This is a genomic window from Bacillus sp. BC05(2025) (assembly GCF_056725905.1).
Window position 1 is genome coordinate 57,672 of the sequence record NZ_JBWYRA010000010.1, and the last position, 55,342, is coordinate 113,013.

At 35.4% G+C, this 55,342-nt stretch carries 67 protein-coding genes, 5 pseudogenes and 2 riboswitches (2 of these 74 only partly in view); of the genes and pseudogenes, 37 read left to right on the top strand and 35 right to left on the bottom strand.

What is annotated here, in order from left to right; translation table 11 throughout:
* From mnmM to ACZ76X_RS23665, 5 genes are all read left to right on the top strand, one after another.
* Positions 1-520, top strand: the 3' portion of a protein-coding gene (mnmM, locus tag ACZ76X_RS23645) for a tRNA 5-(aminomethyl)-2-thiouridylate-methyltransferase MnmM (protein ID WP_479851855.1). It extends 53 nt beyond the left edge of the window; only the last 520 of its 573 coding nucleotides appear in the window; the start codon falls outside the window, past its left edge; its stop codon occupies positions 518-520.
* Positions 521-677: 157 nt separating this feature from the next.
* On the top strand, positions 678-1,511 hold the full coding sequence (locus tag ACZ76X_RS23650) for an ABC transporter ATP-binding protein (RefSeq protein WP_479851856.1): 834 nt from the start codon (positions 678-680) through the stop codon (positions 1,509-1,511).
* 18 nt (positions 1,512-1,529) lie between these two features.
* Positions 1,530-2,210: an ABC transporter permease gene (locus tag ACZ76X_RS23655; RefSeq protein WP_479851857.1), complete on the top strand. Its 681-nt coding sequence runs from the start codon at positions 1,530-1,532 to the stop codon at positions 2,208-2,210.
* A 24-nt stretch (positions 2,211-2,234) separates the two neighbouring features.
* Complete coding sequence (locus ACZ76X_RS23660) at positions 2,235-2,909, top strand: aspartate/glutamate racemase family protein (RefSeq protein WP_479851858.1); 675 nt, start codon at positions 2,235-2,237, stop codon at positions 2,907-2,909.
* A 157-nt stretch (positions 2,910-3,066) separates the two neighbouring features.
* Positions 3,067-4,368 carry a PepSY-associated TM helix domain-containing protein gene (locus tag ACZ76X_RS23665; protein WP_479851859.1) on the top strand — a complete coding sequence of 434 codons (1,302 nt, stop codon included), beginning with the start codon at positions 3,067-3,069 and terminating at the stop codon, positions 4,366-4,368.
* 37 nt (positions 4,369-4,405) lie between these two features.
* Here the strand turns inward: ACZ76X_RS23665 and ACZ76X_RS23670 are convergent, their stop codons facing one another.
* From ACZ76X_RS23670 to ACZ76X_RS23680, 3 genes are read right to left on the bottom strand one after another with little or no spacing between them, the layout of a single operon-like run.
* Positions 4,406-4,618, bottom strand: coding sequence for a hypothetical protein (locus ACZ76X_RS23670; RefSeq protein ID WP_479851943.1), 213 nt, complete (start codon positions 4,616-4,618; stop codon positions 4,406-4,408).
* Between the two features lie 60 nt (positions 4,619-4,678).
* Positions 4,679-5,743, bottom strand: coding sequence for a tetraprenyl-beta-curcumene synthase family protein (locus tag ACZ76X_RS23675; RefSeq protein WP_001102457.1), 1,065 nt, complete (start codon positions 5,741-5,743; stop codon positions 4,679-4,681).
* Positions 5,744-5,784: 41 nt separating this feature from the next.
* Positions 5,785-6,588, bottom strand: coding sequence for an alpha/beta hydrolase (locus ACZ76X_RS23680; protein ID WP_479851860.1), 804 nt, complete (start codon positions 6,586-6,588; stop codon positions 5,785-5,787).
* Positions 6,589-6,662: 74 nt separating this feature from the next.
* Here ACZ76X_RS23680 and ACZ76X_RS23685 point away from each other — a divergent pair, with 74 nt between their 5' ends.
* From ACZ76X_RS23685 to ACZ76X_RS23695, 3 genes are all read left to right on the top strand, one after another.
* Entirely contained in the window at positions 6,663-7,175 is a 513-nt protein-coding gene (locus ACZ76X_RS23685; RefSeq protein WP_479851861.1) for a gamma carbonic anhydrase, read from the top strand.
* Between the two features lie 143 nt (positions 7,176-7,318).
* Positions 7,319-7,852: a phosphatase PAP2 family protein gene (locus tag ACZ76X_RS23690; RefSeq protein ID WP_479851862.1), complete on the top strand. Its 534-nt coding sequence runs from the start codon at positions 7,319-7,321 to the stop codon at positions 7,850-7,852.
* Positions 7,853-7,864: 12 nt separating this feature from the next.
* Positions 7,865-9,007, top strand: coding sequence for a glycosyltransferase family 4 protein (locus tag ACZ76X_RS23695; RefSeq protein WP_479851863.1), 1,143 nt, complete (start codon positions 7,865-7,867; stop codon positions 9,005-9,007).
* Positions 9,008-9,289: 282 nt separating this feature from the next.
* Here the strand turns inward: ACZ76X_RS23695 and ACZ76X_RS23700 are convergent, their stop codons facing one another.
* Positions 9,290-9,892 (bottom strand): molybdenum cofactor guanylyltransferase, encoded by a 603-nt coding sequence (locus ACZ76X_RS23700; protein WP_479851864.1) that lies wholly within the window; start codon positions 9,890-9,892, stop codon positions 9,290-9,292.
* Entirely contained in the window at positions 9,889-10,398 is a 510-nt protein-coding gene (locus ACZ76X_RS23705; RefSeq protein ID WP_479851865.1) for a MogA/MoaB family molybdenum cofactor biosynthesis protein, read from the bottom strand. The genes ACZ76X_RS23700 and ACZ76X_RS23705 overlap by 4 nt, the downstream gene beginning before the upstream one ends.
* A gap of 238 nt (positions 10,399-10,636) precedes the next feature.
* Between ACZ76X_RS23705 and ACZ76X_RS23710 the strand changes: the two genes are divergently transcribed.
* From ACZ76X_RS23710 to ACZ76X_RS23720, 3 genes are read left to right on the top strand one after another with little or no spacing between them, the layout of a single operon-like run.
* Positions 10,637-10,816, top strand: coding sequence for a hypothetical protein (locus ACZ76X_RS23710; RefSeq protein WP_479851866.1), 180 nt, complete (start codon positions 10,637-10,639; stop codon positions 10,814-10,816).
* Positions 10,817-10,822: 6 nt separating this feature from the next.
* Positions 10,823-10,999 (top strand): hypothetical protein, encoded by a 177-nt coding sequence (locus ACZ76X_RS23715; protein WP_479851867.1) that lies wholly within the window; start codon positions 10,823-10,825, stop codon positions 10,997-10,999.
* Positions 11,000-11,022: 23 nt separating this feature from the next.
* Complete coding sequence (locus tag ACZ76X_RS23720) at positions 11,023-11,547, top strand: GNAT family N-acetyltransferase (protein ID WP_479851868.1); 525 nt, start codon at positions 11,023-11,025, stop codon at positions 11,545-11,547.
* Between the two features lie 41 nt (positions 11,548-11,588).
* Here ACZ76X_RS23720 and metK read toward each other — a convergent pair whose 3' ends face one another.
* On the bottom strand, positions 11,589-12,788 hold the full coding sequence (gene metK / locus ACZ76X_RS23725) for a methionine adenosyltransferase (protein ID WP_000163127.1): 1,200 nt from the start codon (positions 12,786-12,788) through the stop codon (positions 11,589-11,591).
* A 168-nt stretch (positions 12,789-12,956) separates the two neighbouring features.
* Positions 12,957-13,078, bottom strand: a riboswitch (SAM riboswitch).
* 228 nt (positions 13,079-13,306) lie between these two features.
* Between metK and pckA the strand changes: the two genes are divergently transcribed.
* Positions 13,307-14,893, top strand: a complete 1,587-nt coding sequence (gene pckA / locus ACZ76X_RS23730) for a phosphoenolpyruvate carboxykinase (ATP) (protein ID WP_140970051.1) — start codon at positions 13,307-13,309, stop codon at positions 14,891-14,893.
* A 272-nt stretch (positions 14,894-15,165) separates the two neighbouring features.
* Positions 15,166-15,363, top strand: coding sequence for a hypothetical protein (locus ACZ76X_RS23735; RefSeq protein WP_479851869.1), 198 nt, complete (start codon positions 15,166-15,168; stop codon positions 15,361-15,363).
* A 284-nt stretch (positions 15,364-15,647) separates the two neighbouring features.
* Here the strand turns inward: ACZ76X_RS23735 and ACZ76X_RS23740 are convergent, their stop codons facing one another.
* Positions 15,648-16,031, bottom strand: a complete 384-nt coding sequence (locus ACZ76X_RS23740; protein ID WP_000624931.1) for an ATP synthase subunit I — start codon at positions 16,029-16,031, stop codon at positions 15,648-15,650.
* Positions 16,032-16,309: 278 nt separating this feature from the next.
* Here ACZ76X_RS23740 and ACZ76X_RS23745 point away from each other — a divergent pair, with 278 nt between their 5' ends.
* On the top strand, positions 16,310-16,531 hold the full coding sequence (locus ACZ76X_RS23745; protein WP_000639043.1) for a hypothetical protein: 222 nt from the start codon (positions 16,310-16,312) through the stop codon (positions 16,529-16,531).
* A 28-nt stretch (positions 16,532-16,559) separates the two neighbouring features.
* Here ACZ76X_RS23745 and ACZ76X_RS23750 read toward each other — a convergent pair whose 3' ends face one another.
* Both ACZ76X_RS23750 and ACZ76X_RS23755 read right to left on the bottom strand, forming a co-directional pair.
* On the bottom strand, positions 16,560-17,465 hold the full coding sequence (locus ACZ76X_RS23750; RefSeq protein ID WP_479851870.1) for a DMT family transporter: 906 nt from the start codon (positions 17,463-17,465) through the stop codon (positions 16,560-16,562).
* 199 nt (positions 17,466-17,664) lie between these two features.
* The gene (locus ACZ76X_RS23755; protein ID WP_000289561.1) at positions 17,665-17,988 is read right to left on the bottom strand and encodes an iron-sulfur cluster biosynthesis family protein; all 324 of its coding nucleotides are present in this window, start codon (positions 17,986-17,988) and stop codon (positions 17,665-17,667) included.
* Positions 17,989-18,105: 117 nt separating this feature from the next.
* Here ACZ76X_RS23755 and ACZ76X_RS23760 point away from each other — a divergent pair, with 117 nt between their 5' ends.
* Positions 18,106-18,270, top strand: a complete 165-nt coding sequence (locus ACZ76X_RS23760) for a hypothetical protein (protein WP_479851871.1) — start codon at positions 18,106-18,108, stop codon at positions 18,268-18,270.
* Positions 18,271-18,448: 178 nt separating this feature from the next.
* On the opposite strand, the gene ACZ76X_RS23765 is transcribed toward ACZ76X_RS23760, so the two are convergent.
* A complete protein-coding gene (locus ACZ76X_RS23765) occupies positions 18,449-18,679 on the bottom strand; it encodes a hypothetical protein (RefSeq protein WP_479851872.1) in 231 nt (76 codons plus the stop codon).
* Between ACZ76X_RS23765 and ACZ76X_RS23770 the strand changes: the two genes are divergently transcribed.
* Positions 18,603-19,499 carry a collagen-like protein gene (locus ACZ76X_RS23770; RefSeq protein ID WP_479851944.1) on the top strand — a complete coding sequence of 299 codons (897 nt, stop codon included), beginning with the start codon at positions 18,603-18,605 and terminating at the stop codon, positions 19,497-19,499. The genes ACZ76X_RS23765 and ACZ76X_RS23770 overlap by 77 nt on opposite strands.
* 196 nt (positions 19,500-19,695) lie before the next feature.
* Here the strand turns inward: ACZ76X_RS23770 and ACZ76X_RS23775 are convergent, their stop codons facing one another.
* Positions 19,696-20,916, bottom strand: a complete 1,221-nt coding sequence (locus tag ACZ76X_RS23775) for an ATP-binding protein (RefSeq protein WP_479851873.1) — start codon at positions 20,914-20,916, stop codon at positions 19,696-19,698.
* Positions 20,913-22,166 carry an ATP-binding protein gene (locus ACZ76X_RS23780; protein WP_479851874.1) on the bottom strand — a complete coding sequence of 418 codons (1,254 nt, stop codon included), beginning with the start codon at positions 22,164-22,166 and terminating at the stop codon, positions 20,913-20,915. The genes ACZ76X_RS23775 and ACZ76X_RS23780 overlap by 4 nt, the downstream gene beginning before the upstream one ends.
* Positions 22,167-22,407: 241 nt before the next feature.
* Between ACZ76X_RS23780 and ACZ76X_RS23785 the strand changes: the two genes are divergently transcribed.
* Positions 22,408-23,217 carry an alpha/beta fold hydrolase gene (locus ACZ76X_RS23785; protein WP_479851875.1) on the top strand — a complete coding sequence of 270 codons (810 nt, stop codon included), beginning with the start codon at positions 22,408-22,410 and terminating at the stop codon, positions 23,215-23,217.
* Between the two features lie 204 nt (positions 23,218-23,421).
* Here the strand turns inward: ACZ76X_RS23785 and ACZ76X_RS23790 are convergent, their stop codons facing one another.
* Positions 23,422-25,491 carry an LTA synthase family protein gene (locus ACZ76X_RS23790; protein WP_479851876.1) on the bottom strand — a complete coding sequence of 690 codons (2,070 nt, stop codon included), beginning with the start codon at positions 25,489-25,491 and terminating at the stop codon, positions 23,422-23,424.
* A 288-nt stretch (positions 25,492-25,779) separates the two neighbouring features.
* Here ACZ76X_RS23790 and ACZ76X_RS23795 point away from each other — a divergent pair, with 288 nt between their 5' ends.
* The gene (locus tag ACZ76X_RS23795; protein ID WP_000956217.1) at positions 25,780-27,033 is read left to right on the top strand and encodes a glycosyltransferase family 39 protein; all 1,254 of its coding nucleotides are present in this window, start codon (positions 25,780-25,782) and stop codon (positions 27,031-27,033) included.
* Between the two features lie 37 nt (positions 27,034-27,070).
* On the opposite strand, the pseudogene ACZ76X_RS23800 reads toward ACZ76X_RS23795, so the two are convergent.
* The 3 genes and pseudogenes from ACZ76X_RS23800 to ACZ76X_RS23810 all read right to left on the bottom strand — a co-directional run.
* Positions 27,071-27,190, bottom strand: a pseudogene (locus ACZ76X_RS23800) (DUF2196 domain-containing protein); the annotation flags it as partial.
* 106 nt (positions 27,191-27,296) lie between these two features.
* Positions 27,297-27,527, bottom strand: coding sequence for a hypothetical protein (locus ACZ76X_RS23805; protein WP_000578986.1), 231 nt, complete (start codon positions 27,525-27,527; stop codon positions 27,297-27,299).
* 10 nt (positions 27,528-27,537) lie between these two features.
* Positions 27,538-27,834, bottom strand: a complete 297-nt coding sequence (locus tag ACZ76X_RS23810) for a DUF3986 family protein (protein ID WP_479851877.1) — start codon at positions 27,832-27,834, stop codon at positions 27,538-27,540.
* A gap of 120 nt (positions 27,835-27,954) precedes the next feature.
* On the opposite strand from ACZ76X_RS23810, the gene ACZ76X_RS23815 reads away from it, so the two are divergent.
* Genes ACZ76X_RS23815 through ACZ76X_RS23825 form a run of 3 tightly spaced genes read left to right on the top strand, consistent with a single transcriptional unit; the run spans position 27,955 to position 30,537 of the window.
* Positions 27,955-28,962, top strand: a complete 1,008-nt coding sequence (locus tag ACZ76X_RS23815) for an ABC transporter substrate-binding protein (RefSeq protein ID WP_479851878.1) — start codon at positions 27,955-27,957, stop codon at positions 28,960-28,962.
* An 11-nt stretch (positions 28,963-28,973) separates the two neighbouring features.
* On the top strand, positions 28,974-29,738 hold the full coding sequence (locus tag ACZ76X_RS23820) for an ABC transporter ATP-binding protein (RefSeq protein ID WP_479851879.1): 765 nt from the start codon (positions 28,974-28,976) through the stop codon (positions 29,736-29,738).
* On the top strand, positions 29,731-30,537 hold the full coding sequence (locus tag ACZ76X_RS23825; RefSeq protein ID WP_479851880.1) for an ABC transporter permease: 807 nt from the start codon (positions 29,731-29,733) through the stop codon (positions 30,535-30,537). Before ACZ76X_RS23820 ends, ACZ76X_RS23825 begins: the two co-directional genes overlap by 8 nt.
* A gap of 33 nt (positions 30,538-30,570) precedes the next feature.
* Here ACZ76X_RS23825 and ACZ76X_RS23830 read toward each other — a convergent pair whose 3' ends face one another.
* Both ACZ76X_RS23830 and ACZ76X_RS23835 read right to left on the bottom strand, forming a co-directional pair.
* Positions 30,571-30,798: a hypothetical protein gene (locus ACZ76X_RS23830; RefSeq protein WP_000849119.1), complete on the bottom strand. Its 228-nt coding sequence runs from the start codon at positions 30,796-30,798 to the stop codon at positions 30,571-30,573.
* Between the two features lie 213 nt (positions 30,799-31,011).
* Positions 31,012-32,127: a recombinase family protein gene (locus ACZ76X_RS23835; RefSeq protein ID WP_479851881.1), complete on the bottom strand. Its 1,116-nt coding sequence runs from the start codon at positions 32,125-32,127 to the stop codon at positions 31,012-31,014.
* A 93-nt stretch (positions 32,128-32,220) separates the two neighbouring features.
* On the opposite strand from ACZ76X_RS23835, the gene ACZ76X_RS23840 reads away from it, so the two are divergent.
* Complete coding sequence (locus tag ACZ76X_RS23840; RefSeq protein ID WP_479851882.1) at positions 32,221-32,895, top strand: HAD family hydrolase; 675 nt, start codon at positions 32,221-32,223, stop codon at positions 32,893-32,895.
* A 39-nt stretch (positions 32,896-32,934) separates the two neighbouring features.
* Here ACZ76X_RS23840 and ACZ76X_RS23845 read toward each other — a convergent pair whose 3' ends face one another.
* The 3 genes from ACZ76X_RS23845 to ACZ76X_RS23855 all read right to left on the bottom strand — a co-directional run bounded on the left by ACZ76X_RS23845 (position 32,935) and on the right by ACZ76X_RS23855 (position 34,462).
* Positions 32,935-33,474: a DUF3267 domain-containing protein gene (locus ACZ76X_RS23845; RefSeq protein ID WP_479851883.1), complete on the bottom strand. Its 540-nt coding sequence runs from the start codon at positions 33,472-33,474 to the stop codon at positions 32,935-32,937.
* Positions 33,475-33,580: 106 nt separating this feature from the next.
* Positions 33,581-34,060: an antimutator 8-oxo-(dGTP/GTP)ase gene (gene mutTA / locus ACZ76X_RS23850; RefSeq protein WP_427283276.1), complete on the bottom strand. Its 480-nt coding sequence runs from the start codon at positions 34,058-34,060 to the stop codon at positions 33,581-33,583.
* Between the two features lie 84 nt (positions 34,061-34,144).
* Positions 34,145-34,462 carry a hypothetical protein gene (locus ACZ76X_RS23855; RefSeq protein ID WP_000435821.1) on the bottom strand — a complete coding sequence of 106 codons (318 nt, stop codon included), beginning with the start codon at positions 34,460-34,462 and terminating at the stop codon, positions 34,145-34,147.
* 83 nt (positions 34,463-34,545) lie between these two features.
* Between ACZ76X_RS23855 and ytzI the strand changes: the two genes are divergently transcribed.
* From ytzI to ACZ76X_RS23875, 4 genes and pseudogenes are all read left to right on the top strand, one after another.
* Entirely contained in the window at positions 34,546-34,695 is a 150-nt protein-coding gene (gene ytzI, locus ACZ76X_RS23860) for a YtzI protein (protein WP_000472802.1), read from the top strand.
* A pseudogene (locus ACZ76X_RS23865) lies at positions 34,688-34,884 on the top strand (hypothetical protein). The gene ytzI and the pseudogene ACZ76X_RS23865 overlap by 8 nt, the downstream one beginning before the upstream one ends.
* 43 nt (positions 34,885-34,927) lie before the next feature.
* On the top strand, positions 34,928-35,158 hold the full coding sequence (locus ACZ76X_RS23870; protein ID WP_479851884.1) for a YczI family protein: 231 nt from the start codon (positions 34,928-34,930) through the stop codon (positions 35,156-35,158).
* Between the two features lie 28 nt (positions 35,159-35,186).
* Complete coding sequence (locus tag ACZ76X_RS23875) at positions 35,187-35,420, top strand: DUF3953 domain-containing protein (RefSeq protein WP_098669427.1); 234 nt, start codon at positions 35,187-35,189, stop codon at positions 35,418-35,420.
* 305 nt (positions 35,421-35,725) lie between these two features.
* Here ACZ76X_RS23875 and luxS read toward each other — a convergent pair whose 3' ends face one another.
* The gene (luxS, locus tag ACZ76X_RS23880; protein WP_001141369.1) at positions 35,726-36,199 is read right to left on the bottom strand and encodes an S-ribosylhomocysteine lyase LuxS; all 474 of its coding nucleotides are present in this window, start codon (positions 36,197-36,199) and stop codon (positions 35,726-35,728) included.
* Between the two features lie 128 nt (positions 36,200-36,327).
* Between luxS and yidD the strand changes: the two genes are divergently transcribed.
* On the top strand, positions 36,328-36,564 hold the full coding sequence (gene yidD, locus ACZ76X_RS23885) for a membrane protein insertion efficiency factor YidD (protein WP_000809334.1): 237 nt from the start codon (positions 36,328-36,330) through the stop codon (positions 36,562-36,564).
* Here yidD and ACZ76X_RS23890 read toward each other — a convergent pair.
* Positions 36,561-37,124 (bottom strand): beta-class carbonic anhydrase, encoded by a 564-nt coding sequence (locus ACZ76X_RS23890; RefSeq protein WP_000838159.1) that lies wholly within the window; start codon positions 37,122-37,124, stop codon positions 36,561-36,563. The genes yidD and ACZ76X_RS23890 overlap by 4 nt on opposite strands.
* 224 nt (positions 37,125-37,348) lie before the next feature.
* Between ACZ76X_RS23890 and cydA the strand changes: the two genes are divergently transcribed.
* Both cydA and cydB read left to right on the top strand, forming a co-directional pair.
* Positions 37,349-38,698: a cytochrome ubiquinol oxidase subunit I gene (cydA, locus tag ACZ76X_RS23895; protein WP_479851885.1), complete on the top strand. Its 1,350-nt coding sequence runs from the start codon at positions 37,349-37,351 to the stop codon at positions 38,696-38,698.
* Positions 38,688-39,716: a cytochrome d ubiquinol oxidase subunit II gene (gene cydB, locus ACZ76X_RS23900; RefSeq protein WP_479851886.1), complete on the top strand. Its 1,029-nt coding sequence runs from the start codon at positions 38,688-38,690 to the stop codon at positions 39,714-39,716. Before cydA ends, cydB begins: the two co-directional genes overlap by 11 nt.
* Positions 39,717-39,881: 165 nt before the next feature.
* On the opposite strand, the gene ACZ76X_RS23905 is transcribed toward cydB, so the two are convergent.
* Together ACZ76X_RS23905 and ACZ76X_RS23910 are read right to left on the bottom strand one after the other, a co-directional pair.
* Positions 39,882-40,115 (bottom strand): spore germination protein, encoded by a 234-nt coding sequence (locus ACZ76X_RS23905; RefSeq protein WP_142337531.1) that lies wholly within the window; start codon positions 40,113-40,115, stop codon positions 39,882-39,884.
* Positions 40,116-40,197: 82 nt separating this feature from the next.
* On the bottom strand, positions 40,198-40,998 hold the full coding sequence (locus ACZ76X_RS23910; protein WP_479851887.1) for an S-layer homology domain-containing protein: 801 nt from the start codon (positions 40,996-40,998) through the stop codon (positions 40,198-40,200).
* 707 nt (positions 40,999-41,705) lie between these two features.
* Here ACZ76X_RS23910 and ACZ76X_RS23915 point away from each other — a divergent pair.
* Together ACZ76X_RS23915 and ACZ76X_RS23920 are read left to right on the top strand one after the other, a co-directional pair.
* Positions 41,706-42,743 (top strand): YdcF family protein, encoded by a 1,038-nt coding sequence (locus tag ACZ76X_RS23915; RefSeq protein ID WP_479851888.1) that lies wholly within the window; start codon positions 41,706-41,708, stop codon positions 42,741-42,743.
* 187 nt (positions 42,744-42,930) lie between these two features.
* Positions 42,931-43,803, top strand: a complete 873-nt coding sequence (locus ACZ76X_RS23920; protein WP_479851889.1) for a YitT family protein — start codon at positions 42,931-42,933, stop codon at positions 43,801-43,803.
* A 148-nt stretch (positions 43,804-43,951) separates the two neighbouring features.
* Here the strand turns inward: ACZ76X_RS23920 and ACZ76X_RS23925 are convergent, their stop codons facing one another.
* From ACZ76X_RS23925 to ACZ76X_RS23945, 5 genes are all read right to left on the bottom strand, one after another.
* A complete protein-coding gene (locus tag ACZ76X_RS23925; protein WP_479851890.1) occupies positions 43,952-44,170 on the bottom strand; it encodes a hypothetical protein in 219 nt (72 codons plus the stop codon).
* A gap of 97 nt (positions 44,171-44,267) precedes the next feature.
* Entirely contained in the window at positions 44,268-45,083 is an 816-nt protein-coding gene (locus ACZ76X_RS23930) for a DUF4247 domain-containing protein (RefSeq protein WP_479851891.1), read from the bottom strand.
* 12 nt (positions 45,084-45,095) lie between these two features.
* Positions 45,096-45,602, bottom strand: a complete 507-nt coding sequence (locus ACZ76X_RS23935; RefSeq protein ID WP_479851892.1) for a DUF4178 domain-containing protein — start codon at positions 45,600-45,602, stop codon at positions 45,096-45,098.
* 21 nt (positions 45,603-45,623) lie between these two features.
* Positions 45,624-46,028 carry a DUF350 domain-containing protein gene (locus tag ACZ76X_RS23940; protein ID WP_048529578.1) on the bottom strand — a complete coding sequence of 135 codons (405 nt, stop codon included), beginning with the start codon at positions 46,026-46,028 and terminating at the stop codon, positions 45,624-45,626.
* An 81-nt stretch (positions 46,029-46,109) separates the two neighbouring features.
* On the bottom strand, positions 46,110-46,775 hold the full coding sequence (locus ACZ76X_RS23945) for a PspA/IM30 family protein (RefSeq protein WP_000110287.1): 666 nt from the start codon (positions 46,773-46,775) through the stop codon (positions 46,110-46,112).
* A 402-nt stretch (positions 46,776-47,177) separates the two neighbouring features.
* Here ACZ76X_RS23945 and ACZ76X_RS23950 point away from each other — a divergent pair, with 402 nt between their 5' ends.
* From ACZ76X_RS23950 to ACZ76X_RS23970, 5 genes and pseudogenes are all read left to right on the top strand, one after another.
* The gene (locus ACZ76X_RS23950; RefSeq protein ID WP_479851893.1) at positions 47,178-47,756 is read left to right on the top strand and encodes a lipoprotein BA_5634 family protein; all 579 of its coding nucleotides are present in this window, start codon (positions 47,178-47,180) and stop codon (positions 47,754-47,756) included.
* 135 nt (positions 47,757-47,891) lie between these two features.
* Positions 47,892-48,023 (top strand): annotated as a pseudogene (locus tag ACZ76X_RS23955) (YolD-like family protein); the annotation flags it as partial.
* An 88-nt stretch (positions 48,024-48,111) separates the two neighbouring features.
* A pseudogene (locus ACZ76X_RS23960) lies at positions 48,112-48,819 on the top strand (EndoU domain-containing protein); the annotation flags it as partial.
* Positions 48,820-48,832: 13 nt separating this feature from the next.
* Positions 48,833-49,177, top strand: a complete 345-nt coding sequence (locus ACZ76X_RS23965) for a hypothetical protein (RefSeq protein ID WP_001109640.1) — start codon at positions 48,833-48,835, stop codon at positions 49,175-49,177.
* Positions 49,178-49,295: 118 nt separating this feature from the next.
* Positions 49,296-49,408, top strand: a pseudogene (locus tag ACZ76X_RS23970) (IS3 family transposase); the annotation flags it as partial.
* A gap of 49 nt (positions 49,409-49,457) precedes the next feature.
* Here the strand turns inward: ACZ76X_RS23970 and ACZ76X_RS23975 are convergent.
* The 3 genes from ACZ76X_RS23975 to ACZ76X_RS23985 are packed head-to-tail and all read right to left on the bottom strand — an operon-like array spanning position 49,458 to position 51,854.
* On the bottom strand, positions 49,458-49,625 hold the full coding sequence (locus tag ACZ76X_RS23975; protein WP_000989597.1) for a FeoB-associated Cys-rich membrane protein: 168 nt from the start codon (positions 49,623-49,625) through the stop codon (positions 49,458-49,460).
* A 16-nt stretch (positions 49,626-49,641) separates the two neighbouring features.
* Positions 49,642-51,630: a ferrous iron transport protein B gene (feoB, locus tag ACZ76X_RS23980; RefSeq protein ID WP_479851894.1), complete on the bottom strand. Its 1,989-nt coding sequence runs from the start codon at positions 51,628-51,630 to the stop codon at positions 49,642-49,644.
* On the bottom strand, positions 51,627-51,854 hold the full coding sequence (locus ACZ76X_RS23985) for a FeoA family protein (RefSeq protein ID WP_000060512.1): 228 nt from the start codon (positions 51,852-51,854) through the stop codon (positions 51,627-51,629). The genes feoB and ACZ76X_RS23985 overlap by 4 nt, the downstream gene beginning before the upstream one ends.
* A 194-nt stretch (positions 51,855-52,048) precedes the next feature.
* A riboswitch (TPP riboswitch) is annotated at positions 52,049-52,150 on the top strand.
* An 86-nt stretch (positions 52,151-52,236) separates the two neighbouring features.
* Between ACZ76X_RS23985 and thiT the strand changes: the two genes are divergently transcribed.
* A complete protein-coding gene (gene thiT / locus ACZ76X_RS23990; protein WP_479851895.1) occupies positions 52,237-52,905 on the top strand; it encodes an energy-coupled thiamine transporter ThiT in 669 nt (222 codons plus the stop codon).
* A 208-nt stretch (positions 52,906-53,113) separates the two neighbouring features.
* Here thiT and ACZ76X_RS23995 read toward each other — a convergent pair whose 3' ends face one another.
* Positions 53,114-54,988: a sensor histidine kinase gene (locus ACZ76X_RS23995; protein ID WP_479851896.1), complete on the bottom strand. Its 1,875-nt coding sequence runs from the start codon at positions 54,986-54,988 to the stop codon at positions 53,114-53,116.
* Positions 54,985-55,342: the 3' portion of a response regulator transcription factor gene (locus ACZ76X_RS24000; protein WP_000041855.1), read on the bottom strand. Its footprint extends 332 nt past the window's final position; 358 of the gene's 690 nt are visible here — the last part of the coding sequence; its start codon lies beyond the right edge, outside the window; it ends in the stop codon at positions 54,985-54,987. The genes ACZ76X_RS23995 and ACZ76X_RS24000 overlap by 4 nt, the downstream gene beginning before the upstream one ends.

Sequence of the window (55,342 nt, forward strand, 5' to 3'; positions counted from 1 at the left end):
TAAAGAAGGCGATTACGCTGTAGATGCAACACTTGGAAATGGTCATGACACATGCTTCCTAGCTGAAATCGTTGGAGATAACGGAAAAGTATTTGGATTTGATATTCAAAAAGAAGCAATTGAAAGCTCTACTATCCGTTTAAAAGAAAAGGAACTTTTCGAACGTACTGTTTTAGTTCACGATAGTCACGATACGCTTCTATCCGTACTACCAGAAAACGCAAAAGGAAAAGTAACAGGCGCTATCTTCAACTTAGGTTACCTTCCTGGCGGTGACAAGCACATCGTTACAAAACCGAACTCAACAATTTCAGCTATTGAACAACTACTAGACGTAATGGCACCTGAAGGAATCATCGTCCTTGTCATTTACCACGGACACCCAGAAGGACAAATAGAACGCGACGCTGTTCTCAAATTTGCAGAAGAACTAGACCAAAAACAAGCTCACGTACTGCGATACGGCTTCATTAACCAGCAAAATAACCCGCCATTTATTGTGGCGATTGAGAAACGATAATATATCGACGATTTTTTCGATATATCGACGATTCGACACACTATATCGACTTATCGACAAAACATAACAAAAAAAGACGTGTACTCATTGCACGTCTTTTTCTTATTCTCCTATATAATGGATGTATACAATATATAGGAGAAAGAAGGATCGAACTTTGCTAGTAGAACTAAGGGGAATTCAAAAGAAGTACGGCAAATCACTTATACTAGATAACATCGATTTATCCATTCCAGAAGGAGAGGCACTCGCTATTATTGGCGGGAACGGAACTGGAAAAAGTACTCTACTCAAAATAATTGCAGGATTTATTTCACCTACAACAGGGACACTTCAAAGAAAAGAACATATACAAATTGGCTATGTACCTGAACATTTTCCTGAAGGGATTCGTTTTACATTAGAGGATTATTTATATCATCTCGGCCACATCCACGGCTTATCAACAAAATATTTAAAAGATAAAATTCCGATGCTTCTTGAATCTTTTCATTTACATCATGCAAGGCATTCCGTTATACGAAACTTTTCAAAAGGTATGAAACAAAAAACTGGCATTATGCAAGCATTGCTTACAGACGTCCATTTATTAATTTTAGATGAACCTCTTTCTGGACTTGATCCTAACTCTCAGCAAGAATTAGAACATATTTTACTCTCATTAAAACAACAAGGCATATCTATACTCTTCACATGTCATGAAAAACAACTACTAGAAAACTTCGCCGATAGAATTGTGACGTTAGCAAATTATACAATCACAGAAGATATCTCTGTGCAAAAAGTGGCAGAACAAGTCTATATTGAAGCAATCGTTCACGAAACGTTTTCAGCGATAGAACTACGGAAACAATTAGGTTTTATACACGTTACACACAATGCAAATCAAAACCTTATTCAATTACAAATCGAAAAAGAATATACAAACGAAATGCTTCAGTTTTTATTACATAAAAAAGCATCTATCACACTGTTACAACCTAACTTTTAAATCGAAAGAAGGTTTATTATGTTTGCTCTTATTCGTTATCACTTTCTCGACTATACCAAATCGTATAAGTACGTCCCTCCTATTGCGATGTACTTTGTGAGCTTACTTTTTGTATATACATATAAACCTACTCCTATTGTGCCGACATACTTAGAAACGGCACTCGCACTTTATTTATTATCTGCTTGGATTACGGTCACAATTTTTCATACTGAAGATCCTGTACAAGAACAAATTACTATGTCTCATACAAATAACATTTCAGCATTATACGTTGGTAAATATATTACAGCTCTTCTCATTTGTACTGTTTTATCTTTTATATCCGTAATCTATCCAATTATTTTGCAAATGTTTAATGAAGAAATGACAGTTTCTTTATTTCTAGTCGGATTTCTCGCTCATATGTCTTTCTCTATACTAGGAATTTCAATTGCCACTTTATTTACTAGAAATATGATTCAAAAAGCAAGCACCGCTTGGCTTAGCCTTACATTTATATTACTTATAACGATCGCCTCCATCCGGTTTAAAAAAGAGTTACTATGGTTTTTACCACCTGTCGAAAGCTTTCTAATGCTTGGACAATACAAATATAATATATTGACTCACACACTATGGCTCACAGCTTGGGCTATCGCATATTCATTTTTATTACTTACTTTATTTCTTTTTATCGTTCGCAAAAAACGTTTTTAATTACATATTAAAGGAGACAAACCAATGATCGGAATACTAGCAGGAATGGGACCAAAATCAACTGGGCCATTCGTCGATACAGTTATAGCAAAGTGCCAAACAATATACGGAGCAAAACATGATATGGACTTTCCTCATATGATGATTTACTCGTGCCCAACACCATTTTACATGGATCGCCCTATTGATCACGAAGCGATGAAAAAAGCAATTATTGAAGGGGCACAAAAACTCGAAAGTACTGGTGTAGAATTTATCGCTATGCCATGCAATACGGCGCATCTTTATTTTGAAGAATTACAGCATTCGCTGTCCATTCCGATTTTAAATATAGTCAATGAAACGTTACAAGCAATTCCTGAAAATATAAAAAGAGTCGCTCTTCTCGCAACAAAAGCGACAGTTCAAGCTGGTATTTATCAAGACGGGATTGCAAAACGTAATATAGAGTACATTCATCATGAAAAATGGCAGGCAATGATTAATCAAATTATTACTTATATAAAAAGCGGAGAAGTTGAAGAAGCCCGCAAACTATGGCGCACGCTCGTTTTACAATTGAAAGATCAAGTAGATACCGCCATTATCGCATGTACTGATTTGAATGTTGTGGCGGATGAGGATTTTGTGGATTCTGCTCAATGTCTTGCTGAGGCGGTTGTTAGGATGTATCTATCAAATATAAAGAAATCTTCGTAAACATAGAAAACATCCTTTCTGAAATGTGTTTTATGTTTGATGAAAATCCCAAAAACTTTTAACATTTTTCACAATTCCTTCAAAATATCCACACTTAATCTCGCTATATTAAAATGAGGAATTTATTCATATAGGGAAGGTTAGGGGAACTGAAAGTATGAAAGTAAATCGTTCGCTTCATTATATTTTTTGGCGTTGGCATTTTTATGCTGGGCTTTTTATTACGCCGCTTCTTATTACGTTGTCACTGAGCGGAATCGGGTATTTATTTCGGGAAGAGGTTGAAGATTTCATCTATAAAGATTTGTATTTTGGGAAGAGCGCCCAAACAGAATCTATTTCGATGGCTGATTCTATTTCCTTAACAGAGAAAAAATATCCACATTATAGCGTGGCGAAAATTAGTGAGTTTAATGGGGATTATAATACGAGACTTACGATTGCAAATGAGTATACGGGACAACAAAAATATGTGTATTTAGATAGCAATAATCAAATTGTCGGAGATCAAAACGCAAGTGAAACGTTTGCCAATATAATGCGGGAATTACATAGTTCTCTTTTAGTTGGTGGCACTGTCATCAACTATACTGTAGAACTTGCGGCATGTTGGACAATATTCTTAATTGTGACTGGGTTGTACATGAGTATACGCCAATTCAAAAATACACCAGCATCCAATAAGCGAGAAAAAGCAAAACGACGTCATTCTATTATCGGTATTATATTTACAATTCCACTCGTTCTGCTAGTCGCATCTGGATTGCCATGGTCAGGATTTATGGGTAACCAAATTTATAAAATCGCATCTTCAAATGAATCGCTCGGATATCCAAAGTTGTATATGGAACCACCTGAATCAAAGGTAAAAGAATTGCCGTGGGCAACAAGAAAAGAAGCTCCTCCTGAATCGAATCCAAATGAAGCGAAAGCTATTTCTGTCGATGAATTACAAAAAGGAATTGAAATAAAGAAACCATATGTCATCTCATTACCAACTGATCCGAAAGGCGTATTCACTGTTTCGAAATCAAGTGGTTCTGGTATTACAGGTATGCATGTCGCACCAAATGCAGAAATAACAGCTTATTTTGATCAATATAGCGGAGAGCTCATTTCGAAAACAGACTATCGTGATTATGGATTACTTGCACAATGGTTCACTTACGGTATCCCGCTTCACGAAGGACATCTATTCGGATGGCCAAATAAAATATTATGCTTACTAACGACATTATCTTTATTACTTCTCATTTATTACGGAGTAAAAATGTGGTTAGCAAGAAAGCCGAAAGGAAAATTAGCAGCACCGCCAAAGCAAAGAGATAAGAAAAGCATATTCGTTTTCTTTATCATGATGGTTATACTAGGCGCTGTCATGCCTTTATTCGGACTATCTGTTTTAGTGATTTTTGCGATTGAACTTCTTATATATGTATTTTCAAAAATACGATCATAGTAAAAAAGCATTTGTACTCCCTTGTACAAATGCTTTTTTATTTACTCTTTTCTTTTTTTCTACCACTTATTAAAAAGACGGTATCTACTATAATAATTGCGCCAATTATTACCTGGGGCACATAATCCATCATAGTAGGACCACTTGGCCTATTCATCATCATATATATTCCAGTTACAAATGAAATGGAAAGTAGCACGAGTAATGTTATTTCAATATGGTCATATAGCTTTTGAAACAATCGATTTATTTCCAACACCACCTTTACCATATTATAACGAAAACCACTCTAAAAGAGTGGTTTTCTTCATCACTGCGCCGTTTTCTTTCGGTACATCTTCCCGTTCCAATAGAAGAATCGTGAAGTGAGACCTCCGTATTTTACAATGCGCCGTGCCATTTTGTGCATATTCTTTTGTGCTGATACTTTTTGGTCTGATAAATAAATACCAAGTAACCCGCGGCTTATGAGACGATGAAACTTCGCATGAGGCAAATCACCAATGCTCTTCTCTGCTTCTTCTACAAAATGTTTCATACGATCTAATATCACTTGCTCGTTTTCGTAATAACTACAGAAATTCAAATCTCCGCCGATACGGTCTTCTTCTTGATCAATGAAATAATCAAGCAAAATGTGAAGTCCTTGTACGTAAGGGAAGTACCCTTGTCTAATTTTCGCAATATCTTCATCATGTAATTCATCATGGAATGCATATGCGACAAGACAGAAGATTCCAAGCGTAGAACCGGCACATGCTGAAAATTCAAACCAACTCATCTCAGGTAAGTTTTCTTTATGTGCTTCAAACCACGTTTGTAATCGTGGTTCTCTTTCTTCTAATTTTACATGTTTATGAATTTGTAAATCACAATAATAACAAGCAAGTTCATGAAGAATAGGAGCGATTTTGTCATAGTGCTTCGTTTTCTTTAAAACATCTTGGCATGTTTCAACAAGTTCATCTAAATAACCACCATCATCTTGATCATCACGATAACGATAATAATTACCGCCACCTTCTACTTCAGGTGATAATGCCATTAACATAGATTCATGCAACGCGGCAAAATCATTCGGATCAAGTGATGTACTGCGATCACATAAATTATCTAAATAGTCGCTGATCGTTTGATACGCTACGATAAAACGAATACATTCCTCTCGGTGCTCATTTGCTAATAGCGCTAAAATGCCACCGCCTTCGCAGTGAAACGTTTTATGCTCAATACTTGCGATTGCCTGACTATGAAGCTCATCATTCGGAATATGGTAGGCACGCTCTTTCCACATCGCTAGCTCATGGTGTACAACCGGAAACACATCACGGTATACTTTCGCCATGAGCGTTATGGGATTACTCGGTACGTTCACTTCTTCCTTCATCTCCTCTATTCAATGTACAAATAATTTACTTATTTGTTTGTTTCTATTATGTTATTGATGCGTATTTCAGTAAATGACTGAATATAATTCAAAATTTCATCACGCTCATACTCATTTAATAACTCGTGATAACAATTCGGCCATTCTTTAAAAGCCTTATCACTTATTTTAACATTATTAAACCAAGTGCGGACACGTGTTTTATCTACAAGTTTATCCTCACAAGCTTGCATTAGCAAGAGTGGAACGTCTGGAAAATCATCTATTTTCTTATGAGCAATTTCGATAGACTTAATCAATTCACTATACCAACGTACTGATACTTTGCGCAAGAACAATGAATCATTCTCCATCGCGTCCCTAACTTCATGATTACGAGTTGACATTTCCACTGTAAGATTCGTTGCAAATTGCAATTTCGGGGCGATAATATTTAATATTTTTGAGGCAGCTTGAAGTGGTGCTGAAGGTCCAGCCAATACGCCTAAACATGGCGAACTTAAAATAATGCCGTCTACATCTTCTCTCTTCGTTTCCTGCATCATACGAATAACGATAAGACCACCCATACTATGACCGAATATAAAAATAGGTAACCGATACTTTCTTGCCTCTTTCACCCATAATTTCACTTCCTCTATGTATTCATCAAATGAATCAATATGTCCTCTATTTCTTGAAGTCGTTCCATGTGACGGAAGGTCTCCCATCACAACGTGGTAGCCGTTATGATTCCACATTTCCGCAACAGCTTCGTAACGTCCGTGATACTCCATCGCGCCGTGCACAATAACGATTACAGCCTTTGCTTCCTCCGCTTCATAATTCCACATACGAACCTCCTCCATTTCACTCTTTTTCATAATTTGATACACTTAAACTAGTCTCTAGGAAAGGAAGGCTTTACATGATATACCCTTACAAAGAAAAAAATCCGAAAATTGCGAGTAGTGCTTTTATCGCTGACTATGTTACGATTACAGGCGATGTTTCCGTTGGCGAAGAATCAAGTATTTGGTTTAATACAGTCATCCGTGGTGATGTGTCACCAACAATCATTGGAAATCGAGTAAATGTACAAGACCAATGTACACTCCACCAAAGCCCACAGTATCCTCTTATTTTAGAAGACGACGTTACAGTTGGGCATCAAGTTATTTTACATAGCTGTCATATTAAAAAAGATGCTTTAATTGGAATGGGGTCTATTATATTAGATGGCGCTGAAATTGGTGAAGGAGCTTTTATCGGCGCTGGAAGCCTCGTTTCACAAGGAAAAAAAATCCCGCCAAACACGTTAGCCTTCGGTCGCCCAGCGAAAGTCATTCGTGAATTAACAGAGGAAGACCGTAAAGACATGGAGCGAATTCGCACGCAATATGTTGAAAAAGGTCAGTATTATAAATCATTACAGAAATAACTTTTCCAGCTGCCATTAAAGTGGCAGCTTTTTCTATAAAAACTAACTTTTTCTTTACAAAACATTATTACTCCCTCAATAAAATCTTATTAAAATAAAAGCTAATATCTCCATATATATGTAAGCGAGGGAGGAGAATTTTCATGAAGGCCAGTGGACTGTATAAAATAGAATGTTACATTTTCAAGGGAATTAACCGATACTTTGATCAAAAAACATTAAATATCTTTTTCAGCAATATTACTCATATAGGTGGTGCTACTTTCTCAATCACACTTACACTTTTCTTTTTAATGTTCGCAAAAGGGACTTTGCATCAAGCTGCAATCGCATCTGCTATTTCTTTAGCAATTAGCCATATTCCTGTACAAATATTAAAAAGATGGTATCCGCGAAAACGTCCTTATTTAACAATTCAGGATGCGAAATATCCAGTCCATCCATTAAAAGACCACTCTTTCCCGTCTGGTCATACAACAGCCGTTTTCTCTGTCCTTATTCCATTTATTTGCTATAATCCAAGTTTATTTGTTTTTTTATTACCGTTAGCATTATGCGTCGGTATTTCTCGCATTTATTTAGGGCTTCACTATCCATCTGATGTATTTGTCGGTATGTGCCTCGGCACTTGCTCTGGCATCATCTCTTTTTATCAATTCATCCCACTTTTCACATAAAGGAGTGATATGATGAGAGTCGCCATTTTTACCGATACTTTTACACCACAAGTCAACGGGGTTGCGAAAACATTAGAACGATTAACACGTTACTTTCAGAAAGAAAAGATCGCCTATTCTGTTTTCGCCCCTCAGCATACAGCTGAAGATAATTTCGTGGCGAATGTGAACAAGATGAGAAGTATCCCGTTAACAATATTATATCCAGAATGTCGCTTTTCTTTTCCTACTCCGCGCATTAAACGAGAACTTCTTTCCTTTAAACCTGACATTATTCACATTGCTACACCTTTCAACATGGGACTTTGTGGATTGTATTATGCAAAAAAGTTAAACATCCCAGTTGTCGGTTCTTATCATACTGATTTCGATGCTTATTTACGTTATTACAAAATCGAATTTCTCTCTCATATGCTTTGGAACTATTTAAAGTGGTTTCATAGTCATATGCAAAAAAATTTTGTCCCCTCTCCCGAAACATTACATCAATTAAAAAATAAAGGCTTTCAAGCTCTCTCTATTTGGGGACGTGGTGTAGATTGCACACTCTTTCATCCATCTTACAATACAGACCTATTCCGAAAAAGATATAATATTACAGCGAAGTATGTCCTTTCCTATGTTGGACGGATTGCCCCTGAAAAAGATATTGATACGTTACAACACCTTATCGTCAAAACAGCGCATACTCGAAATGACATTCATTGGCTCATCGCAGGAGACGGTCCTCTAGCAACAAATTTACGTGAAGCTATTCCGAAAGCAAATGTCACTTTTACTGGATATTTACAAGGTAAAGATTTAGCTGAAGTATATGCTTGTTCTAACATTATGGTATTTCCATCTGCTACTGAAACGTTCGGAAATGTCGTACTCGAATCACTTGCATGCGGTACACCTGTCATCGGTGCAAATAGTGGTGGGGTTAAAAATATTATTACAGATGGAAAAACAGGAATTCTTTGCCCGCCCAAACATGCGGATTCCTTTCTATCATCCATCCATTCTTTATTGCGAAATGAAGAGCAACTTATACAAATGGGCATAGCGGCTTCGTCTTATGCTAAAACAAAAAGCTGGGATAAGATTTTCCGTGGGTTACTTGACCAATATGAAGAAGTCCTTCAGCACACCGCATCAGAATTACTCGCTTAAACAGAAGAACTCCCTTCAACTAGACGAAGGGAGTTTATTACACAGTTATACATTTTAGTTTCATAAATGATACATAAGGTTAAACATTGTTTTATCTCTATATTCATTATATCAGAAATAAACATAACTAAATAGACTTGTAATAAAAACCCATAAAAATTAATATATGGTTATACAGTATTTTAACTGTATAGTGATTTTAAGAAATTCCCCTTAAAATCAACTTACTCACATACCTTTATACAGTAATTGTTCCCCAATTTCTGTATACCAAAAAACCTTTCATTCATTTGAAAGGTCTTTTTGAGCCTGCATATATTCTTCTTTCGTATTCACATTTATAAACCAATCCGCATTCGCTTGTACATCTTCACCAGCAATATATTTCATATTACATTGTGATAAAAGCTGGCCCATACTTCTTTTTTCTTCCTGAAGCAAAGTATAAATTCTTTCTTTCACACGGTTATGGTATGCTGCAAGTAACGGTTGTTTTCTTCCATTAACAATAGGTACAACCGCATCATATTCATTGCTCGTTTGCTCTAGCAAAATGGTAAACCATTCTTGTGAAACATTTGGCGCATCGCAAGGCATAATAGCGTACCAATCTGCTTCTATATATTCCATTCCTGATACAATTCCAGCAAGTGGGCCATTTCCTTTATAATGCGGAATATCTTCTATAACAGGAACTTGTACGAGTTGCTCTACTCGCTCTTTTAGATCAGAATGACTAATGACCACAACTTCTTGGAGCGCATTTGTCATCACTTTCACAATATGCTCAATAAAAGTACTACCTTGCCAGCTCGCTAACGCTTTCGGCTCACCGAATCGACTCGACATACCGCCTGCTAATACAATTCCAGCGTATTTACTCATTGGCGATGCAGCTCAAATGTAATATGACCTAATTCCGGTAAAATTAATTTATTCATCGCAAGGCGAACCGCTCCGCTAGACCCTGGCATGGAAAAGACAACTTTGCGCCCAATTGTACCGCCAATCGCTCTACTTAACATTGCGCTGCTTCCGATATCTTCTAAATAACTAATCATGCGGAACAACTCACCAAATCCGACAATTTCTTTATGTAATAACGCTGATACTGCTTCAATCGTCACATCACGCTTCGTAATACCAGTACCGCCATTTGTTAACACGACATCAACATCTTCCTGATGATAACCAGCTAACACCGCTTGCTGAATACTTTCTTTATCATCTTTTACAATTTCATAAGAGGTCACTGTATGCCCTGCTTCTTTTAATAATTCATGTAATAGTTGTCCACTCTTGTCCGTCTCTTCTGTACGTGTATCAGAAATCGTTACAATTTTGCAACGCACTTCTTTCGGTGCTTGTTTTTTATGTTCGGTTACGCTCATTTTATATCTTCCCTTTCCTAAAGTCTTTTCTTCATTTTATCATACCTATCTTTACACAATTATGTATGAAGCCGTTAATACAACATGATACAATATAAGTATATACAACTACAAAAAGGAAAATATACTTTCTTATACTCCTAGACTACACATCATTAGCTACTCTTTAAATCCTCTTATATTTTCCACATAGTAGATTTCATTTTAAATTACAAAATAATTTGGAGGTTCACTTACTATGGAACTTTATAAAAAACTCACAACAACATTCATCCTCTTATTCGTCGCTTCCATTACTGTCGGCTTTTCTCTAAAAGACGCAATTCCATACGCTACATTCGTAAGTATTATATTCGCAACACTATTTTTACTAAGCAGTGCCTTTTGTGCAGGTAAAGCACGTCAAATGAAAGGATGATTACATATGTTCAAGAAGAAACCAATCCTTTGTAAATCCTGCGGGAAAGAAATACAAACATATGAAAAAACGTGGATTCATATGCCATTTCCAGCGAGCGGTATGACTAATATAAGAAAGTATATTGAACTAGAAGGACACATTTATTGTAGCTCGTGTATTGAAATAATGAACAAAAACTAGTGAATACAAAAGGTGGGCTTATATTGTTTGAATCAAACCGTATCCAGTTACGAAAGTTTTCCGAAGATGATATTCTAACGTATTATAAATGGCATAATGATATAGACGTTATGAGTTCAACTACCCTTAACCTTGATAAATACTCCTTACAAGATACAGAAAAAATTTGCCAGCAATTTATTCATTCTTCAAACTCTAAGAGCTATATCATTGAAGAAAAAACGACGAACCTTCCAATTGGTATTACTTCTTTAATTCACATTGATTCGTATAATCGAAACGCTGAATGCATTATTGATATTGGTAAAAAGGATTACTGGGGGCAAGGTTATGGGAAGGAAGCTTTCACTTTATTATTGAATTATGCATTTTTAGAATTAAATTTACATCGCCTTTCTTTGCGAGTATTTTCTTTTAACGATAGAGCAATTAAATTATATAAATCACTCGGTTTTCAACATGAAGGAACTTGTAAAGAAGCTATATTCCGCAACGGCACTTGGCATGACATTGAACTCTTCGCTTTATTCCAACGTAATTATAAATAAAAAAAGCTTTGCGCTCACCGCGCAAAGCTTTTTTTCATATATTATAGACCAGCTTGCTCTTTTAAAGCAGCAGCTTTGTCTGTACGTTCCCATGTTAGATCTACATCAGTACGTCCGAAGTGGCCGTAAGCTGCTGTTTGTTTGTAAATTGGGCGACGTAAGTCTAGCATTTTAATAATACCAGCTGGGCGAAGATCGAAGTTGTTACGAACTAGTTCTACTAGTACGTCTTCAGATACTTTACCAGTGCCGAATGTATCAACTGAAATTGATACTGGTTGCGCTACACCGATTGCGTATGCAAGTTGTACTTCTGCTTTCTCAGCAAGACCAGCTGCTACGATGTTTTTCGCAACATAACGAGCTGCATATGCTGCAGAACGGTCAACTTTCGTTGCATCTTTACCAGAGAATGCACCGCCACCGTGGCGAGCGTATCCACCGTAAGTATCAACGATGATTTTACGTCCTGTTAAACCAGCATCACCTTGTGGTCCACCAATTACGAAGCGGCCAGTTGGGTTAATGAAGAATTTCGTTTCTCCATCGATTAATTCTGCTGGTACTACAGCTTTAATTACGTGCTCTTTTAAGTCGCGATCGATTTCTTCCCATGTAACATCTGGGTGATGTTGTGTAGAAATTACGATAGTATCAACACGTACTGGTTTACCATTTTCATCATACTCAACTGTAACTTGCGTTTTTCCATCTGGACGTAGGTATGATAATGTATCATTTTTACGTACTTCAGTTAAACGGCGAGCTAATTTGTGAGCAAGCGAGATTGGAAGTGGCATTAACTCTTGTGTTTCATTACATGCGAAACCAAACATTAAACCTTGGTCTCCTGCACCAATTGCCTCAATCTCAGCGTCAGTCATTTGACCTTCGCGTGCTTCTAGCGCTTGGTCAACACCCATAGCGATGTCAGCAGATTGCTCATCGATAGATGTTAAAACTGCACAAGTTTCTGCATCGAATCCGTATTTTGCGCGTGTGTAACCAATGCCTTGAATTGTTTCACGAACGATCTTTGGAATATCTACGTAAGTAGAAGTCGTAATTTCCCCCGCTACCAATACTAAACCAGTTGTTACAGTTGTTTCACAAGCTACACGTGCATTTGCGTCCTTTGATAAGATCGCATCTAAAATTGAATCAGAAATTTGGTCACAAATTTTATCTGGATGTCCTTCAGTTACAGACTCAGATGTGAACAGATGACGTTTTTTTGTCATGTGGTAAACCTCCCTACAGTAATTGTATATATTGTACGGAACTCATCCTTAATTTGCCACAGATTGCGACATACATTTATTCTCCCACACAAGCATACAGAAAAACCTTTCCTACTTTAATAGAGGAAAGGTTTAATTTGCTACTTGCATACTGCTTTTTGCCCTTCGCTCTTATCGTTCGAGACCTGTAGCCTCGCACAGGTTTTAGCACCTATTCACTTGTGTTTACCAATACAAGTGAGGTTGCTGGGCTTCATCGGGCCTGTCCCTCCGCCAGCTCGGGATAAGAGAGTATCCGTCCCAACCTATACTAAAGAAATGATATTCATTTGTCAATTAATATTCACATTTTCCTGAAAGTTTTTCTCAATACGCCTAAAATGAAATATTAATAAGGAAATAATGTATTCACACAAACAAAAAGAAATAAATAGTATACATTATTTATATAATTGTGTTATACTCTTGTTGGGGATTACGAGAAATATTTCATTAAATGAAAAGGATGGTATATAAATATGAGTACTGTGAATGTCCAAATTGGTTTACACGAATTATTGAACGGAAGCAATGCACAGATTCAACTAAGTGTTCCGCAATTAGTGGAAAAAGTATTAATGCGAAATGAAGGGAAATTAACTTCGACTGGTGCCGTTTCTGCTTCAACTGGAAAATATACAGGACGTTCTCCTAAAGATAAATTTATTGTGAAAGAAGCATCGGTTGCTGACAAAATTGCTTGGGGAGCAGTGAATCAACCGATTTCTGAAGAACATTTTAATAAATTATATACAAAAGTTTTAGAATACTTAAAAGAAAAAGAAGAGTTATTCGTCTTCAAAGGATTTGCAGGCGCTGACCGCAATTACCGCCTACCAATTCAAGTTATTAATGAATATGCATGGCACAATTTATTTGTACATCAATTATTCATTCGTCCAACTGAAGAAGAATTAACAACTCATGAATCAGAGTTCACAATTGTTTCTGCACCGAATTTCAAAGCTGATCCAGCTGTTGACGGTACAAACTCTGAAGCATTCATTATGGTTTCATTCGAAAAACGTATCGTACTAATTGGTGGTACAGAATACGCTGGAGAAATGAAAAAATCAATCTTCTCTATTATGAACTTCTTATTACCTGAACAAGATATTCTTTCTATGCATTGCTCTGCAAACGTAGGTGAAGAAGGCGACGTAGCACTATTCTTCGGTTTATCTGGAACAGGTAAAACAACATTATCTGCTGATCCAAACCGTAAATTAATCGGTGATGATGAGCATGGTTGGTCTGATAACGGTGTATTCAATATTGAAGGCGGTTGCTACGCAAAATGTGTAAACCTTTCTCACGAGAAAGAACCCCAAATTTTCGATGCAATCAAATTTGGATCTGTTTTAGAAAACGTTATCATTAATAACCAAACGCGTATCGCAGACTACAACGATACTACTTTAACAGAAAATACTCGTGCTGCATACCCTATGCATGCGATCGACAATATCGTGCTGCCAAGTGTTGCTGGACACCCAAATACAATCATTTTCTTAACTGCTGATGCATCTGGCGTATTGCCTCCAATCAGTAAGTTATCAAAAGAACAAGCTATGTACCATTTCTTAAGTGGTTACACTAGTAAACTAGCAGGAACAGAGCGCGGCGTTACATCTCCGCAAGCAACATTCTCAACTTGCTTCGGTTCACCATTCTTACCACTTGATGCATCTCGCTATGCTGAAATGCTTGGTGAAAAAATCGAGAAGCACGATGCGAAAGTATTCTTAGTAAACACTGGCTGGACTGGTGGCGAATACGGCGTTGGTAAACGTATGAACTTAGGTTACACTCGTGCAATGATTCAAGCAGCATTAAGCGGCGAACTTGCAAAAACTGAAACAGCTAAACATGACATCTTCGGTCTTGAAGTTCCACTTCACGTACCAGGTGTACCTGACGAAGTGTTAATGCCTGAACAAACTTGGGCTGATAAAGCTGCTTACAAAGCAAAAGCAATCGAGCTTGCGAACGAGTTCAAAGCGAACTTCAAAAAGTTCGACAGCGTTTCTGAAGATATTATTAACTTAGGCGGTCCAATCGCTTAAGTACAGACTTTCTGTTGGAATACTCCTTACTCATATGAATAAGTGTCGTGTAACCGTAAAGTTTCGCGTACTCACCGACAAAACCCAATGCGACTTAACGGTTATACACACTTACATAAAAAAGAAGCTTACGTTTTATACGTAAGCTTCTTTCTATATCTTCTCTCTTCATCTATGACTTGCATTGATAAATTACAGAAAATTCACTTTATAATCATCCACTTTTAATTTTTTTATGATAAAATTTACATATACAGGAAAGGATGAGACCTATGAAGAATTTCTCTCGTACAGGAAAAATTTTATTCAGTTACGGAGCGATCCAACTATTTTGGGGATTTGTAATGCTTAACGTTAATTTATTTGCGCATACAAGTGAAACGATAAAATATATTATTCTAATTTCCGGAATAATTTGTTGTATTATATCCACCTTTTTTAAAGAACATAAGAATCATACTAATACGTAATTTCATGTTAACTTATTTGAAGCAGCAACCTGCATTTTATGCAAAGTTACGCTTCCTGTTGTAATATCCGTCATCGTATCCCTTATTACAGATTAACCCATTTTCACACAGACAAATTACCTCTCTCTGGTTTCACATCGCATGGGACTAAAAAAATCTCTGACCACTTCTATCCGTGGCTGGATCATCTATTCCATCTAAAAAGAAGTCTTTTATCTTTTTATCTTTTTATCTTTTTATCTTTTTATCTTTTTATCTTTTTATCTTTTTATCTTTTTATCTTTTTAACTCTTCGTTAATTCTTTCTCATCTTTCATGCTATAGTATCCTAAATTAACAACAATTAAGAAATAACCGCCCATAATCCCTACTGCAAATGCCCACATAACCATATGGTGCTCAATTTCGTACATAATAATAGCACCTAAAATAGCAGCGGCAAAACGGTTAAACATACCGAGCGTCGGTGCTTTCGTTTTCTTTACGATACTATCTCCAAGCTTCTCAATTCGTCTCCCTAAAAGCCAAACACAATACATACTTACGATAAGTCCAATTCCTGCACCTAGAAAATGTGCTGAAAAAGGCGTTACCATCCAGCCGAGCAAAAGAATACCCAGTATATAATACGATTGAATCTTAAACGACCTTAATGACATACTAATCATGCTGTACCTCTCTTCGTTAGTTCTGATCTATCCAACAAAATTTTCTTTCAAATCCATATTCCTTAAACCCATTTCACTCAAATTAAAAACAACATAAACAGTATGTTTATGTTGTTTGAATGTTTTTAGAAAATAATATTATACAAGATTTTAAACATCATATTCTCATAATTTGTGACGTTTTTCCAAACATTTTTCGTCCATTTATGAAAAAAGTGATATCAATCTACGAACATACGGATATGATGTAATAAGCACACAAATAAAGGGGGCGTCTAATGATTTATTTCTTAATGGCTCTCATTCACCTCATTATCCCTGCACTTATTGGACTTTCATTGTATTGGTACACGAAAAATCATAGTATTTTCTACGCTGTCCTCGGTGTTCTTCTTCCAGGTATTATTCTTATCACACTCTTCCGTATTCCATTTTTAAACTTAATTCCACTTATTACTGCTATCTTATTTCTCGTCTTCTTACCAAAAATAAAAAAATAGGAAAGCAGATCATAAGTGATCTGTTTTCCTATTTTGATATAGGTTCTCCCGCAGCAGAATGTACATTTACTTTCTCCGATTTCACAAACCATAGACCGAAGAAAATAATAATTCCACCAATTATTTGTTGAAACGATACATATTCATTTGCCCATACAGCTGCAAATAAAACAGCTACAAGCGGCGTTATATACATATATACCATCGTATGTGATGCACCAATTTTTTGAACACCAACATACCACATGACTAAACCGAATACTGTTACAAAGAAAATAGAATACAGTAAGGCGAATAGTGTCATTCCATGTGTAATGTGAAATGGCATTATAAATACATACGGTCCACTTAACAATAAAAGCGGAATTGCACCAACTAATGCTGACCATGCAGTAACACGTAGTGCTGAATATTTTTTAATTAATGGACTTGCTAAAACAGGATAAAGCCCCCAGCATATAGATGTAATCAGTCCAATACCATTCCCGTAAAAAGAACTAGCAAGTGAATGCCCTGCTGCTAAAACTAATGCTGCACCACCAAAAGCAATGATAGAACCAATGAGCTTTCGAGAAGAAAACTTTTCTTGTTTCAAGAAAATCGCAAATACAGTTGTAAAAATAGGTGAAATAGAAATGAGTAAAGAGGCATTTGTAGCGGACGTATATTTCACAGTTTCCATAAATAACGTTTGATACAGTACAATACCTACAACGCTAACGATGATTAATCTAGGTATATCCTTTCGCTCCATATAAACCGACTTTTCAATAAAAAATGTAAGGAGTAACATAAGCGGTGCCGCCGATATCATCCGAATTGCAGTAAACTCAATTGCTGTAAATTCTAAAAGTCCATATTTCGCAATCGTAAAATTAATCCCCCAAATAATAACGACTGCTAAAATTAATAATTCAATTCCCCATCTTTTCATGCGTATCCCCTCCGCAAATAAAATTATACAGAAAATTCAATCATATGTACATTTCATTATGTGAAAAAATCTTCGTATTGATCTGGAGAGGTTCTCTTTGTTTGATACATGAAATTATATCGGCGATTTTCCAAATATAGCGGCTTATACAATAAAAAAAGGTGGTTCCAACATACATTTTGGAACCACCTTTCCTTACTTACACTCGAACATGTAGCTTCATATTTGGATTATAAAATTGGCTCGGGCTCTTCAGCTGAAAAGTTCCTCCACCTTCATGCCAATCAACTGTTAACTTATCATCCATAAATACAAGCTTCGTACGATCTGCAATAAAATTCATTGCACTAGATTCGATATCCACATCACGCTCATCTTTTTCTGCTACAGCTACTAAATCAATAATTCCGCTCATTACACAACCGCAGCCTTCATTATCGTAAAATAACTTTATATATTTCGCTTCATTTGGAATCGTATCCATAATCTTTTTATATGCTGCTTCTGTTACAGTAACGTACATACGTTAATCTTCATCCTCTCTTCTCGTATCATTCATATATTGTACCACTATTTTTCTAAAATGCATTATACTGAAAATTAAGATTAATTAACATAATAAGGGGGGTTTTGTATCACTATGTTCAAATTACTGCGATACCCCATCTTCTTAAGTCTACTCGGTAGCTTTTCTATTTCTAGCGGAATGCTATTACATTATTCTCCTTCTATTGGTTGGATTTTAGCATTTATTTTTTTCCTGTCTGCTTCCTATTTTGCTGTGAAAAAAGAAGAATCACTTTAAGGTTTATTTACAGCGTAATTTTGACTTAGGTGTTACCTTGGCCTACAAGAGAAACTTTAGCTCTATAGCGATTCAACTCTCCTCTCTATTTTTGAAATCTATACACAATACAATCGAACACACAAAAATATAGAATTCATAATATGTATATAGTGGTTCTATTTTTAAAACTAGTTTTTCAAAATAGAGAAAGGAGAACATACATGTACCCACGTAATTGTTTTAGTTGCGATGGCAGACGTAACAGTGGCTCTACCGGAAACACCGGACCTGCCGGGAGCACCGGACCGATTGGTAGTACTGGACCCACTGGCATCACCGGACCCACTGGCATCACTGGACCTTCCGGCAATACTGGACCCACTGGTAACACTGGACCTTCCGGCAATACTGGACCCACTGGTAGCACTGGACCGACTGGAGCTAGTTTTCAAAGTACTACCTCCTTTAGTCTAGCAGCCGCCCCCACCTATAAAAAAGGACAGGTTATCACTTATACAGGCAGCGGCTATGTTGTAAAAAAAGATGCACCTCAAGGTTTTCCGAACGTATCTCCAGATTATATCGTTTTAGTAGAAAGTGGACCGACTGGCAATACAGGACCTACAGGGAGCACCGGACCGACTGGCATCACTGGACCTTCCGGCAATACTGGACCCACCGGTAACACCGGACCTTCCGGCAATACTGGACCCACTGGCATCACTGGACCTTCCGGCAATACCGGACCTACTGGCTCTGCCGGTAGTGCATCAGCAAAAAGCATTGTTTTTCAAGGAACAAATGCTGGTTTTCAACGTATAGCGGGGTCTCCTGGAATTGATTCCAATGTTATTCCGTATGTCACTGCTGGAGCCGGTAGCATAGTTGGCTTTGCTGCGTCTATAAATGTAAATAATTTACCTGCTGCTGTTTATACGATTAATATTTGCAGGAATGTCCCAACAAACCTCACAACCCCTACTTCTAACTACATTTTATCTACTATTACCTTAACTATCACTGACAAAATTACAGGAACTATAGTATTCTCAATTAAACCGACAGATACTGGATCAGGACAAATTCAAGTGTTTAATCCTACTCCGGCAGTAGGTCCCGCTACTGTAACTTGGACTAGCATTACATCTGGAAACCTAGTTTCAAGAGGGGATGCTATTTCTCTTCATATTACCCCTGGAATTACTGCGAGTGCTGTATATTCTATTTTTCTAATCACTGATCTATAAAGTGAAACTTTAATCAGCCCTCACCAATCGGACTTTTATGGGCAGCCCGACCCACACCTAACTTCTTTGCTTTCGCTGAATTTTGAGGTGGGGGTCTTACCACCCATTAAAGTGGGATAAACTCACACTTAAAAAATTCATTCCACAAAAAAGGAGATCACTCCACATAAGTGACCTCCTTTTTAAAAATAATTTTTCATGATAGCGGCAATATAATCTTCACCGTCGTTCCAACCCCAACTTCACTTTCAAAACTCATTTTACCGTTGTGATCTTTAATAATTTTTTCTGTAACTACTAAACCTAAACCTGTTCCCGTTTCTTTCGTTGTGTAAAAAGCTTCATTTAACTTAGGAATTTTGTCTTTTGGAATGCCGCAACCTTCATCCTTAACTTGAATAATGATTGCATCTTCTACAGTCACTTTAATCGTAATCGTTCCACCAACTGACATTGCTTCAATCGCATTTTTAATTAAATTAAAAAATACTTGTTTTAATCGTTTTTCATCGCATGGAATCGATGGTATGTCTTTACTATAAATACCTTGTATGTGCACACCTTGATTTAAAGCAGGCTTTCCCATAACTCGAATAACATAAGCGATAATTTCTTCTATATTATGAATTTCTGATTCTGGTGATTTAGATTTCTCAAATCCACTAAGTTCTGTAGCAATCATATGAATTCGTTCTACTTCTTGTTTCATAATATCGCTATATATTTTATCCTCTGGGTATTTATTCGCTTGCTTATTCACAAATTTATCTAAATTAGCTAGAGGTTTTCTAATTTTGTAACCGATAACTGTAGCCATTTTCCCAACAGTTGCTAGCTTTTCTGTTTGTTGTATTTCTTTATCCATCATCTCTAGCGTACGAACGTAAGATTGAAACCTTAAAAACATAATCCAACATATAATAGTAAATACGCTATATAATGCCATCGGGATTAAAACGAGTGACGATTGAATAATGATTCCTATAAGAGCATATTTCCCAACAAGTATGCTCGGAACTAACCAAAAATATCTTTTGTTCACAAAGAGTGGGGCAAATAAAATAAAAAATCCTTCTACTATATTCCCACCATCAAACTCAGCATCACTACCGTAGTAAATCATAAAATTATGGATAAAATCTAATAGGTTATATCCAATTAGAATAATATATTTCACTGCAAATGGATTCTTCCATTTCATGAAGTATACTCCAATACAAAACAAAATCACCATTAGAAAATAAAGCCATAAACCTAAACCATCTTCAAGTTGTCCTACTCCTTCTTGCTCTCCTCCTATTAAAGGTACAATAAATTCGTAGGCAAGATCGTATACAAAAAATATAATGAAAAATAAACTTAAAAATATTTTCAGTGCCTTCATTTCTTCATTTTTAAATATATCGCCTTTATTCATATGGTAACTCCTAGCTTTTCTTCCACTCGTATTTCATTATTCCCACACTTTTTTGGAAGAATAATATCTATTCTCGTTCCCTTATCTCTTTCACTTGAAATATGTAACTTACCAAGGTGTTCGTTAACAATTCGATCCGCTACCGTAAGTCCCAGGCCAATTTTATCTTGTTTCGTTGTATAAAAGGCCTCTTTAACACGAGCTGAATTTTCTTTCTTAATACCGTAACCATTATCAATTACACTTAGCATTACATAATCTCGTCCTTTATTTTCTAGCCGTAACTCTAATGTGCCACCTTGCTCCATTGCCTCCAGAGCATTTTTTATGACATATAGAAAGACTCCTCTTATTTTCCGCTCATCACATTCAACTTCTATCGTCTTTTCTTCCACATTAGAAATAAACTGGACGCTAGATTCATTCATTTTTTCGCGAACAGTTGTTACTGCTTGTAATGCAATTTCACCTATATTATGTTTCTTATAAACAGAAGGTTTACATGTAGCAACCTCCATTAACTCACTTATCATATTATTCATATTTTCTATTTCAAAGATCATCTGTTGGTAAATAAGGTCCTCTCCATGCTTCTCTCGTTGTAATTGCGTAAACCCTTTTAATGAAGCAAGTGGATTTTTAATTTCATGTCCCACTGTCGCTGCCATTTTTCCGATTACTGCTAATTTTTGTGATTCACTAGCGATCTTAATACTTTCCTTTACCGCTGAAAGGTATTGTATAAATCGATTTAAAATGATGTATGCCGCTATTAATACGAGTGTATACATAATGAGGAACATAAATCCTTTTACTTCCTTTAATACGAATAAATAAATAACATATTTCCCTACAATAGTCGAAAGTACAAACACAAAATATTTTCTATTTAAAAATATAGGTACAAAGAAGATGAAAATAATTTCTATTATATTTACTCCATCAAATGCCGCCTCATTATAAAGCAGATACGAAAGTATATTAACGATTTCTATTCCTATGTATGCAAATACACATGTATATTTAACAAGGTTCGCTTTCTCTTTTTTTATTAAATATACATTCACACCGAGTATTGCAGTCCCGCAAATAACTTGCCATAGTATGCTATGTCCCTTATCCGTTAGCGATTCGTTCTCTAGTACGGTTGCGTAGAAAATTTGGTATGAAACAACAATGACATAGAGCACCCATAAAAAAATTTTTGCATTCCTTTCTTCTTCTTTATATGATAGAAAACTTCCTTTCACTTCAACACCCCTTCAAAATAATATCTCGAAGAATACCATTTATTATAATAAATGATTTTCACAGACAAACAAAGATAAATCGAACATTTGAGGAAAATCATCCCAATAAAGTGCATTATCTTCAGACTATATATAAGCATAAAAGCTATAAACAAAAATACTTATATTATGGGTGCAAAAAAATAAAAAGCATAACAACGCTTTTGGGATAGAGTATATGAACAGGATAGGGGGATCATTTATGTTTGTTACCGTCGAGAAAGATGTTCATATTTTTGTGCAAGACGTTAATCCCGGACTTGATAGTAAAACCGTCTTCTTCGTCCATGGCTGGCCTTTAAATCATCAAATGTACCAATATCAGCTCAATGTGTTACCACAGCATGGTTTTCGCTGCATCGCTATGGATATACGCGGGAACGGGCAATCTGATAAACCGTGGACCGGTTACACATACGATCGTTTAGCAGACGATATTGCCATCGTTTTAGAAGCACTTCAAGTCGAAAATGCTACATTAGTTGGTTTCTCAGTAGGTGGTGCTCTTTCTATTCGGTACATGTCTCGCTATAATGGTCATCGTATTTCTAAACTTGTATTAGTCGATGCCGTTTCCCCCTCTTTCGTTAAAAATCAAGAATCTCCCTACGGTGTCCCAAAAGAACAAGCAGATACTCTCATTAATCAAATGTATGCCAATATGCCTAAATTTTTAAATGATGTATCTTTGTCATTTTTTAATAGAAACTTAGGATCTGCTACGTTAGAATGGTTTTCTTATCTCGGTATGCAGTCTGCTTCCTATGCTCTCATCAAAATATTGCAAGCAGCTGCAAATGAAGACGTAACGAAAGATTTAAGTAAAATTAACGTGCCCACAAAAATATTCCACGGTATTCATGATCAACTTATCCCATACAAAAGCGCTGAACTTACGCAAAAGCGGATTAAAAATTCTCAGTTATATCCTCTTACAAATAGCGGTCACGGCTCTCCAATCGATCAAGCGGATGAATTAAATGAAGAACTTATAAAGTTTTTGCATTCATAAATCTGCGCCAAATCGTGTGATATGAACGCACTTTTTGAAAAGAATAAAATTCACATATTTCTCACAAATCAATTAATAAAACGATTACATTTTCGTTTATACTAAATGTACAGGTAATACTCCCTAAACCCAGCTTGTCTGGTTACCCCGTTAAATACTATAAAAAAAGAACTTGTATCGTTATACAAGTTCTTTTTATTTCTTTTACTTAAAGAGGATATCTTTGCTATATTGATTTCCAACGAGTAAATCATACTGAAGCATTTTATATTGCTCTAACATTTCTTTTTGTTTCTTTGTTAAATCATTGATTACTTCTCCATTTTTATCAACTTTTAATTCATCTCTAAGCACCGGTATTTCCTTGTAAAATCCCGATAAAAATTGATAAAATAAGGATTTATTTAATCCTGCATAATCAAAAATAAGATTAGAAAAATAAATTGGGCTTACTACACCTAAATTATCATTTGGCATATCAAAGTTTGCGTACATTAATAGCGGGGTTTGGGCCATCGCTAAACGTTCGCTCGGTGTTTTTTCATTCGTTATATACCCATTCTCTTTATAAAAAGATTTATTTGTTCCTAGTGATGGAAGATGATCTCCAAAGAATACTAATAATGTAGGTCTATCTAAATTATCTAGTTGCTCTATTAAATATTGAAGAGCCTCATCTGAACGTCTTAACCCTTCTGTATACGTTTCTAATTCTCCCTTTGATTCTTCATTTTCTAGACCGCTAATTTCTATTAGGTTTTCACCAAATCGGCCTTCTGTAAATGGAAAATGATTTTGCATCGTAACTGCATGAATAAATGTAGGTTGTTTTTGTTTCTCTAACTCAGCAATTATCTCTTTACTCATCGCTAAATCACTAATATAATCTCCATCAATATCTACATTTTCCATCGTATCATCTGCATTAAACTTATCAAACCCTAACACTCTGTATACGTCATCACGTTTGAAAAATGAGCGACCAAACGAATGAATTGCACTTGTGTAATAACCTTCTTTTTTCAACGCCGTAGGAATTGATGGAATTTCTTTTTTATTTATAACGACCTGCTGATATGGTATAGAACCTGGCTTTAACAAACTCATTGAATAACTCGTTAACGCTTCAAATTCGACGTTCGCCGTATTACCTCCAAATGTAGGAGAAATAGTTTGTCCACCAGGAAAATTTTCTATATAATGATGCAAATTTGGTACAGGATCTTCACTAAAAGAAAGATTTGTTACTTTCGTCGGATCCCAAAACGATTCACTCATTACAAAAATAATATTCGGTTTCTCTTTTTTCTTTTGGTTCCCTATATTTCCACTATATTGTTGTTTTATATCGTTTGCTATTTGAAGCATATTTTCTTTAGAATAATTTTTTGGTTTTTCCATAACTGTTGTATCTAAATTGCTAATAAACCCAAGTACAAAACCATTTGAAGCATAGTTCTCATTTTGATTCCACAAAACAAAATCTACACCTGATTTTTGAAATACTTTATTCATAAATGTATTCGTAAAATTACCGTACGCATATAGAACAAAAATAGATCCTACCACTAATAAGGCTCTTATTCCTAGATGAATCTTTACATTTTGAATATACCTTCTCATATATATACCTGCTACAATACAAGCTACAATACTTAAGATAACGACAAAAATATAACTCCAGCTAAAATAGTCCATCACCATCGGTATAACAGATTGCATATGCATAATTTGTGTGAAATCAGAAGGATATAGCGGATCGCCTCTGAAAGTAAGCTTTAAATAATTCACAATACCTAAAATGACTAACGTACAGCTCGTTAAAATCATACTTAGAAAAATCTTGCCTATTAAATTATAAACAAGAATGTATATTGCATAAATTACTACAAAACTTAATATAAACTGCATGTTATAAAAGTAAATCCAATTCATTGCTTCTATGAAACTCATATTAACTTGCATTACAATATAAAATAACGCTACTGTATGAGCTAGTAAAAATAATATAAAATGCACTCGTATGGATGCCCTAAGTATAGACATCTCTTTTTTATTAAAATGTGAAATATAAAATGTTATGCCCCATATGAAAATCATCATAACAATTAAAACAAGCTTTTGATTTAAATGATCTTTCATCATGTCTAAATTAAAAACCTTTAAAATCATAAACAGCATAGTTATTACTAATAAAGTCACCATACTACTTATAATGCTAGAAACTAATATATTTCTTTTTGGAAGATGAAAAAGTGTAGAACCATACTTCAATTTATTCCCTCGTTTCTACGTCTTAATTTCCCCCGCATCGAAAAAACTATTTCTATTAAAATAACATATATTACATATTTCGTCTGCATAATTGCTTCTATTATAAATGTATTGTCTTAATATTCCTTTAATCAACAGTTAAATTTGTCATACAAATTATTCATTCTTGAAAAACTTAATTTCAGCATTCCACTTTATGATATAATAACTATGTTTTGGAAATCCTTAATACTATTAAAGATTTCACATAAAAATACGAAAGAATTAATAAAAAGGAGTTGCTCATTTTTGCTTACTAAGTTTAAGAGTTTGCCTAAAGCGGTATATGCAATTTTGGCGCTTTCTTTCCTGTTGCACGTTTTTTGTTTAGTAAAACAGCCAGGATTAGATGGAGAGTTAGTCAAAGTAACATATGGTGCAAATGATGCCTTTAACTATTCGTTAACAGCTGAACAACTATTAAAACATGGTGTATTTGGTTATGTGTATTTGGAACCTAGTGAAGTTCCAGGAAAAAATGCATATATCACACCAGGTCAGCCATTACTATTAGCTGGCGCTATGATTATTTCTGATATTACATCAATTCCTTACTATTACGTAGCAACTGTTATTAACATGATCATGAATCTATGCACAGTGCTATTAGTATTCTTAATAGGAAAAGAATTGTTCGAAAAAAACATTTATGGAATTGTTGCAAGTATTTTATATGCTATTTATCCAAGTAACTATACATACTTCCGTACATTACTAACAGAAGTTCCATCCATATTTTTATTAGCATTATGTGTATATGTATTTGTTCTCGCATGGAAATACAATAAAGTGAAATTCCATATATGGTTTGGAATTGTCGTTTCAATTTTACTTATGTTCCGTCCAAATCCAGCTCCAATGATGCTCATTCCTGTTCTTGTTGTGTTATTTACATATGGATTTAAAGACTCCATTCGAATCGGATTGTTATGGTTTATCGGACCTTTCTTTATTATTGGCGCATGGGTTGTTCGTAACTATTTAGCACTCAACCAATTTATTTTATTCTCAACCCAAGGTGCAGATCCACTAATTGCCGGTGCAGATCCATTTAATAAAATTGGATATGAAAATATAGTAAATGAAATGAGAGCTAAAGGCTTAGATGACAAAGGTGCATACGCAAAAGAATTAATCAAGAACGGCTTTAAGACGGACTTCACTTATTGGTTCTCTTGGTTCACTGTCGGTAAAACAATTGAATTATTCAAAACAGCTCCTGCTGTAGACCAATACCGTATTCACAACTTTATGCAACTATGTCATAGAGTGTTTATCATCGGTACATTCTTGAGCAGCTTCTGCTTCATGCTAAATTCATTTAAACATAAACGCGTTATGATGCTAGTAGCAAGTTCTATTATTTACATTATCTTCTCAAACTTATTCTTAGCAATTAATCGCTATGGATTTTTCATTAATCCTCTTATGTGCTTAATTCTTGCATACGGATTAATTCACATTGTGCAGAAGCTTCCATTCTTCCGCACGAACCAAGCATAATAAGAAAGAGGTCGTCCACCGTTGGACGACCTCTTTCTTATTCCCCCACACTTTGCACACGGCCAATTTGTCCATTCTGTAATCGCACTTTAATTCCGTATGTATGTGTTTCTGTATTTGTCAAAATATCTTTCACAACACCACTCACTGTTTTACTTATAAATGCAAGTTTTTTACAACTATTACTATAACGAAAAGACCCTGCCACAAGACAGGTTCTTTTCGTTATTTTATGATAAAAGAAAAAATCATTAGCATGTGTATTATATAAAAGGAAGCAGCCATATTTTCCAAACGATACATACGAGTACTATAATTACAAAATCAAAAAAATCTAATCTCGGGCCTTTTTTCATATTCATATGTAGCCACATATGAAACCATTTTATTTTTGTATATTTATGGATGTTTTTCTTTGCAAATCGGTAAATAAGCATTTGCATGATAAGAAATCCGGCCACAAAAATAAATAATAAAATGAGAAATCCAATCACAAAATTCATCCTATTTTTGTAGCGTTTTTTCTACTATCCGATTTTTCAAAACCCACTCTTCAAACTGGGCACTTCCAAATTCCCAGCTAAGATCACGAGCATGTACAGAAAAAACGTAATGGCCAGCATATTCATCCATAAATCTACCTGTCTCGATCTCATCTTTCTGAAGACCATATGCTCCAAAATTAAAATACACATCCCACACGTCTTCATTCTTCCGCTTATAAGCAATCGATTCCATATCGCATTCTGTTCCGAAATAATCAAGATGTAAATGTACGCTATCATCATATTCGTACCTCATTTTATCACCCCTTATATTTGTACTTCTTTATCACCAAAAAAATTCCTGCTATCTACACTCACATATGGGCACTTACCTACATATCATGCTTGTAGAGTGACTTCTAGGAGGTGTTATATAGTGAAAAAATTAATAGCTGTTTTTTGTATCATGTTACTAGCGGTTTTCACATTTACTGCTTGCAGTAATAAAAAAGAAGGTACAAAAGAACAAACTCAAAATGTTCGAGTCGGCGAAGTTACCCACTCTCTCTTCTATGCCCCGTTATATGTTGGGATTGAGAAAGGATTTTTTAAAGATGAGGGATTAAATGTTGACCTCCAAACAACAGCTGGCGGAGATAAAACGATGACTGCCCTATTATCTGGCGGGATTGATATCGCTCTCGTCGGTTCTGAAACGTCCATTTATGTTCATCAACAAGGCGCGAAAGATCCTATCATTAACTTCGCACAACTTACACAAACAGATGGAACATTTTTAGTTTCGCGTAAAAAATTAGACTCTTTTAATTGGAATGACGTAAAGGGTGTTACGTTTTTAGGACAGCGTAAAGGCGGTATGCCACAAATGGTTGGAGAATACGTTTTAAAGAAAAATGGCATTGATCCTCACAAAGACACAAACTTAATTCAAAACATCGAATTTGCTAACATTGCAAATGCCTACGCATCTGGTACAGGGGAATTTGTACAGCTCTTTGAACCGACTGCAAGTATATTCGAAAAAGAAGGTAAAGGATATATTGTCGCTTCATTCGGAAATGAATCTGGTACTGTTCCGTATACAACGTTCATGGCAAAAGAAAGTTTCTTAAAGAAAGATAAAGCTGCTGCTGAAAAATTCACACGTGCTCTCTATAAAGCGCAACAATGGGTTGATACTCATAGTCCAGAAGAGATTGCTGATGCCGTTTCTCCGTTATTTAAAGACACTTCAAAAGACATTACAGTAAAAGTAATTGAACGGTATAAAAAACAACACTCTTATGCAACAAATCCGCTATTAGATGCTGAAGAATGGAAACAGCTCCAAACGATAATGAAAGAAGCTGGCGAATTACAAAAAGAAGTTCCACATGAAGCGCTCGTCAATACAAAAATTGCCGAAAGCGTTATTAAGAAATAGAGGCGAAGTGTATGAGCTTTTTACAAATACGTAACGTTTCTCACTGCTTTTTCGCAAAAGAGAATGCCAAACTGATTCTCGAAGATATGAGCTTACAAGTGGAAGAAGGCGAATTCATTTCTATACTCGGTCCAAGTGGCTGCGGCAAAACGACACTCCTCTCCATTATTGCTGGGCTACTTGATCCAATTGAAGGTATCGTCTTTTTAGATGGTGAGCCCATTACAACGAAAACTTCATCCATGGGATATATGTTGCAGCAAGATTACTTGTTCCCTTGGAAAACAATTGAAGAAAATATTATGCTTGGACTTCACACTCGAAAAATTTACAATGAACAGACGAAAAAACATACTTTACAACTTTTAAAGCAAGTCGGCCTACATGATGTAGAGGATCAATATCCTCGTGAACTATCCGGCGGTATGCGTCAACGTGCCGCTCTCGTTCGAACGTTAGCGACCGATCCGAAAATTTTATTGCTAGATGAACCATTTTCGGCGCTCGATTATCAAACGAAATTGAAACTAGAAGATCTCGTGTTCAGCTTACTACGCAAATATAAGAAAACGTCACTACTCGTGACACATGATATTGAAGAAGCAATTGCGATGAGTGATCGTATTTATTTACTACAAGCAAACCCTGGAAAAATTGCAAAAACATTTATCGTCCCAGAAAGCATCCGCTCCTTATCACCGTTAGAATCACGTCACCACCATGACTTCCCATCCCTCTTTCAAGATATATGGAAGGAGTTGGAGCGCCTTGGATAACATAAAGCAACTACATGAACAGTTTCGGAAGAAAGAACGGAAACGCGCATGGTTAGCACGCTCACTACAGCTTTTACTACTCATTCTTTTCTTTGCACTATGGGAGATAGCTAGCAAAAAAGAGTGGATTGATCCTTTACTCTTTAGCTCTCCTTCAAGCATTTGGGATCTCTTCCTCAGTAAATGGATTGACGGTTCACTTTGGGTTCACATATGGACGACATTACTTGAAACAGGAGTAGGCTTCATTCTTGGAACAGTACTCGGCTCTATTATCGCTACTTTCCTTTGGTGGATCCCACTTCTCGCCCGCGTACTCGATCCATATCTCGTCGTCCTAAACGCCATGCCAAAAGTGGCACTTGGTCCGATTATCATTGTAATCTTCGGTCCAAATATTTCTTCGTCGATTGCAATGGGGGTAATCATTTCCATCATCATTACCATTCTCGTTATTTACAGCGCATTTCAAGAAGTCGATTCTAACTATATAAAAGTGATGGACACATTTGGTGCAAATAAATGGCAATGTTATAAGCAAGTCGTTCTCCCTGCATCCTTCCCAGCCATTATTTCAACGTTAAAAGTGAACGTTGGATTAGCTTGGGTCGGTGTTATATTCGGCGAACTTCTCGTATCCAAGCAAGGTCTTGGCTACTTAATTAGCTACGGATTCCAAGTATTTAATTTCACACTCGTCTTACTAAGTGTACTACTCACCTGCGTCCTCGCAACACTTATGTATGTGTTTGTTGAGGCATTTGAAAAACTTCTAATTGGAAAACGAAAAAGAAGCTGACTTAGGGTGATAGACTATAGTCAGCTTCTTTCTTTACCTTTTATCACACATCTTTGTTTCATTTGTAACGTTGCCATTCGCGACTGTAACTGTATGGAAACAATCTTTCACACGTACTGTAACGACATTTTCTTTTCGATCTATTACATGATAATCATCATACTTTTTATTTAATGCACTACGAATTTGCTCCCCTTCAAAAATCGGAAAACCGTGAGACATTACCCAAATGAGACCAGCAACCGCAAGAATCGTTTTCATACGTTTCATTACCTCCTCGAGAGTAAACTTTTAGTCCCTACAATATGCGCATTATAATTGTGTCTAAATTGTGACATTTTTATACTAATTCTCTTTTAAAGCTTCAGTTCCTTCTTCTTTTTATAAAAATACAGAATTTTCAATTTTATCAACATAAAAAACGCAAAGGACTAAATTTCTTTACGTTTTCCTAGCCACAATATATAGTTCGCATTAGTTTCCACTATGTTGTTCTATCGTTTTCGAAACATCATATAATCCCGATAACACTTCCGCTCTCATTTTGACAAGCTCAGGGAACTGATAGAAGAACGCAATCTTTTTATACTTTAACTCCGATCCTTCTTTCACCTTTTTTGAATCTTGTAAAATAAATGCTGTAAACGTATCTGCAATATCTTCCGCTACATTTGTCGTTCCATACTGTGATACAAATTCATCATGCTTCTCTTTAAAAAATTCAATTTGAGCCTCTTCGCTTTCTTCTACTTTCTTTTCTGTCCACTCCTGCTCAATTGGTTTCCAAAAAGAGTTATAAAATTGATTCATATAAGATTTTTCCTTCGCACATCCCTCTTGTAAGAAAAGAGTTTCACATTTATTTCTGTACTTTGAAATATCTTTATCTTCTTCAAAATCCTTTACATACTTTTCATCCACTGGTATTTGCTTATGTCCTAGCGTCAACACGTGAGCCGTCTCATGAATTACTGTTTTCATCACTTCATCGATATTTACCGCAGAATCAAGCGTATCTAAGCTAAGAACCCAATCTTTTGGATTCTCCATACTCGGCATAACGTGGGCAACAACACCGTCATAACCATCCGTTATTAAATCAAATTCTGTTATATTCCCGCGATATTTAGCTGGGATGAGAGTGCGGTACATATCCCATAAATCTTTATGATACTCTCTATCTTGACGTTGCTGTAGCACCTCTTCCTTCGCTTCTTTATCTTCAGCGAATACTTTATTTAAACGTTTCCGTTCTATTTTTTCAAAATAAGGATCTACAATTTCATCACCATCAATATCATAAGAAGCTAAAAAGAAATAATTTTCATCATCACCTTCTTTTTTCTGCTCTGCCTCTTTCATATCCGCACTTTCCTGCTCTTCTATATCATAATCTTCTACTGCTTCAAGCTCAGATAATCCATCTATTTTTTCATATACTTTTTGAAGTTTCTTATCTCCTATTTCCACGCATTCTTCTTCTGTTTTACAAATTTCTTTTTCTTTCACACTCTTCATAGAACTATCGCACCCTGCCATTAAACCCATTGCGACGATAACCCCTACTAACTTACCATACAGTCTCTTCATACAATCCTCCATTATTCCATTCTACAAAAATATCATAATCATTTTTTAACGAATATGCGATAATTAATTATAAAAACTGTAAGGAGGTTTCTCATGATTCGAGCAGTCTTATTCGACTTAGATGGAACACTATTAGATCGGCGCCAATCTCTAGAACAATTTATTCCTGATCAATATAATCGCTTTACCTCTCACTTAATGAACATAGAAAAATCCGAGTATTGTTCTCGGTTTCTTGAACTCGATAATAATGGCTATACGTGGAAAGACAAAGTATATGCTACTCTCCTTTCCGAATACAACATTTCTACTTTAACGTCAGAGCAACTGTTGCACGACTACATTACTAACTTTCAACATCATTGTATTCCTTTCCAAAACATGCACGAATTACTTCAGCGTTTAACACAACAAAATATTAAAATTGGTATTATCACAAACGGCTTTACTGACTTTCAAATGAACAATCTCCGCGCACTAAACATACATACGTATACAAATATAATTCTCGTTTCCGAAGCGGAAGGAATTAAGAAACCACATCCTGAGATTTTTGAACGTGCTTTACAAAAGCTAGATGTTAAGGCCACAGAATGTCTTTATGTTGGAGATCATCCAGAAAACGATGTGCTTGGTTCTGAACGAGTAGGAATTCTTGGTGTGTGGAAGAGAGATTCATTTTTGGGTGACTTTAAGCATTCGCGTGTGGTGGATGATTTGTTGGAGGTGCTTTTGTTTTTAGATGTAGACATACAAACAAGACAATAGTAAAAAGGAGGTTTCGTTTCCCGAACGCCTCCTCTTCCCTTATGATTCATATACTGTAAACTGCGGTTTACTCGGATGATCTTTCACTAGCGCATCATCTGGAAACTTTGAAGCTTTTCGATATAGGGCTATATCACCGATACAACCTGCTGTTAGTAGAATTCCTAAAAATGAGAGTGGCTCCAGATTCATAGCTAATCCTAATACAATTGGCAAAATGCCAGTTGGTAAAAACGGCAGCATTAACACTTTCTTCATTTGCTTTACTGTAATCGCCTGTTTAGAATGCGCATATGCAACACCTAATTTCCAATTGACGCCCCATTTTAATTCACTCCATGGAACACCTCCGATATAACGAAATCCTATTAGATGTATCGCTTCATGAATACAAACAAGAACAATCATTCCAATAATCAAAAGAAACATAACGGGTAATGTAAAGTCAAATTGAACCCCGCCTGAAAGAAATATATGCAAATAACCAATTCCAAACGCCAACGCAAATATTATAAGTAATGAATAGATATTTAATTTAACCATCGAAATAGTAACAGTCGTTTCTGCTCTTTTATCCATCTTCCCCCTCCTAAAATGTAAATATATCTTTACAAAATTGTATAATATATCCAAAAAAATATAAAGATATATTTACATTTAGACACAAAAAAAGAAACCGGCCACTTTACTTCGTAAAACAGCCGATTTCTTCTATATGTTTCATCGTACGCGCCAATACATCGTCGCGCATTATAAAGCTAAATTTTCTATCCGTTTTAATGTTGTCAGGAATGTTTTTTAATAAAACAGATCCTTTCGTTTCTTCGTAATGCGTATGTTCTTCTACCGCACTAATTGTTGCAAAATAAATGTTTTTAATGATTATTTTGTCTTTTCCAGATACTTTATATTGTCCTAAGTAAGTTAAATCAGAAACTATGCCGCCGGTTTCTTCATGAACCTCTCGAACTGCCGCTTCTTCCGGTGTTTCCCCTAGTTCTACTTTACCACCTGGAAATTCAAGACCGCGACGTAAATGATGCGTTAATAACCATTGATCCCCGTACCGGCATACAACCCAAACATGCTTTGGCTCAGGAGAAAATGGATAACGTTCAAACGATAATTGTACAGTGTTGTGGTAATAATCTTTAAATTTGTACATGCCATTACTCCCCTATTGATGGTTACAAGTTTTTCCTACCACAAATTGTAGCATATTCTCGCTTTTCTGCATAATATTATCCAATTATAATCCATTGATTATTCCCATTTGCGCGACTAATTCTTTCGTCTCATGATTTCCTAAATCGTAAATCATTTTATATGCTTTTTGTAGTTGTTCATCATATCGGTCATTATTTGAATCGTGATGATACTCAACAAACGGAACGTGAGAACGTACAAACGAACCTAAATCTTCTACATATGCTTGATCAAAGTACTCTCTTAACTCCGTAATTTCCTCATCACTTGCGGAAATCTCAAAATTATACGTATCCGCCGTCTTCACTTGTGAAATTTGACCGTTTCCTATTGATATATAATATGTTTTTTTCTGCTCCATGTAACACCCTTCTTTCATCCTTTTAATTTCTATTGTTTTCATCAATTACAAAATTATGTAAAATAAAGAAAAGGAGGGATTTCATGTTTAAAATATTAATTATCGGTATTATCATCGTACTAGTCATATTAGTACTCTCCGTCATGACGATTAACAAAGGCTACGCTTATAAACATTCTGTTGATAAACCAGAAGATAACCCTTATACAAAAAACAGCAAGAAAAATTCATAATACGCTTCATCTACTACTTATTTTAGCCCACATCATATGCAGTATTCATTTACTGACAGGTCAACATAACTTTCTACTACTTTCACAATTTCTATTAAAAGCTTACTGTTTCACATTGTTATTGAACAAATAAAGAAAAAGGATTCAGGAACAGGCTTGATTTGTATTGCCATTAGAGCTTTCTCTTAGATTATTCTTATCATTACCTACATAAAAGAAAAGGAGGGTTTTTATGTTAAATGGCGTTCGAATTACTTTTGCACTTATCGCTTTATGTATAGCAATCTATGGATTTATTAGCGGTAACAGAGACATTATGCCTTATATGTTCTTTTTCTTAGGATTAATGGCCTTCACTGTAGCGCTAGGAGAAATAAAACAACATAGAAAATCTAGCGGTATACTCGCTTTCATGGCTGGCTCTGGTGCTTTATTTCTTAGCTTCTCGGAACTATTTCGGTAAATAGTTTATTTAAAAGGTGAAGATTTGTATTTTAAAAACATTACGAATGATATCGGCTCTTATCGTCATCGCTCTCGCTCTATCAGGAATGTTTACAAACGCACTTGTTACATTGCCTTATATGCTCATCGCCTTATCTATTATGACTTTCATCATGAGTGCAGAAGAAAAACAAAAACAAAAGAAAGTACATAGTATACTCTCCTTCTTTTCTGGCATATTCACTTTCATTGTTGCTATTATAATTTTTGTCTCTCGGTAATTACCTTTCTACTAGGAGGTTCAAATGCATATAAGAAAGTTACAGCTAACCATCGTTTTTATTACTTTGATTCTATGTTTATACAGCACATTTACAATGAACTTTCAAATCTTTTTACCTATCATTTTGTTCCTCATATTGTCAGTTTTTGTCGGTAAGTCGATATTCATTGTCGAAACGTCGATATATTAAAAAAATCGTTGATATATTTCAAGTTGTGTTCGATATATTCGAAAAATCGTCGATATAATTTCATTTATCATCGTGCTACAAAAAAACTGCCCTTTCACAGGCAGTTTTCCTTTTTATCCAAATACTTTCTCAAGTTCATCTTTATCTTGGCTTAACCAGAAGTTCATTAAGCGTTTTGCCCCTTCTAAATCGTGAAGCTTCGCTTGCCCACACTGCGTTTCATTTGCAGCTGGAATTTCTGTAATTTGAACTGCATCTTTTAATGTTAGTTCTAATAAATCGATGATTTCTCGAACTGTCGGTGTTCCGCTTACTACAAGATAATATCCTGTTTGGCAGCCCATTGGTGAAATATCGATAATATCAAAATGCGGATAACGATCAATATATTTACGTAAATTAAATGCTAATAAATGTTCTAACGTATGAATAACATCTGGTTTCATTGCTTGTTTATTCGGTTGGCAAAAACGAATATCAAATTTATTTACAATACCGTCACTACCTACGTTGTGAACTCCGCAATGTCTTACATAAGGCGCCTTTACAATCGTATGATCTAATTCAAAGCTTTCTACTGATGGCATACAACATCTCTCCCGCTTTTAATTTAATTCCGTTATATCCAATATGATATAACGGAAATGAACATTAGTAAAGCATTATGTACAGTCGTGCTATAATACTTTAAGAATATGCTGAAAAGGAGACCGTTATGAAACAGATTTTTATTGGGATTATACGCTTTTATCAAAAGTTCATATCTCCGATGACACCACCAACTTGTCGCTTTTATCCAACTTGCTCTCATTATGGATTAGAAGCGTTTCAAAAACATGGTGCCCTGAAAGGGTTTTGGCTTACTTGTAAGCGTATATTAAAATGTCACCCTTTCCACCCAGGAGGATTTGATCCTGTCCCAGATAAAAAGGATGACAAAGTAAATTCTTAATTGTCGTAACCATTCACAACTAAATCTAATTTTCCTGTATCAGGATCGATAACAAGACCGTGAACAGGTACTTCTTCTGGAAGTAATGGGTGGTTGCGAAGTACTGATACGCTATGTTCTACACTTTCTTCCACACTGGAGAAACCGCGCAAGAATTGTTCTAAATCGATTCCAGAATAACGAAGCATATCTAATTTCTCTTCTGTTATACCGCGCTCTTTCATTTTCTCAATTGTACTGCTTGCTTGAATTTTTGCCATACCGCAATCATGGTGACCAACTACACATACTTCATCAGCACCAAGTTCATATACAGCAACTAAAATACTACGCATAATACTTCCAAACGGATGTGAAATAACAGCACCTGCTACTTTAATAATTTTCACATCGCCGTTACGCATATTCATCGCTTTCGGCAATAGTTCAACAAGTCTTGTATCCATACAAGAAATAATGACCATCTTTTTGTTTGGAAATTTCCCCGCTACAAACTCTTCATACTTTTTCTCTTCAACAAATTTCTCATTGTACTGCAAAATCTCTTCTAATGACTTCATAGTAAAGAATCCTCTTTTCTCTCATTTACACTACATAAACAGTGTACCAAAATATGAAAAACACAAAAAGGATATCGCTTTATAGTAAAAATAGGATATTTTCAGATAATCGACATAATTCTTTCAAAATATACACACAGCTTTGTAACAAGTCCTCCCTATTTAAAACGTATTTTCACTATAAACTAATTGTAGATAATGTAAAAAAGGAGTGAATATTTATTATGTCCGACGTTCTGTTACTGAGTCGTTTTCAATTTGCAATTACTATTTTTTATCACTTTTTATTTGTACCTTTGACAATCGGACTTGTTATTTTAGTGGCATGTATGGAAACGCAATACGCCCGCACATTGAATCCAACATATCGCAAAATGGCAAACTTCTGGGGTAAATTATTTACAATTAACTTCGTCATGGGGATTATAACCGGGATTACGATGGAATTCCAATTTGGAACAAACTGGTCTGAGTACTCCAAATATATGGGAGACATTTTCGGGTCCCCTCTCGCAATCGAAGCACTCGTTGCCTTCTTCTTAGAATCTACTTTCATGGGAATATGGTTATTCGGTAAAGACAAAATTTCACCAAAGTTCCGTGCTTTCTGTATGTGGATGGTTGCACTTGGAACAAATATTTCCGCACTTTGGATTATTACAGCAAATGGCTTTATGCAAAATCCGGTTGGCTACGTCGTACGTAACGGTCGCGCTGAATTAAATGATTTCTGGGCACTCGTTACGAATCCATATGCTTGGAATATGTTCTTCCATACTGTAGTTGGTTGTTATATCGTTGGCGCTTTCTTCGTTATGGCAATTAGTGCCTATCATTTATTACGCAAAAATGAAGTGGAATTCTTCAAAAAATCATTTAAGTTTGGTTTAATGCTCGGCTTATTCGCCGCAACAATTACACCGTTTATGGGACATCAATCTGGTGTATCAGCAGCTAAATATCAACCAGCTAAAGGTGCTGCGATGGAGGCTGTTTGGGAAACTGGAAAAGGACAAGGCTTCTCGATTGTTCAAATTCCTGATGTGAAAAACGAAAAGAACTTTGAGTTCCTGACGATTCCGAAACTAGGAAGTTTCTTCTATACAAATTCATTTGATGGCGAAATTGTTGGTTTAAAAGATATCCCGAAAGAAGATCGTCCAAACGTTAACCTCGTGTACTATAGCTTCCGCTTAATGGTTGCACTGGGTATGTTCTTTATGGCATTAACTTGGTACGGTTTCTACTTAAACCGAAAAGGAAAACTAGAAAACTCAAAACGTTACTTAAAAATTACAATATGGTCTGTTTTACTACCATATATCGCAATTAACGCTGGTTGGATTGTTGCCGAAGTAGGTCGTCAACCATGGACAGTTTATAAACTAATGCGTACAGCAGAATCTGTATCACCTATATCTGTTCCGCAGATTTGGTTCTCATTAATTAGTTTAATCTTGTTCTACACTTTACTTTTAATCGCAGACGTATACTTAATGCTAAAGTTCGCGAAAAAAGGACCAGCTGCATTAGAAGAGCCTGCTACTGAAGGAGGTACAGCACATGTCTCATGATATGCTCGCAATTATCTGGTTCGGTTTATGGGGCGTAATTTGGACAGTTTACTTCATTCTTGATGGGTATGCACTTGGTAACGGAATGATTTTTCCTTTCGTTACGAAAGATCGACAAGAACGAAATCAATTACAAGAAGCAATTGGCCCGTTCTGGGGTGGTAATGAAGTGTGGTTAATTACAGCTGGTGGTGCAACATTTGCTGCCTTCCCAGTCACATATGCAAATATGTTTAGTTATCTATATACACCGTTATTCTTAGTATTACTTGCACTATTTGCTCGTGCTGCTGGACTTGAATTCATGCATAAAGATGATTCACCAATTTGGCAAAAAACTTGTAAATGGGCATTTGCAATTGGTAGTTTCTTAATTGCTTTCCTATTCGGTGTTACATTTGCTAATCTTTATTACGGACTACAAATCGGAAAAAATGGCTATGAAGGAAATTTACTTAGCTTACTCAATCATTACGGCATTTTAGGAGGGTTGTTCTTCACTGCTATATTCGTCTTATCTGGTGCCCTTTGGGTTATGATTAAAACGACTGGTGAAGTATCTGATCGTGCTTACAAAATCGCAAGACCATTTTCAATGGCAGCTGCTATCATTTTAGCTATTTTCTATGTAGCAACTGCCAATCGTACAAATTTATTCCAAAACTTCACAGAATATCCGGTACTATTCATTCTTCCAGTACTTGCAATGTTAATGAGTGTACTCGCACTTATTATGGTGTACAAACATAAAATCGGCCCTGCATTCACATTCGTTTGCTTAACAATCGCAATGTTTATGACAACTGGTTTTGCAGGTATGTTCCCAAGAATGTTACCGTCACGTATTAACGACGCATACAGCACAACGTTATATAACGCAGCGGGTAGTCAATTAAACTTAAAAATTATGTTCTTCGTTGCAATGGTTATGGTACCAATTGTTATTGGATATCAACTTTGGAGCTACAGTATCTTTAAAAATAAAATTCATAAAGACTCTGCTAAAGGGTATCATTAAAATGAAAAAAGACACTTCGGTTGAAGTGTCTTTTTTTACGTATGATTTTCGATAGGATGTTATATTTCTAATCTAACAACTACAATACAGAAGAATCATTAACAGCTCACAGCTAGATTGTAGCACAGAGCAAGTTCATCATTTTATGCAATTTTACATATTTCTTTATAAAGTAAATTGTATTCCCTGATCATTCACATCGCTATCCCCTACATCTGCTGTACTAACACCATTAAATGTGTGTACTTTTATTGCTGTATTCGATGATCCCGATCCATTATAAGCTTTCGTTTTTTCAATCGGCTGCACGTTATATTTGTCTCCTAAATTGATCGTCCCGTTACAGTTTTCAATAATAACACCTTCCACAATTGACGGCATTTTGTCACCTACTTTCATTTCATTACTTTTAGTTTATGAGAATCGCCTACAAAAATAGCTTGTTTCCATAAGAAAAAGCACTCAGGCTGAGTGCTTTTTCTTATTTACCTTTTTTGTTTTTCTCACAAGCAATTCCATCGCCATCACGGTCTAAATGCTTACCATAATACGGGCTGTCTCTTGTAATATCATAATATCCAGCATCATTTGCTTCTTTACAGTTAGCAAAGCGCTTCGGATCAGGTTTTACTTCTGGTTTCGGTTGTGGTTGTTTTGCTCCTGGTCTTTCTTCAAGTGGTAACGTTGCATTATATAAGAACTGAACGTATTGCTCACGACTTACATGCATTTTAGGTGCGAATGTACCTTCACCAGTTCCAGCCGTAATATAATTTGATTTAATTGCAGTAATCGCAGGATTCGCCCATCCATTTCTATCTACATCCGGGAAATTATGATCCCCTCTTATTTGCAATTGGAATCCCCTTGTCAAAATTTGTGCCATTTCTTCACGAGTTAACGAATCTTTCGGTCTAAATTTTCCTGTGTTATCGCCAACGAATATACCCATCTCTGTTAAAGCAAGAATCTCTTTTTTAAACATAGTTGAACGATCCGTAACATCTTTATACGGATTGTTATACTGTTCTTTTACTGTCGGTTTTAAATGACGGAACATAAGAGCTGCAACTTGCTCACGCGTTACATCATCACCAAATCCAAAAATCCCATTTCCGTATCCAGAAACAACGTTTTTATTTGCTAAATCCATGATCGCTTTATAAGACCAATGATTGTTTGGAACATCTTTAAAACCTGCGCTTGCCTCCGCTGTTCCAATTGAAGTAAATGCTGTAGTTGCAACAAGTGCACCTGTTAAAATTAAATTTTTAAATCCCATACTTAAGTCTCCTTCTCTTTCTACAATAATCATTTAACAATATAACATATTATATAAATGTAAATTGTCATATTCTGTCGAGCACAAAAAAGAATCCAGCAGGATTCTTTTTTGCTAAGCATGAATGGCAATTTTGGAGACAGTTGACTTCTTCAAAAATTTATTAGGGGTAATATTTTGAAAAAGAAAGCCTTTCATATGTAGGTTAACACCACTGGAATATATAGTAAATTGATAATATTTATACGGAAGATTGCTAATGTTTAGTATAGATAGTTTCCACTATGTAAACAGTAAAAACATTCTATACTAAATAAAAAAAGGTGCCTTCAAAGAAGACACTTTTACAAACAGACACTATAAAACAGAATTACTTATTGTTATACGATTGTTAGATACAAAAAGTAGAGGGAAATGTTTGTATAAAATTCTGCTTTATATAGTCTGCCTACCACTTATATTTTAATCCTCTTTACTTGAAAATAAATATAATATGCATAATTACATACGAAAAAGAAAAGACACTCCATAGAGTGCCTCTTCAACCATTTTACTTTTAATATATCGCTTTCCATACATTATAACATATGTATCTATATATTTTATTGAGAAAATTCTAAATCATTTTTTCTTTCATTTTCAATTATAAAATCATGTAATATAAAGGGTATGTCAAATTCTTATATAAGTCGAGGTGTACTATATTTATGCTGTATTTCGGAATTATTCCTCTTATATTGTTTATTATTTTTCTTATCTCCTATTTAAAAGATCCACGAAAAATAATAAACGGCTTTTTATTTAATACCTTTATCTGTTTTTTCCTTCTTTTTTGTGTGATTGTTTCTGTAAATTCAAGTACTGATATCCTACGCTATAGTATAATTTTACCTATTTTAGCACTTATCGTTATGATTCCTTTCGGTGTTGTTGCTTTAATGTTTGGGCTATTTCTGAATGCGAGAATTTTAATGAAACGAGAAGGCAGACGTTTTACTAACTGTTTAACACTTATTGCTGCTTTAGGAATTTTATTATTGATTTTACTTCCTTTTATAAGTCCAGCAAGTTTGTTCTCACCGCATTTGCAACCTATTTTTAGTGGAATTTCTCTTATAACCTTATATTTCTTTATACACTTATCTAACTTCTTAAGCGCTTATTTTTTATATCAATTCAACAGACCAAGACGTAATCAAGATTTCATCATTGTTCTTGGTAGCGGCTTAATTAATGATAAAGTACCACCTTTACTTGCAAGTCGTATTCATAAAGCAATCGACTTTTACTGGAAACAAGCAGCTGTGAATACACCACCAACAATCATTTTCTCTGGTGGACAAGGTCCAGATGAAGGCCTTCCAGAGGCAGAAGCGATGCAAAAATATGCTGTTGAAAAAGGGATTCCACTTGAACATACCGTGCAAGAAAATCGCTCTGTAAACACATATCAAAATATGTCGTTCTCTAAAGAAATTATGGATTCTTTAAAGCCTGAAGTTAAATATAGAAGTATTTTTACAACGAACAATTTCCACCTTTTCCGCGCTGGTATATATGCAAGACAAGCAGGGCTTAATAGCCAAGGAATCGGATCAAAAACTGCATTTTATTACTGGCCTAATGCAATGATTCGTGAATATGTCGCAATTGTTGTGATGGGACGTAAACGTCATATGAAAGTTTGCGGAGCTATTTTAGGATTCTCTTTATTGCTATCCGTGCTTAGTTTTATCATTTCTTAATAGTCTCCCATCCTTTGAAAGGATGGGATTTCTTATACTCATTTCAAAAATATTTTAAAGATAATATGGTCATAATATCCCCTGCATACATCCATTAAAGGAGAAATTTTTCAATTTAAATGTTAAAATGGAAATTAGGTGTGAATGACGTAACAAATAAGAAACTAGTTTGAAACGAGGAAATTACATGGAGAAAATTATGAAAAACAGGCCCAATAAGCTAAAAATTGCTTCTAAAGCTTTGATGATTATTATCGGGGCATTTATCACAGCGTACGGATTAGAAGCAGTATTAATTCCAAATAACGTATCAGACGGTGGTGTAACTGGTTTAAGTATCGTTAGTTCAAGATTATTTGGATTGCCATTAGGAGCTCTAATCGCAATTATTAACATTCCTTTCGTTTGGTTAGGATATAAGCAAATCGGTAAAAGCTTTGCGATTTATTCGATTATCGGGATTGCTTCATTAGCAATAGGTACTGTTGTTATGCACGGAATACCAGCTATTATTGAAGGCGATACACTACTTGTTACAGTTGTTGGTGGTATTATCATCGGTTTCGGTATGGGACTAGCATTACGTAACGGCGGCGCATTAGATGGAATCGATATGCTAGCTGTATTGCTTTCTCGTAAGTTACCTTTTGGAACAAGTGACCTTATTTTATTCTTAAACATGTTCGTATTTATTTTCGTATCAACAGTATTCGGTCTTCAAGGAGCTATCCTTTCAGCAATTGCTTACTTTATTGCTTCGAAAGTGATTCATATCGTTGAAGTTGGTTTAAGTGGTTCGAAAGCATTTAAAATCATTACGAAAGAGCCTGAATTAATGGTAGAAACCATTCGCGATCGTTTAGGCCGAAGTGCAACATATAACGAAGTATACGGTGGTTATTCAAGAGAGAAATTCAAAGAAATTTCTTGTGTAATTAACCGTTTAGAAGAAAGTAAAATGAAAGAACTTATTAATGAAATCGATCCACACGCCTTTATTACAGTTTATGACGTAGCAGAAGTAAAAGGCGGTAACTTTAAGAAACGTGATATTCATTAATCGTTATGAAAAACGAGGGTGTGCCAACATTTTGGTACACCCTCTTCTTTTACCATTGTCAGTTTTTGTCGGCAAGTCGATATATTGCAATAATCGCTGATATATTTGGAGTTGCGGTCGATATATTCCAATAATCGTTGATATATTTTTACTCGCCCCATCTTCCCCCGCTCTTAATCCATGCTACGTATTTTTGAAAGGCGGGCACTTCTTGTTGAAAACGAAGCGGAACATATAGAAAAAGAGTACATGTACATAGTATCCATAGAATACCTACTACAAAGTGAAATTTCATCGTTGTGCCGATAAACAAACTTAAGAATAAGACGAGGAACATCATTACACTAAATCTTTTATACATAGTCATACTAATCCCTCCTTATACATGAATTGTACCAGCTACAAGGAATTAATTTCCATAATAAAAAGACCGAAAAGCAACTTCTCCTTTTCGGCCTCTATACCTATCTTCTCTTCGTAATCTTTCCTGAACCACCGACCCTCGTTTTCGGAGGCGATGTATTCCTTGGCGGCGTTTTAATAGATGATTTCGGCTTCACATCTGATCCGCTTGAACCACCTGGATTTTTCGTTATTTTCCCTTTGCTTCCAGTAGAAGGCGGAGGCGTACTACTTCCTTTTTTCGTAATACTTCCTGTATCTCCTACGGAAGGTTTCGAATCTACATGATCGCCTCGCTTAATGATAGATCCTTTCCCTTCCTTCGTAATTGGAGGCGGGGTTTTCTTTTCTTCTTTCGTAGGCGGTCTCTCTGGAATAACCGGTTTATGATTTTGTCTGTCATTATATCCGCGATAATCACCGTATGATGATTTTCGTGAACCGAATATATCGTTTAAAATACTCCCCATAATATATCCCTGCAAGAAGGATGGTTGGTAATTTTGACGGACAAATTCTTTATTACTTATTTCAATTAACGTATCAGATGGTTTCTCTTTATCCTTTTGCAGGTTATAAATCTTATCAGAATAAACGAGGAACATTTGATTTTCGTCTTCTTTAGATGCTTGCTTCGGTTCTCTTTCATTCATGAGTTCCTTTGCGACTTCAGGAACTGACCGATTGGCGGCCCTATACACGTAAGATTCTTGTTTACCTTCTTTTGCGACAGATTCTAGTGGATAACGGTCTTGAATCGACTTTGTCTGTCCGCCTTGACAACCTGATAAGGCATATCCAGCAACAACAAGTAACGTAACGATAGCAAGTATAGGGATCACGAACGATTTAATCATGGTAAACAATCGGTTTGACATGATTACGCCCCCTTACGTTGCTCTTATAATTTGTACATCAGCAGGAATAATTGCTTCTCCCTCATACATCATTGTGCGACCATTTTGCCATTCAATACGTAATAATTTTCGGTTATCTGATTGGAATTCCCATACATACTGTTCCTCTGAAGCAGAGAATGGTGTTTTTCCCATCACAACAACACGTCCGTTATATTGCTCTTCCATATGGTATTCTGTATCATCCATTTCAATTGTCGTCGGAATTTCATCAATCGAATCTAAGCGACCATCAATTGGTGTATATAATTTATAATATGTATTTTCACGGTCTTCAATTTTTAAATAACGAATATCTTTCCCGTCTTGTAGCGTTAAAACAATTTCTTTACGAGAATGCATACTCGTTTTCCCGGTCAATTCGTACATAACTAATGAAACTTCAATCATATCGCCAGGAGCTAACGTCAACAAACTTTTCTCCGGCTTTGGCGCTTCTGGGCTCTTCATTATATTTTTAATCCGTTTGAACAAACTCATGATCTACCCCTCCTTCTCTCTTTATAAACAAGCACCTAAAATAAGTGCACCAACGATATGCAATGATCCGGCTAACATCGCATGCGCAATACTGCCTTCTTTCGTACCTTCTTCTAAATCTAAACCAGCCATTTTCTTTAAAACAAACTCAATAAACATTTCTACTACTAACAAAATAACGAAAGAAACTGCTGATGCAAGTAGCGCTTGCCATAAGTCATTTGCTTTCGTAATCGATTGAGATAAAATGTACCCTTGCGCGAATAATTTCATGACGAAACGAGTTGTTACAGCTGTATTCCCATTCTTTATTTCTTTTAAGTCATTGTATTTAGTAAAAATTGAATCAACCCACATAATTGCAAATAAAAGTACTGCACTTGCTCCAGTCCATACAAGCATGGCTACTACATTTGTCCATGTCATTGCAAAACCTCCTCTTAAATGATAATAGAAAACCGACATGAATTTATTTAGACATGTCGGTTCATTTGTCTCTATTCTATATTATTTCTCATACTGCTTCATAATACGAGCTAATTCATCATCAACAGCAGAATTTTTGTTTAAGCTTGCGAATTCATCATCTAATGATTTTTCTTTCTTGTACACTTCGCCGCTTGCTTCTGCTTCTGCTTCTAATTGAAGAGCTTTCTCTTCCATACGGCTTAAACCAGCTTTTGCTGAGTTTGAATCAAATCCAGACATCGCCTGATTAATATTCTTTTGTGCTTTCGCCGCATTTACACGTGCTACAAGTGTTTCACGTTTATTTTTCAGCTCTGTTAATTGCTTACGCATTTCTTCTAACTTTAGGCGAAGATTATCAGCAGCAGCTTTGTTTTGCTCATAGCTTGCTTTATACTCATTCATCTTTTGCTCTGCATTTTGTTTTTCTTCAAGAGCACGACGCGCAAGATCAAGATTGCTTGCTTGAACAGCCATATGAGCTTGCTCTTCACGTTTTTTCACAAGTGCTTCTTGTTCTTCAAATAATATTTTAAATTTCTTCTCAAGTGCAATTTGAGCCGCTACACTTTTCTCAGCTTCTTGTACATCCGCTTGCATATCGCGTAAATATTGATCCGTCATCTTAACTGGATCTTCCGCTTTTTCAATTAATGAATATACATTCGACATTGTTAAATCTCGTAATCGTTTAAATACAGACATCCAAATTCCTCCTATGATATACCTCATATTTCAAATTCACTACTTGGAAAACTGAAAAATCTCCCTTAACAGTAAAGAATATTCATTTTTACAGCCTATGTGTTTATTATAACAAAACTAATATGTCCTTACATGTTATTTCCAAAATCCAGCCAATATAATATGACATTCCTTATAAAACATTGTATTCCTAATATATTCTCATTAACCCTCTTCTGAATTAACTTATTTTTATGCACTTTCACTAAATTACATTATTGTAATGTTACTGTAAGCTAACTCGATAGTTACGTTGTAATATTTCTTATACACTAATACCAGAAGCAACGAACAAGCTTCTCATCATTTCAGAACTAATACAAAAATGTATTTACTATAAAACATATAAAAGGAGAAATCATCATGAAAAAATTAGTAGGAATCGGACTAGCAGCAGCAATTTCACTTGGAGCATTATCAGGTTGCTCTTTATTAGGAGATAAAGCAAACGGTTTTGTACTGTACGGATCAGAAGAACAAGTTCAACAAATTACAGATAAAAACAAAAAAGAAGTGAAAGAAAAAGACTTCTATAAAATGAAAATGACAACATTAGAGGGTAAAAAAGTTCTTGTTATGGATAAGAAAACTGGTGAAGAGCTAGTGAAGAAAGAGTTACTTAGCAAAGTTGATGAAAAAGACGACACGAAACCACTTGATAAATTACCAGCTGTAACAGCAGAGCAAGGTGTATTATTTGCTAAAGAAAAAGTAGAAAATGCTACACTTGATGGGGCAAAATTAAAATACGAAGGCAACACAATTATCGGAAGTGGCCGTGCATATACAGATATGTATGCAATTGTTGATGACGCAACTTACAACAATGTAAAAGGTGATGAAAAATCTGTTGGGGTATTAAAATTCGATAAAGACCCAAGTAAAGAATTCCCTGGCTACAACGGCGTAGAAGCTTCTCAACTTGTAAAAATTAAAAAGTAAAACAAAAAATCTTTGCGAAATTGAAGTGCACCCCAATTGTTAGACACATAATTAACAATTGGAGGTGCATTTTTTATGGCTACATTTTCTTCAAAGGATAAAATACAAGGAGTAAAACGATATCTAGAAGGTACTGAAGGTGTTTTTTTACTTACTTGCTATATGACTGTCGTGGATATTGATCCGCTGAATAAATCTATAATTTGTACGGATGCATTTTACAATAATACGACGTTGAAATTTATTGATATTATTGATGCAAAATAAAAAAACGCTCACAATCGTGGCTCTTATTGTTACTTTACATACACATAAGCTTTATTTACAATTAAGCAGGTTTTATTTCACATCAATTGGTGACTCGTATAGTGGTGCAGCATGGTATGGAAGCGCGGCTGGTCATACTATATTGGCTGTTGGACAACTATTCGTAGGAACAAAAGGCGTGGATAAAATTGCAATGTTGAACCCTGGCACAAAATTAGCTGAGATTTCACGAACTGCTAATCAAAGCTTGCAAGACGCTGCATCCTTATTCAATCGTAATCGCAATGAGTTTGCTTTAGCTGGTGGAAATAATATACGCTCTGTATTTGATACACCTGACTTTAGGGCAGCTGAGGAAAAGCTATCGACCCATCAGTTTGCTAGTCGTGAAGGAGCTTCCAGTGGGAACACGCCATATAAATTTGACTCATCACTTATGGAGCATGTTTTTCATGGTGAAGTAAGACAAAAATGGTGGGGATTAAAAGCTGTTGGTTATCATCACGAGAATATGATGGGGGGAGAGATAATTCGCGTTACTAGGCCACCAAACCCTGCAGGAGTATATGTTGCAGAAGTAAAGGTTGATGGTATTGTAAAACAAGCTAAATCTTCATTTTTCCCTAAGGATTGGAATAGAGTCCAGGTAGTTGATTCTATTAAAGAAGCATATACCAATCGTGTTCAAATCGCTCCAAATAAATACGTAGGGCAAACTTCTTCTGGATTTAAGGTTGAGATGATTATTGAAAACGGAGAAATTACCACGGCTTATCCAAAATATACGAGAAGATAGTGAGGTTGTATTAATGAATTATTCACATGAATTTTGGCGTGACCCATTTGGTGGACTAAGAATTCGTTTACCAAAAGAAATTGCTATTGTATCTGACTTTATAGAAAACCTAGATGAAGATGAAGCGGATGAATACATAGAAGTTTTAGACCATGTCGTAGAGGGGAAGTACCCTAGTTATGAACTAGAATACAATGCTGCTGCTGTATTTATTGAACCTAAATATACAAGCGCGATTAATTATTACATTAGCCCACCAAATAATCAATGTAAATTAGAAACTTCAGAATTTAGGAGATTACTTTTGCTTTGGAGAAATAAAGTGATGACAGAAGGACGAGATATTGAAGTAGATTAAAAAGACTGCCTGTAATGAAGTGCACCCCAATTGTTAGACACATAATTAATAATTGGAGGTGCATTTTTTATGGCTACATTTTCTTCAAAAGATAAAATACAAGCAGTAAATGGAACAATTTAAGCAAGAACTAGAAACTTATATTCATTACTACAATCACAAAAGAATTAAAACAAAACTAAAAGGATTGTCCCTGTGCAATACAGAGTTCAATCCTTAGTAGCTGCTTAATATATTTGTCTAACTTTTTGGGTTCAATTCAAATTCGCAAAGCTTTTTTCTATTTATGAGCAATTTGCTCCATATCCGGACTACAAGTTTGCGACTGACATGACTTATTTAAAGAACATGCTGCGCATTTTCCTTTTTTACTTCTCTTTACAAAATTTACTAACGTGTATGCTGCATAACCAAAAATGATAGCTCCAATTATAATATTGACCATCACCCTAATACATCTCCTTCTAGAATCCGAGTAGGGATCCAACTTGGTATATAATAAGCGTTAATACATAAGCAACAACAAGTGGATACACGACAGAGAAAATCGTCCACTTCGCTGATCCTGTTTCACGTTTAATAACGGCTACTGTCGCTAAACACGGAACATATAATAAAATAAAGAACATAAATGCATATGCTGATAGCGCCGTATAGTGTGCTCCCATTACATTTCCTAGCACATCTTCTTTCACCGCATAAATAATTGCCATTGTAGAAACGACAACTTCTTTTGCTAAAAATCCTGTTAAAAGGGATGCAGCAGCTTGCCACGTTCCAAATCCAAGTGGTGCAAATAGTGGTGCGATAAATCCACCAATCATCGCTAAGTAACTGTCTCCCATATCAACACCAAATCCTGATGGACCTGCGTAGTTTAATAACCAAATGACAACAGAACCACCGAAGATAAATGTACCTGCTTTACGAACAAATCCTTTCCCTTTCTCCCACGTACTTAACCATAACGTTTTCGCTTGTGGTACACGGTAAGGAGGTAGTTCAATAACGAAAATAGATTTTTCCGCTTTTAAAATGGTAAGAGACATAATTTTTGTAACTAATAACGCAAGAACAATACCTGCAACATATAAAGAAAACACAACAGTTGCCTGACTTTGAGGGAAGAATACTCCCGCAAATAATGCATATACAGGTAAACGTGCCGAACAAGACATAAACGGTGTTACAAGAACTGTAAGTAAACGTTCTTTTTCTTGTTCAATCGTTCTCGCTGCCATAATACCTGGAACATTACATCCAAAACCGATAATCATCGGAATGAACGCTTTTCCGTTTAATCCGAAGAACTCCATAATTCTATCCATAACAACCGCAATTCGCGCCATATATCCTGAGTCTTCTAATAATGAAATGAAAAAGAATAGTGCAAAGATTTGTGGAACGAATACTAATACAGCACCAACACCGGCAATAATACCTTCTGTAACGAGTGCTTGAATAAAATCAGAAGCTCCGACACTTGTAAGTCCAGCTGTCACCCAATCCGTAAGCTGCCCACCAAAAAACTCATCTAACATATCTGACAATGGTGTCCCAATCCACGTAAACGTAACCTGAAAAATAAAAAACATAACTGCTAAAAAGATTGGAAGTCCTAAAATTTTATGTGTAATTAATCTATCAATTTTTTCTGAAAAAGGAATTTTTCCTTCTTTCTCATGCTTCATAACATTTGTTTTTAACTTTTCAATATACGCTTCACGAGTTTTATAAATATGCTCTTCCAACGTACAATCAAGTTTTTCTTCTAAGCGAGATCGAATGGCTACAAGTTCCTTATAAATTGGTAATGCTTTCATTTCTTTTTCTACTACTTCGTTATTGCTTAAAAATTGAAGAGCTAACCATCTTGGATGCTTGTAATTCGCTTTCTCTAAAAGAGCTATTACCTCTCCAATTCCTTCATCCATCTGTACACCATATGAAATAATGAATGGCTTTTTCTCATTTTTGTCATTTTCTTTAAGAGTCGCAAGTAATTCTTCACAGCCTTTTCCGCTTCTTGCAACGACAGGAATGACTGTTACACCTAATAACTCTGATAATCGTTTTACATCAATTACAATGCCTCGTTGCTTTGCCACATCGACCATATTTAATCCGATCGAAACCGGCTTTCCAAACTCAAGTAATTGCAACGTTAAATGCATATTTCGTTCAAACTGCGAGGAATCTACAATATTTAACATATGCTGAAATTCTTCTGTTAATAGAAAGTTTGTTACAACACCTTCATCACGCGAAACGGGATTTAAATCATAAACACCTGGTAAATCAATCAATGTTCCTTGCTTATCTTTTAATTTACCAACCTTCTTTTCTACTGTTACACCGCTCCAGTTCCCTACATATTCATAAGAACCAGTAAGTGCATTAAATAATGATGTCTTTCCTGTATTCGGATTCCCTAGCAAAGCTACCTTATTCACGCTAATTCCACCTTTATCATTTTCGCGTCACAATGACGAATACTAATTAACTGTCCACGACACTCCAATGTACAAGGACCTTTGAACATCGCTTTCTGCTTCAGGCGAAGTTCGCTTCCTTCAGCAAGACCGAAAGCAGCTAGTCTACGCTTTAATAGCTGATCTAAAGACTGAATACTTTTTACTAATACTTTCTCTCCAATTTTAATATCTACTAAGCTCATAACCTTCCCCCTCAGAAGAGAATGATAATTATTTTCAAAAAAATTATACCACACCCAATTTCTCTTGTACTATACCCTTTTGCTTCATATTTATTAACATTTCGCTACAATTCTATTTCAATTATTGTCATACTGTATTCGTTTGCCATTCTCATCCATTTCGCTTACAATAAACAATAGCAAATAAAGAATCTCGTTATCACTGGGGGAGCCATGCCGCTGAGAGGGAACACTTCGTTCCGACCCTTCGAACCTGTTAGTTAATGCTAACGCAGGGATTGTGCAAACGTCCGAAATACATACCTCTTTTTATTTACGTATTTCGTATCCTCCTATGATATCTATTCTTTTTTTGTACAACTTGGATTTAGGGGGAGACAACATGCGTAACACCAATTTACAAGCGATGATCGAATCTGCTATTCTTGCAGCCTTCGCCTTGGTCATCGATATTTTACCATTATCAATTAAACTTCCAACAGGCGGTTCCATTTCATTTGCTATGATTCCTATTTTTATTATTGCATACCGCTGGGGCTTTAAATCAGCTTTCTTAGGTGGTTTAGTTTGGGGACTATTACAAATTGTCGTGGGAGATGCTTACATTTTAACACCTGTTCAAGCATTCATTGAGTACTTCATTGCCTTTGCTTTTATCGGATTTGCTGGCTTATTCTATCGTCCAATTCAAAAAGCACTTTTAACGTCTAATGAAAATAACTTAGAACAATCAAGTTTAGGTAGCCGCAAAGAAAAACCTTCATCAAAACAAAACAAAGGTAAGAAAGTCCTTGCGTATATTATCCTCGCTACATTTATCGGTAGCTTTGCTCGCTACTTCTGTCACTTTATCGCCGGTATTATTTTCTGGGGACAATATGCACCAAAAGGTCAATCAGCAGTTCTATATTCATTAATTGTAAACGGCAGTACAATGCTCGGTTCTTTTATTTTATGTACCGTTTTACTTATATTTTTATTTCTTACTTCACCCCGCTTATTCAAAAGCATCAATGCTTATCAACTGAATTCGAACAAAAAGGGCGCTTAATGAGCGCTCTTTTTTTCATATCGTAATATCAATTAAAAATACAATAAATGCACAAAAGAAAATAAATACCATTATACTTAGCCAATTGCTATGCACGGTTGATCGACTCCTTACATAACCTCATTTTCTAACCAGATTATATCGCTTAAAAATAAAGATTAGGTAAAGATAATATGAAAATAAATTAAAAAAGCGTAGCATATATCATCTACACTTTTTTCGTTAAGTAAAAGTAAAATAATACACCGTCTTCTGTATTCTTTACTCCATATTCAGCTTCGTGTAATTCTAAAATATTTTTAGAAATAGCTAGCCCAAGCCCCGTCCCACCTTGCGAACGCTTGCGAGCTGCATCCACGCGATAAAAACGATTCCAAATTTTATCTAATTGCTCTTCTTCAATGTGAGTACCTTTATTTTCAATACACACTTTTATACGATCCTTCTCATCTATTGTAGAAATAATAATATCTTCTTTATTTGGTGTGTAACGTATCGCATTCGTAATGAAGTTCACGATGACTTGTTCAATTCGACTTTGATTTGCAACTACTTCAAATGAACATATATTTTTATGCACATGAAGTTCTTTTTTCTCTATTTCCACAGAAAGATGTTCACATATATCTTCAATTACAGCATCAATATAAAATGCTCCCTTTTTCATTTTATATGTACCTGACTCAAATTTAGCTAACTCAAGCATATCCAAAATTAACGTATCCATTTTATCTACTTCTCGTTCCATTGCTTGAAAATAGTACTCTTTTTTATGCTCAGCTACCCCATCTTTTAAAATAGAAATACAGCTTTTCATAATACTCAGCGGTGTTTTTAATTCATGTGAAACACCAGAAATGAATTCTTTCCGCGTATTTTCTAACTTTCTTTCTTTTTCAATATCTTGTTCTAGCTGTCCAATATGCGAATGGAGCTTATGAGATAATACATTAATATTTTTCGATAAATCACCAATTTCATCTTTTGAAGTAATCGGTATTTTTTCTGTGAAATCTAAGTGCGCTATTTTCTTCGTTGTATCATTTATTTTTAATAACGGCTTTGCAATTTGTTTAGAGTAATAGAATGAAGCTAGAAAAATGAGAACGACTACAAATGCAATGATATAGATGTAATAATCTTGTACCATTTGTACAGCCTCATCTACAGGCTGTAAAGAAGCCATCGCATATATATAAGTTACTGATCCATCTTTTTCTTTTATTGGCTTGATTAATAATTTATATTTAATATCATTTTTTTCATAATCTATTATTCGTGTTGTATCTGGTATTTTCTTATCTTCTTTTAATAATAATTCAGCTTGAAATTCCTTTATATTATCCAAAAATAGATTATTTTTATAGATTGAATTTACAGGCCCTTTTACATCAGGGAATTGTACTTTCGTAATTTTCCCTGATAAATTAAAGTCTGAATTATGAGCTGCTCTCTTCTGTTCCTCAGCGCTCATAACTCCAGCAACTCTTTTTCTTTCCGCAACGATAGGTTCTTCAGCAACTGTTGGCTTACCACCACTCATCTGAATTTCCTTTGCAGCTAATTTTTTTCCTAACGGTTTATTCAGCCAACTCAAATTTGCCTCTTCTATATGTACATAACATGCGATGAAACTATCGTCTCGTTTTAGCCCATAAAAATAGACTGACCGCCCTTCTAACTTAGGCAGTGTCCCACCTTCAATTTCATCTATGGTCATTAGATAGTACAAAGGCATCTTGATTACCTTTTTTCCAAACTCCTTCTCTGCCCTACGATCTAAAGTAACCTCTACATAAAAATCATCCACATGTTTTAAATTTCCATTCTGATCTAATGTCGTAATCCATGTATTGTTCTCTCTAAAAAAGTCTTGCTCTAGCTTCTGAATCCCTTCTGCACTTCCTGCATAGTTCAAATAATTCTTTTCAAAGGAATTTAAATTCACTTTAATATCTTCTACTTTTCGATTCGCATAATATTGTTTAAAAAATATTGTTTGTCCAATAAATATCGTCGCTAAAATTAACATGCACAATGCTGTTGTGAGGGTAAATAATTTTAGTACAATTCCTTTTCTCATACATTCCCCTCAAATTTATAACCTGTTCGTACTACAGTTGTAATGTACTTTGCTTTCTCTCCTAATTTATTTCGCAAATTACGAATATGGCTATTAACAGTTCGGTCATCACCGGCAAATTCGTATCCCCAAATTCTTGAAATGAGTTGCTCTCGCGTTAAAACAATCCCTTGGTTTTTCATAAAATACGCTAATATTTCAAATTCTGTATGTGTTAAGTTAATATCGGTTCTATCTATCGTAACAGTACGCGACGGGAAATGGACGTGAATACCATGAATGGATAATGTATCATCTTCATTCTCTAAAAGTTGCTTTGTCACTTTTCTACTTTCTAACAACCGTTTCGCTCTT

Excerpts from the sequence above, each read along its gene's own strand:
- ACZ76X_RS23655 (WP_479851857.1), top strand. The coding sequence starts at position 1,530 with ATGTTTGCTCTTATTCGTTATCACTTTCTCGACTATACCAAATCGTAT.
- ACZ76X_RS23660 (WP_479851858.1), top strand. The coding sequence starts at position 2,235 with ATGATCGGAATACTAGCAGGAATGGGACCAAAATCAACTGGGCCATTC.
- ACZ76X_RS23665 (WP_479851859.1), top strand. The coding sequence starts at position 3,067 with ATGAAAGTAAATCGTTCGCTTCATTATATTTTTTGGCGTTGGCATTTT.
- ACZ76X_RS23680 (WP_479851860.1), bottom strand. The coding sequence starts at position 6,588 with ATGTGGAATTATGAAGCGGAGGAAGCAAAGGCTGTAATCGTTATTGTG.
- ACZ76X_RS23685 (WP_479851861.1), top strand. The coding sequence starts at position 6,663 with ATGATATACCCTTACAAAGAAAAAAATCCGAAAATTGCGAGTAGTGCT.
- ACZ76X_RS23690 (WP_479851862.1), top strand. The coding sequence starts at position 7,319 with ATGAAGGCCAGTGGACTGTATAAAATAGAATGTTACATTTTCAAGGGA.
- ACZ76X_RS23695 (WP_479851863.1), top strand. The coding sequence starts at position 7,865 with ATGAGAGTCGCCATTTTTACCGATACTTTTACACCACAAGTCAACGGG.
- ACZ76X_RS23700 (WP_479851864.1), bottom strand. The coding sequence starts at position 9,892 with ATGAGTAAATACGCTGGAATTGTATTAGCAGGCGGTATGTCGAGTCGA.
- ACZ76X_RS23705 (WP_479851865.1), bottom strand. The coding sequence starts at position 10,398 with ATGAGCGTAACCGAACATAAAAAACAAGCACCGAAAGAAGTGCGTTGC.
- ACZ76X_RS23710 (WP_479851866.1), top strand. The coding sequence starts at position 10,637 with ATGGAACTTTATAAAAAACTCACAACAACATTCATCCTCTTATTCGTC.
- ACZ76X_RS23715 (WP_479851867.1), top strand. The coding sequence starts at position 10,823 with ATGTTCAAGAAGAAACCAATCCTTTGTAAATCCTGCGGGAAAGAAATA.
- metK (WP_000163127.1), bottom strand. The coding sequence starts at position 12,788 with ATGACAAAAAAACGTCATCTGTTCACATCTGAGTCTGTAACTGAAGGA.
- pckA (WP_140970051.1), top strand. The coding sequence starts at position 13,307 with ATGAGTACTGTGAATGTCCAAATTGGTTTACACGAATTATTGAACGGA.
- ACZ76X_RS23735 (WP_479851869.1), top strand. The coding sequence starts at position 15,166 with ATGAAGAATTTCTCTCGTACAGGAAAAATTTTATTCAGTTACGGAGCG.
- ACZ76X_RS23740 (WP_000624931.1), bottom strand. The coding sequence starts at position 16,031 with ATGATTAGTATGTCATTAAGGTCGTTTAAGATTCAATCGTATTATATA.
- ACZ76X_RS23745 (WP_000639043.1), top strand. The coding sequence starts at position 16,310 with ATGATTTATTTCTTAATGGCTCTCATTCACCTCATTATCCCTGCACTT.
- ACZ76X_RS23750 (WP_479851870.1), bottom strand. The coding sequence starts at position 17,465 with ATGAAAAGATGGGGAATTGAATTATTAATTTTAGCAGTCGTTATTATT.
- ACZ76X_RS23755 (WP_000289561.1), bottom strand. The coding sequence starts at position 17,988 with ATGTACGTTACTGTAACAGAAGCAGCATATAAAAAGATTATGGATACG.
- ACZ76X_RS23760 (WP_479851871.1), top strand. The coding sequence starts at position 18,106 with ATGTTCAAATTACTGCGATACCCCATCTTCTTAAGTCTACTCGGTAGC.
- ACZ76X_RS23775 (WP_479851873.1), bottom strand. The coding sequence starts at position 20,916 with ATGAATAAAGGCGATATATTTAAAAATGAAGAAATGAAGGCACTGAAA.
- ACZ76X_RS23785 (WP_479851875.1), top strand. The coding sequence starts at position 22,408 with ATGTTTGTTACCGTCGAGAAAGATGTTCATATTTTTGTGCAAGACGTT.
- ACZ76X_RS23810 (WP_479851877.1), bottom strand. The coding sequence starts at position 27,834 with ATGAGGTACGAATATGATGATAGCGTACATTTACATCTTGATTATTTC.
- ACZ76X_RS23820 (WP_479851879.1), top strand. The coding sequence starts at position 28,974 with ATGAGCTTTTTACAAATACGTAACGTTTCTCACTGCTTTTTCGCAAAA.
- ACZ76X_RS23830 (WP_000849119.1), bottom strand. The coding sequence starts at position 30,798 with ATGAAAACGATTCTTGCGGTTGCTGGTCTCATTTGGGTAATGTCTCAC.
- ACZ76X_RS23835 (WP_479851881.1), bottom strand. The coding sequence starts at position 32,127 with ATGAAGAGACTGTATGGTAAGTTAGTAGGGGTTATCGTCGCAATGGGT.
- ACZ76X_RS23840 (WP_479851882.1), top strand. The coding sequence starts at position 32,221 with ATGATTCGAGCAGTCTTATTCGACTTAGATGGAACACTATTAGATCGG.
- ACZ76X_RS23845 (WP_479851883.1), bottom strand. The coding sequence starts at position 33,474 with ATGGATAAAAGAGCAGAAACGACTGTTACTATTTCGATGGTTAAATTA.
- mutTA (WP_427283276.1), bottom strand. The coding sequence starts at position 34,060 with ATGTACAAATTTAAAGATTATTACCACAACACTGTACAATTATCGTTT.
- ACZ76X_RS23855 (WP_000435821.1), bottom strand. The coding sequence starts at position 34,462 with ATGGAGCAGAAAAAAACATATTATATATCAATAGGAAACGGTCAAATT.
- ytzI (WP_000472802.1), top strand. The coding sequence starts at position 34,546 with ATGTTTAAAATATTAATTATCGGTATTATCATCGTACTAGTCATATTA.
- ACZ76X_RS23870 (WP_479851884.1), top strand. The coding sequence starts at position 34,928 with ATGTTAAATGGCGTTCGAATTACTTTTGCACTTATCGCTTTATGTATA.
- luxS (WP_001141369.1), bottom strand. The coding sequence starts at position 36,199 with ATGCCATCAGTAGAAAGCTTTGAATTAGATCATACGATTGTAAAGGCG.
- yidD (WP_000809334.1), top strand. The coding sequence starts at position 36,328 with ATGAAACAGATTTTTATTGGGATTATACGCTTTTATCAAAAGTTCATA.
- ACZ76X_RS23890 (WP_000838159.1), bottom strand. The coding sequence starts at position 37,124 with ATGAAGTCATTAGAAGAGATTTTGCAGTACAATGAGAAATTTGTTGAA.
- cydA (WP_479851885.1), top strand. The coding sequence starts at position 37,349 with ATGTCCGACGTTCTGTTACTGAGTCGTTTTCAATTTGCAATTACTATT.
- cydB (WP_479851886.1), top strand. The coding sequence starts at position 38,688 with ATGTCTCATGATATGCTCGCAATTATCTGGTTCGGTTTATGGGGCGTA.
- ACZ76X_RS23905 (WP_142337531.1), bottom strand. The coding sequence starts at position 40,115 with ATGAAAGTAGGTGACAAAATGCCGTCAATTGTGGAAGGTGTTATTATT.
- ACZ76X_RS23910 (WP_479851887.1), bottom strand. The coding sequence starts at position 40,998 with ATGGGATTTAAAAATTTAATTTTAACAGGTGCACTTGTTGCAACTACA.
- ACZ76X_RS23915 (WP_479851888.1), top strand. The coding sequence starts at position 41,706 with ATGCTGTATTTCGGAATTATTCCTCTTATATTGTTTATTATTTTTCTT.
- ACZ76X_RS23920 (WP_479851889.1), top strand. The coding sequence starts at position 42,931 with ATGGAGAAAATTATGAAAAACAGGCCCAATAAGCTAAAAATTGCTTCT.
- ACZ76X_RS23925 (WP_479851890.1), bottom strand. The coding sequence starts at position 44,170 with ATGACTATGTATAAAAGATTTAGTGTAATGATGTTCCTCGTCTTATTC.
- ACZ76X_RS23930 (WP_479851891.1), bottom strand. The coding sequence starts at position 45,083 with ATGTCAAACCGATTGTTTACCATGATTAAATCGTTCGTGATCCCTATA.
- ACZ76X_RS23935 (WP_479851892.1), bottom strand. The coding sequence starts at position 45,602 with ATGAGTTTGTTCAAACGGATTAAAAATATAATGAAGAGCCCAGAAGCG.
- ACZ76X_RS23940 (WP_048529578.1), bottom strand. The coding sequence starts at position 46,028 with ATGACATGGACAAATGTAGTAGCCATGCTTGTATGGACTGGAGCAAGT.
- ACZ76X_RS23945 (WP_000110287.1), bottom strand. The coding sequence starts at position 46,775 with ATGTCTGTATTTAAACGATTACGAGATTTAACAATGTCGAATGTATAT.
- ACZ76X_RS23950 (WP_479851893.1), top strand. The coding sequence starts at position 47,178 with ATGAAAAAATTAGTAGGAATCGGACTAGCAGCAGCAATTTCACTTGGA.
- ACZ76X_RS23965 (WP_001109640.1), top strand. The coding sequence starts at position 48,833 with ATGAATTATTCACATGAATTTTGGCGTGACCCATTTGGTGGACTAAGA.
- ACZ76X_RS23985 (WP_000060512.1), bottom strand. The coding sequence starts at position 51,854 with ATGAGCTTAGTAGATATTAAAATTGGAGAGAAAGTATTAGTAAAAAGT.
- thiT (WP_479851895.1), top strand. The coding sequence starts at position 52,237 with ATGCGTAACACCAATTTACAAGCGATGATCGAATCTGCTATTCTTGCA.
- ACZ76X_RS23995 (WP_479851896.1), bottom strand. The coding sequence starts at position 54,988 with ATGAGAAAAGGAATTGTACTAAAATTATTTACCCTCACAACAGCATTG.